This window comes from Pseudovibrio sp. Ad37 (assembly GCF_001623075.1).
Taxonomy (GTDB): domain Bacteria; phylum Pseudomonadota; class Alphaproteobacteria; order Rhizobiales; family Stappiaceae; genus Pseudovibrio.
Map to the genome: position 1 here is coordinate 56,617 of NZ_LMCF01000087.1, position 50,535 is coordinate 107,151.

39 protein-coding genes and 2 pseudogenes (1 of these 41 only partly in view) are annotated in these 50,535 nt (G+C 50.3%); 27 read left to right on the plus strand and 14 right to left on the minus strand.

Going from position 1 to position 50,535, the window contains the following annotated elements:
- The 3 genes from PsAD37_RS14365 to PsAD37_RS14375 form a co-directional block, all read left to right on the plus strand.
- A protein-coding gene (locus PsAD37_RS14365) for a Fic family protein (RefSeq protein ID WP_063296736.1) crosses the window boundary here: on the plus strand, nt 1-1,366 show its 3' portion. It extends 161 nt beyond the left edge of the window; the window shows 1,366 of its 1,527 coding nt (coding positions 162-1,527); its start codon lies beyond the left edge, outside the window; the stop codon is at nt 1,364-1,366.
- 335 nt (nt 1,367-1,701) lie between these two features.
- Nucleotides 1,702-9,297: a type I polyketide synthase gene (locus PsAD37_RS14370; protein WP_244272528.1), complete on the plus strand. Its 7,596-nt coding sequence runs from the start codon at nt 1,702-1,704 to the stop codon at nt 9,295-9,297.
- Nucleotides 9,297-10,658: an aminotransferase class I/II-fold pyridoxal phosphate-dependent enzyme gene (locus PsAD37_RS14375; protein ID WP_063296737.1), complete on the plus strand. Its 1,362-nt coding sequence runs from the start codon at nt 9,297-9,299 to the stop codon at nt 10,656-10,658. The genes PsAD37_RS14370 and PsAD37_RS14375 overlap by 1 nt, the downstream gene beginning before the upstream one ends.
- Nucleotides 10,659-10,677: 19 nt before the next feature.
- Here the strand turns inward: PsAD37_RS14375 and PsAD37_RS14380 are convergent, their stop codons facing one another.
- Entirely contained in the window at nt 10,678-11,445 is a 768-nt protein-coding gene (locus PsAD37_RS14380) for an SDR family oxidoreductase (RefSeq protein ID WP_063296738.1), read from the minus strand.
- Between the two features lie 244 nt (nt 11,446-11,689).
- Here PsAD37_RS14380 and PsAD37_RS14385 point away from each other — a divergent pair, with 244 nt between their 5' ends.
- From PsAD37_RS14385 to PsAD37_RS14415, 7 genes are all read left to right on the plus strand, one after another.
- Entirely contained in the window at nt 11,690-12,871 is a 1,182-nt protein-coding gene (locus tag PsAD37_RS14385) for a polysaccharide biosynthesis/export family protein (RefSeq protein WP_063296739.1), read from the plus strand.
- Nucleotides 12,872-13,037: 166 nt separating this feature from the next.
- On the plus strand, nt 13,038-14,417 hold the full coding sequence (locus PsAD37_RS14390; RefSeq protein WP_063296740.1) for a lipopolysaccharide biosynthesis protein: 1,380 nt from the start codon (nt 13,038-13,040) through the stop codon (nt 14,415-14,417).
- Between the two features lie 10 nt (nt 14,418-14,427).
- Nucleotides 14,428-15,195: an ABC transporter permease gene (locus PsAD37_RS14395; RefSeq protein ID WP_063296741.1), complete on the plus strand. Its 768-nt coding sequence runs from the start codon at nt 14,428-14,430 to the stop codon at nt 15,193-15,195.
- Nucleotides 15,195-15,851, plus strand: a complete 657-nt coding sequence (locus PsAD37_RS14400; RefSeq protein WP_063296742.1) for an ABC transporter ATP-binding protein — start codon at nt 15,195-15,197, stop codon at nt 15,849-15,851. Before PsAD37_RS14395 ends, PsAD37_RS14400 begins: the two co-directional genes overlap by 1 nt.
- 15 nt (nt 15,852-15,866) lie before the next feature.
- Nucleotides 15,867-17,171: a capsule biosynthesis protein gene (locus PsAD37_RS14405; protein WP_063296743.1), complete on the plus strand. Its 1,305-nt coding sequence runs from the start codon at nt 15,867-15,869 to the stop codon at nt 17,169-17,171.
- The gene (locus tag PsAD37_RS14410; protein WP_063296744.1) at nt 17,168-18,466 is read left to right on the plus strand and encodes a capsular biosynthesis protein; all 1,299 of its coding nucleotides are present in this window, start codon (nt 17,168-17,170) and stop codon (nt 18,464-18,466) included. Before PsAD37_RS14405 ends, PsAD37_RS14410 begins: the two co-directional genes overlap by 4 nt.
- 33 nt (nt 18,467-18,499) lie before the next feature.
- Nucleotides 18,500-19,246, plus strand: a complete 747-nt coding sequence (locus PsAD37_RS14415) for a formyltransferase family protein (protein WP_063296745.1) — start codon at nt 18,500-18,502, stop codon at nt 19,244-19,246.
- Nucleotides 19,247-19,270: 24 nt separating this feature from the next.
- Here PsAD37_RS14415 and PsAD37_RS14420 read toward each other — a convergent pair whose 3' ends face one another.
- Both PsAD37_RS14420 and PsAD37_RS14425 read right to left on the minus strand, forming a co-directional pair.
- A complete protein-coding gene (locus tag PsAD37_RS14420; protein WP_063293512.1) occupies nt 19,271-20,203 on the minus strand; it encodes a DMT family transporter in 933 nt (310 codons plus the stop codon).
- Nucleotides 20,204-20,417: 214 nt separating this feature from the next.
- Nucleotides 20,418-20,687, minus strand: a complete 270-nt coding sequence (locus PsAD37_RS14425) for a DUF2798 domain-containing protein (RefSeq protein ID WP_063296746.1) — start codon at nt 20,685-20,687, stop codon at nt 20,418-20,420.
- Nucleotides 20,688-20,946: 259 nt separating this feature from the next.
- Here PsAD37_RS14425 and PsAD37_RS14430 point away from each other — a divergent pair, with 259 nt between their 5' ends.
- The 11 genes and pseudogenes from PsAD37_RS14430 (at nt 20,947) to PsAD37_RS14480 (ending at nt 32,948) form a co-directional block, all read left to right on the plus strand.
- Complete coding sequence (locus PsAD37_RS14430) at nt 20,947-22,317, plus strand: cytochrome P450 (protein WP_063296747.1); 1,371 nt, start codon at nt 20,947-20,949, stop codon at nt 22,315-22,317.
- 93 nt (nt 22,318-22,410) lie between these two features.
- Nucleotides 22,411-22,923 carry a GNAT family N-acetyltransferase gene (locus PsAD37_RS14435; protein ID WP_063296748.1) on the plus strand — a complete coding sequence of 171 codons (513 nt, stop codon included), beginning with the start codon at nt 22,411-22,413 and terminating at the stop codon, nt 22,921-22,923.
- A gap of 66 nt (nt 22,924-22,989) precedes the next feature.
- Nucleotides 22,990-23,676 (plus strand): MOSC domain-containing protein, encoded by a 687-nt coding sequence (locus PsAD37_RS14440; RefSeq protein ID WP_084407813.1) that lies wholly within the window; start codon nt 22,990-22,992, stop codon nt 23,674-23,676.
- Nucleotides 23,677-24,598: 922 nt separating this feature from the next.
- Nucleotides 24,599-24,997: a hypothetical protein gene (locus tag PsAD37_RS14445; RefSeq protein WP_063296750.1), complete on the plus strand. Its 399-nt coding sequence runs from the start codon at nt 24,599-24,601 to the stop codon at nt 24,995-24,997.
- Between the two features lie 24 nt (nt 24,998-25,021).
- Nucleotides 25,022-26,008, plus strand: a complete 987-nt coding sequence (locus tag PsAD37_RS14450; protein WP_063296751.1) for a hypothetical protein — start codon at nt 25,022-25,024, stop codon at nt 26,006-26,008.
- Between the two features lie 294 nt (nt 26,009-26,302).
- The gene (locus PsAD37_RS14455; RefSeq protein WP_063296752.1) at nt 26,303-26,866 is read left to right on the plus strand and encodes a recombinase family protein; all 564 of its coding nucleotides are present in this window, start codon (nt 26,303-26,305) and stop codon (nt 26,864-26,866) included.
- 10 nt (nt 26,867-26,876) lie between these two features.
- Nucleotides 26,877-28,477 (plus strand): annotated as a pseudogene (locus PsAD37_RS14460) (IS481 family transposase).
- A 56-nt stretch (nt 28,478-28,533) separates the two neighbouring features.
- The gene (locus tag PsAD37_RS14465) at nt 28,534-29,490 is read left to right on the plus strand and encodes an ExeA family protein (protein ID WP_193778271.1); all 957 of its coding nucleotides are present in this window, start codon (nt 28,534-28,536) and stop codon (nt 29,488-29,490) included.
- The gene (locus PsAD37_RS14470) at nt 29,487-30,194 is read left to right on the plus strand and encodes a UPF0149 family protein (protein WP_063296754.1); all 708 of its coding nucleotides are present in this window, start codon (nt 29,487-29,489) and stop codon (nt 30,192-30,194) included. Before PsAD37_RS14465 ends, PsAD37_RS14470 begins: the two co-directional genes overlap by 4 nt.
- Nucleotides 30,195-30,381: 187 nt before the next feature.
- Nucleotides 30,382-31,341: an ADP-ribosylglycohydrolase family protein gene (locus PsAD37_RS14475; RefSeq protein ID WP_063296755.1), complete on the plus strand. Its 960-nt coding sequence runs from the start codon at nt 30,382-30,384 to the stop codon at nt 31,339-31,341.
- A gap of 224 nt (nt 31,342-31,565) precedes the next feature.
- Complete coding sequence (locus PsAD37_RS14480; protein ID WP_063296768.1) at nt 31,566-32,948, plus strand: FAD-dependent oxidoreductase; 1,383 nt, start codon at nt 31,566-31,568, stop codon at nt 32,946-32,948.
- A 91-nt stretch (nt 32,949-33,039) separates the two neighbouring features.
- Here PsAD37_RS14480 and PsAD37_RS28765 read toward each other — a convergent pair whose 3' ends face one another.
- From PsAD37_RS28765 to PsAD37_RS14515, 9 genes and pseudogenes are all read right to left on the minus strand, one after another.
- Nucleotides 33,040-33,285, minus strand: coding sequence for an HAD family hydrolase (locus PsAD37_RS28765; protein ID WP_208991878.1), 246 nt, complete (start codon nt 33,283-33,285; stop codon nt 33,040-33,042).
- Nucleotides 33,219-34,268 carry a hypothetical protein gene (locus tag PsAD37_RS14485; protein WP_208991879.1) on the minus strand — a complete coding sequence of 350 codons (1,050 nt, stop codon included), beginning with the start codon at nt 34,266-34,268 and terminating at the stop codon, nt 33,219-33,221. Before PsAD37_RS14485 ends, PsAD37_RS28765 begins: the two co-directional genes overlap by 67 nt.
- 43 nt (nt 34,269-34,311) lie before the next feature.
- Nucleotides 34,312-35,373, minus strand: coding sequence for a LacI family DNA-binding transcriptional regulator (locus PsAD37_RS14490; RefSeq protein ID WP_063293509.1), 1,062 nt, complete (start codon nt 35,371-35,373; stop codon nt 34,312-34,314).
- Between the two features lie 5 nt (nt 35,374-35,378).
- Nucleotides 35,379-36,683, minus strand: coding sequence for an ABC transporter ATP-binding protein (locus tag PsAD37_RS28770; RefSeq protein ID WP_244272529.1), 1,305 nt, complete (start codon nt 36,681-36,683; stop codon nt 35,379-35,381).
- A 5-nt stretch (nt 36,684-36,688) separates the two neighbouring features.
- Nucleotides 36,689-37,333: an ABC transporter ATP-binding protein gene (locus PsAD37_RS28780; protein ID WP_063296756.1), complete on the minus strand. Its 645-nt coding sequence runs from the start codon at nt 37,331-37,333 to the stop codon at nt 36,689-36,691.
- 11 nt (nt 37,334-37,344) lie between these two features.
- Nucleotides 37,345-38,469, minus strand: coding sequence for an ABC transporter permease (locus PsAD37_RS14505; protein WP_063296757.1), 1,125 nt, complete (start codon nt 38,467-38,469; stop codon nt 37,345-37,347).
- Nucleotides 38,469-39,473 (minus strand): annotated as a pseudogene (locus PsAD37_RS14510) (ABC transporter permease). Before PsAD37_RS14510 ends, PsAD37_RS14505 begins: the two are co-directional and overlap by 1 nt.
- Before the next feature lie 72 nt (nt 39,474-39,545).
- Nucleotides 39,546-40,007 (minus strand): hypothetical protein, encoded by a 462-nt coding sequence (locus PsAD37_RS28785; RefSeq protein ID WP_208991880.1) that lies wholly within the window; start codon nt 40,005-40,007, stop codon nt 39,546-39,548.
- Nucleotides 40,008-40,049: 42 nt separating this feature from the next.
- Complete coding sequence (locus tag PsAD37_RS14515) at nt 40,050-41,291, minus strand: ABC transporter substrate-binding protein (protein WP_208991881.1); 1,242 nt, start codon at nt 41,289-41,291, stop codon at nt 40,050-40,052.
- A gap of 38 nt (nt 41,292-41,329) precedes the next feature.
- Here PsAD37_RS14515 and PsAD37_RS28790 point away from each other — a divergent pair, with 38 nt between their 5' ends.
- The 5 genes from PsAD37_RS28790 to PsAD37_RS14535 all read left to right on the plus strand — a co-directional run bounded on the left by PsAD37_RS28790 (nt 41,330) and on the right by PsAD37_RS14535 (nt 47,817).
- A complete protein-coding gene (locus tag PsAD37_RS28790; RefSeq protein WP_208991882.1) occupies nt 41,330-41,782 on the plus strand; it encodes a glycoside hydrolase N-terminal domain-containing protein in 453 nt (150 codons plus the stop codon).
- A gap of 228 nt (nt 41,783-42,010) precedes the next feature.
- Complete coding sequence (locus PsAD37_RS14520; protein ID WP_208991883.1) at nt 42,011-43,762, plus strand: glycoside hydrolase family 95-like protein; 1,752 nt, start codon at nt 42,011-42,013, stop codon at nt 43,760-43,762.
- A 326-nt stretch (nt 43,763-44,088) separates the two neighbouring features.
- A complete protein-coding gene (locus PsAD37_RS14525) occupies nt 44,089-44,871 on the plus strand; it encodes a ThuA domain-containing protein (RefSeq protein WP_063296758.1) in 783 nt (260 codons plus the stop codon).
- Nucleotides 44,871-45,941 carry a Gfo/Idh/MocA family protein gene (locus tag PsAD37_RS14530; protein WP_063296759.1) on the plus strand — a complete coding sequence of 357 codons (1,071 nt, stop codon included), beginning with the start codon at nt 44,871-44,873 and terminating at the stop codon, nt 45,939-45,941. The genes PsAD37_RS14525 and PsAD37_RS14530 overlap by 1 nt, the downstream gene beginning before the upstream one ends.
- 187 nt (nt 45,942-46,128) lie before the next feature.
- Nucleotides 46,129-47,817 carry a bifunctional diguanylate cyclase/phosphodiesterase gene (locus tag PsAD37_RS14535; protein WP_063296760.1) on the plus strand — a complete coding sequence of 563 codons (1,689 nt, stop codon included), beginning with the start codon at nt 46,129-46,131 and terminating at the stop codon, nt 47,815-47,817.
- Here PsAD37_RS14535 and PsAD37_RS14540 read toward each other — a convergent pair.
- Both PsAD37_RS14540 and PsAD37_RS14545 read right to left on the minus strand, forming a co-directional pair.
- A complete protein-coding gene (locus PsAD37_RS14540) occupies nt 47,814-48,548 on the minus strand; it encodes an MBL fold metallo-hydrolase (RefSeq protein WP_063296761.1) in 735 nt (244 codons plus the stop codon). The two genes, PsAD37_RS14535 and PsAD37_RS14540, sit on opposite strands and share 4 nt — an antisense overlap.
- A gap of 83 nt (nt 48,549-48,631) precedes the next feature.
- Complete coding sequence (locus PsAD37_RS14545) at nt 48,632-49,471, minus strand: DMT family transporter (RefSeq protein ID WP_275078325.1); 840 nt, start codon at nt 49,469-49,471, stop codon at nt 48,632-48,634.
- A gap of 466 nt (nt 49,472-49,937) precedes the next feature.
- Between PsAD37_RS14545 and PsAD37_RS14550 the strand changes: the two genes are divergently transcribed.
- Nucleotides 49,938-50,288: a helix-turn-helix transcriptional regulator gene (locus tag PsAD37_RS14550; protein ID WP_063296762.1), complete on the plus strand. Its 351-nt coding sequence runs from the start codon at nt 49,938-49,940 to the stop codon at nt 50,286-50,288.
- Nucleotides 50,289-50,535: the final 247 nt, after the last annotated feature.

Sequence of the window (50,535 nt, forward strand, 5' to 3'; positions counted from 1 at the left end):
GCAAGACAGCTGGCGGATCTTCACACCTCGTCATGCACCAGAACTAAATTTACTGGGTCACCTCACCTTTGCCCTGAAAAACGAAGGGTTGGACCTTGCGGTCTTAAAACGCCTGTTTCTTGCGTGTGGGCCAGAGCCTATCGAAGAGTTGGTAAAGTCACGCCCAACCGGTCGCTATACAAGACGCATCTGGTTTCTCTACGAATGGCTTTTGGGTGAGCAACTGAATTTACCAGATGTTGAAACTGGTGCGTATGTGGATGCGCTTGATACAACAAAGCAATTTGGCGGCAGCACAATACCTTCTCCACGTCACCGCGTACGCAACAACTTGCCCGGCACACCTCAATTCTGCCCTCTCATCTTTCGTAATAAAGATTTGGAGGGCTTTCAGCAGGCTAAACTGCAAGAAAAAGCCATGGATGCGGCAGCATCCGTCCCTAAAGATCTGCTCGCCCGCACTGCAGCCTTCCTACTTCTAAAGGACAGCAAATCCAGCTTTGCCATTGAAGGCGAGCGCCCTGCCCATGACCGTATCCAGCGTTGGGGCCGCGCCATTGCTGACGCCGGAAAAACACCACTGAGTATTGAGGAGTTTCTCCGCCTCCAGCGCGTTGTGATCGGTGATGATCGTTTCGTACATATGGGCTTACGAGAGGAAGGTGGCTTCGTCGGTATGCATGACCGCGAGACCCGCATGCCAGTGCCAGACCATATCAGCGCCAAACCGGAAGATTTAAGAAGCCTGATGAAAGGCATGATCGACTTTGCACAGGACTACGCCAAGCATCTGGACCCGGTTCTCGCCGCTGTCGTTCTCGCCTTTGGTTTCGTTTATGTGCACCCATTTGAAGATGGCAACGGAAGGTTGCACCGCTACCTGATCCACCACGCACTGGCACAACGCGGCTTCAATCCACCCGGCGTCGTCTTCCCGGTATCTTCGGTTATTCTGGAGCGAATCGACACTTACAGACAGGTGCTGGAAGACTACTCCTCCCGCCTTCTTGACAAGATTGACTGGCAACCCACGGTTCATGGCAACCTGACCGTGACAAACGAAACAGCCGACTTCTACCGATTCTTTGACGCCACCGCCCACGCAGAATTCCTCTACGCCTGTGTAAAACGTACGGTTGAACACGACTTACCGGAAGAAGCGCGCTTCTTGCAGAACCATGACCACTTTCAACGCGAACTAAACCAAGTCGTAGACATGCCCACTCGCCTTGCCGACTTACTCTTCCGATTCCTGAATCAAAATAACGGAAAACTCTCACACCGAGCCAAGGCAAAAGAATTCGCGGCGCTTACAGATGAAGAAACAAAGAAAATTGAAGATATTTATGAAAGATCTTTTGTGTAATAATTTGAACATACTTCCAAAAAATCTAAATAAAATCAAAAATTTTAACAACTCAAACTACATAACACACAAACGGCACAACCTTAAACCTATGACGTTTCATTGAAACGCTCAATGAATAGTAAATATAAAGTACAAATAAACTACATCGAAGAAACCAAGACACTAAAGATCCAAGCAACGACAATTTACAAAAAGACAACACAGAGGTAACAATTCTCACTCTTACATTAACTCCTCCAAAAATATCTGTTGAAGCATTTTTTTTTGAAAGTACATTCCTCTCTAAGTTATATATGGAACTTTAAGTTTAGATACAAACATCACAGTTCTGGATGTTGTTCCCTAATTTAAGTGAGTTTTGCTGCGTGTTGGAAATTATTGGCCTATCTGTTCGTGTTCCTGGAGCTTCAAGCAAGGAAGAGTTGTGGAATCTGCTTTGTTCAAAGCGGAATAGCATCTCGGAAATCCCTGCTGATCGCTGGTCGCACTTCAGATACCTCCATCCGCGTATTTCAGAACCCGGCAAAGCATACACTTTTAAAGCGGGTGTCCTAGATAATTTATGGGACTTTGATCCTACAGCTTTTGGCATTTCTCCTCGAGAAGCGGAGCAAATGGATCCTCAGCAGCGAATTTTGCTACAACTCACTTGGGAAGCTATTGAGGACGCGGGCATATCACCAGATACCATAGCTGGAGATCATGTAGGCGTCTACGTTGGAGCATCTGCACTTGATTATGCCAACGAAAGTCTGTTCGATCCTAATGTAGCAACCGGTCATTTTATGACTGGCAATACACTTTCCATTATTTCAAACCGCCTCTCTTATATATTCGACCTTAAAGGCCCAAGTTTTACTGTCGATACCGCTTGTTCGTCTTCTCTGGTCGCGCTCCACGAAGCCTATCGTGCGTTGAACTCCGGAAGAATTGACTGTGCCATTGTTGCAGGTGTCAACGTACTTGCTAGCCCATTTCCTTTTGTAGGCTTCGCACAGGCAACAATGTTATCTCCCGATGGGCAATGCAAAGCTTTCGATGCAGGTGGTAATGGCTATGTACGCTCAGAAGGTGGCGTTGCGCTTGTCATCAAAAGAAAAGACGCATCGCGCTGGAAAGGTCAACGGTCTCACGCAGATATCGTCGCAGTTGATGTAAATTCAGATGGTCGTACCGTAGGCATGTCACTTCCATCGGATGTCGAGCAGGCAAATCTTCTCGACCGTGTCTACAAGGCACATGGAATTGATCCTAATCAGCTCGCTTTTGTCGAAGCACACGGCACAGGAACTCGTGTTGGTGACCCAGCAGAAGCTGGATCAATCGGTCGTACTATTGCGCAGAAGCGACGCGCACCGCTTCCAATCGGCTCCGTCAAAACTAATGTAGGCCACCTGGAACCAGCTTCAGGACTTGTAGGACTGGCAAAGTCAGTTTTGGCGCTTCAGAACGACCATTTCCCGGCAAGTCTTCACTTTAACGAGCCAAACCCAGACATCGACTTTGATGCTCTCAACATTCATGTCGCGAGCGAAGGTGTAGAGCTATCACGTAGTGAAAGCCCGAGATATGCTGGAGTAAACTCATTTGGCTTTGGCGGAACGAACGCGCACGTCATTCTCAAAGATCCGGAAATCAAGACAGATAATGTCGAGCAACTCACTCAGCCAAAAACCGTAAGCTCATTGTTTTTATCAGCACCGACAAAGGAAGCACTTGTTGAGCTTGCAAGCGGGTATGCGCGTGATGGGATTCTGACAGAGCAAAGCAACCAGAAGATTTGTGCGGCAGCCTTTCATCGCAAACGGATTTTTCCGGAAAAAGCAGTGTTTTCTGGTACTGATATCGAGACTCTTAAGACTACCTTGTCTGACTTTGCATCAGGTCAGAAGAATGCAAACGTCATTTACTCCAATAAAGCTACAAACCCAGGCAAGTGCGCCTTTGCGTTTTCTGGTAACGGAGCACAGTGGGCTGGCATGGGCCGCGACGCCTATGCTGCCAACCAGACCTTCAAGATTGCTTTTGAGAAGGTTGATGAGTTCTTCACAAACCTTTCTGGCTGGTCCCTAAAAACCGAACTGTTCAGTGAGACACTTGAAGATGACCTGAAAAAGACCAGCATCGCGCAACCATTGTTGTTTGCGGTTCAGGTTGCTCTTTGTCAGGCTCTTGAAGACTATGCATTAAAACCAGACATGGTTCTGGGTCACAGTATCGGCGAAGTTGCAGCAGCACATGTCGCAGGCGCCCTCACTTTGGACGCAGCTGTAGCGCTGGTCTATCACCGGTCTGCAGAACAGGAAGTCGTCGCGGGCCACGGAACCATGGCAGCGCTCGTCCTCCCTCCTGATGAGGCGCGTCAACTAATCTCCAAAAGCGGATTTGGTGCCCTTGAAATTGCAGCGGAGAACAGTCCGAAATCTGTCAGTTTATCTGGCGCGAAAGAAGACATGGACGGGTTTGCAAAGTTTGCGCGCGCCAACCATATCGCCTTCAGAAAAGTCGCGCTGAATTACCCATTCCACAGCCAGCTTATTGAGCCCGTTGAACACCCTTTCCGTAATGCAGTCGGGACTGTGACTGCCAAGTCGGCGCAGGTGCCATTTATCTCAACCGTTTCTGGGGCAGTCTCAGATGGCAAGGACCTTAATGCGGACTATTGGTGGCGGAACCTTCGCAAGCCAGTATTGTTCTCCAAGGCCGTTGCGACCGCTCTTGATCTTGGCGCTGAAACGATTATCGAGATTGGTCCAAAACCGATCCTGCAAAGTTATCTACGCCAGGTCGCTGCTGAAAAAGGCGCAAAAGGATCTGTACTTTCCAGCCTTTCAAACGAGCAACTTGGTGGAACAGACCCAATTATCAATCTCGTAGCCCGTGCTTTTGTTGCAGGCATCAATGTTGATACGGATAAACTCTTCGGCAAGAACCCGGATGAACCCGTTAATCTGCTCCCACTCCCCTGGCAAAATAAAAGCTTCCGCTTTGAAAACAGCGGTGAGGCTAATATGGGCATTTTCAGGGGTGGAGATCATCCACTTTTAGGTTGGCGCCCAAACGCCACCTATAACGTCTGGACCACTCATCTGGACCGCTTCACGGTTCCATTTCTAGAAGATCATGTCATCAACGGACAAATGATTTTCCCCGGCGCAGGCTATGTTGAAATGGCTCTTGCTGCCGGTTCCGCTCTTTATGGAAGTGACGCAGTAGAACTGCGGTCTATGGATATTTTGCAGGCACTCGTATTAAGCGACGAATATCTGACCGAAGTTCAAACCGAAATCTCTGAGGAAACAGGGACTGTTAAAATTTCCAGCCGTATGCGGCTGAGCGGGGATGATTGGACGCTGCATGCCGTAGGCAGAGTTGCAAAACTGGAAACTCCTGCACCAAACATTCAACTCAACTTTGAAGCAGCCCAACTCATCAATACAGGTGAGGAGATTTACGCAGCGGCGCTCACATACGGACTTGAATTTGGGCCACGTTTCCAACGCACTCAAAACGTCTCTCAGGTAGATGCGGGTACATTTATCGTCCACCTGTCTGCACTTGAAGATGACGAGCAGGTTTCATCCTTCGGCATTCATCCAGCTGAACTTGATGGATGTTTCCATGGCCTACTCTCCCTGTTCAGAGAGACAACATCCCAAAACAGTCGCCCAAAAGCCTATGTTCCAATTTTCTTTGATAAGGTTCGCCAATATCAAACAGGCGCGTCCCCAGCCTATGTTCGAATTCAAGTAAAGCGTGCCTCTGAACTTTCTATTTTGGCAGACTTCCAGATTTTCGATGAAGATGACAACGTCATTATTGCGATTTCCGGAGGCCGCTTCCGTGCAACCGAACTGGGTCGTAAAGATAACCCGTCTGACCTGATCTATCGCGTCGAAGCAGAACTGCAGCGGAACCCCGCAACCACAGTTGCTAGACTCAACCATAGCTTCCCGGCAATTGAAGACTACGTTGCTGAAAAGTTCCGTACTGTTGAAGATGAAGCTGAGCGTGAAGCGTATTTGCTACTCAATGCAGCAGCTCAACGAACAGCATTTGATATTATCTCAAAGTTTGCGGATGGCGAACAGACTGTTTCTGTTGAGGACTTACCAAATAATCATCGCCGGTATTTCGTCACTCTTTTGACGATCCTTCAGGAAGCTGGGGCAGCCACGGAATGCGGGGTAAATCGCTTGGAATTGAATAGCGATTTTGAGCTTCCTGATTTCGATCTTCTGGTTGAGAGTGTACTGGAAGAAAGCCCGCAAGACATCGCCGCTGCAACCATTCTTGCAACCACACGCAAATTCGTTCTCGATAGCCTTGACCTTGATAGTTTTGAGGGCAATGATTTTGAGCATTCCAGTGCGATGCTCGAGCAATACTGGTACTCCTCCCCGGAAGCACAAACACGCAGCCAGACTATCTCTGAATGGCTCAGAACCGCGCTTGCAACCTGGGACACAGACACACCGCTTCATGTACTGGATCTAAGCGGCTCAGGGCTGAATCTGGCAAAAGATATTCAGCAGATACTCCCTAGCCAAGTAACAAAAGTTTCGATCGCCGACAGTAACCACAAAAGCGCTGCGCGTTTGTCTGCCAGTGTTCTGGATGAGCCAAACATCGCTGTATTTGATACGAGCAATCTGGACAGTAACCACACTTGGGATGCCGCGTTAGAACAGGGGCCATTCGATGTAATTGTATCATCCGGTCTTCTTCACGAAGCATGTCAGAGCGAGATAAACCTCTTCGAAAAGCTCGGACAATCACTGACAGAAGGCGGTCAGTTCCTTGCGATCGAGCCACTTTCAGATGTTTTCCATGATGTGGCTTTTGGTCTGTCTGAAGACTGGTTTGCCGGCTCAATCTCCGACGAGTATCCAGTCGGTCCGCTGAAAACAAGCAATGACTGGCTGGATCAGTTTACCTCAACATCATTTAATGCTCCGATCGCAATTGAGGCACTCAAAGAAGGTGCATCAATTGTTTTACTGAATGCGACTGCAAAACCTGTAGACGTAAGTCAGCAGCTTGATCCAACGGCCGATTTGCCTGAGAGCAAGGCCATGATCATTCTGGCAGGTAACTCAAAGCTGGAGCAGGAAATTGCGAAGGCTATACAGAGTGATGAGAGATTAGCAGCCTGTAATATCAAACTTCTGGATGCAGATAGTGGGCAGTTCGATCTGAATGAGGCCAATGGCTGGAAGTCCGCTCTTGCAGGTTCTGCCTTCCTTGATGCTGAGCTGAAGACCATCATTCACTTGTATGGTCTGACGGAAGCAGGTGACGCACCTGTTGACCAGGTCATGAAGCGCTGTGCAACTTGTGTTGGCCTCGTAAAGGCTTATCCGGGCTTAGCTGGTCAACTCGCACTTGTTGCTCCAGGCGGCAGCGGTCATAACGCTGAGCAAGAAGCACCAGCCCAGAGTGCCGCATGGACTTTTGCACGTGTTCTTGGCAATGAAGCTCCTGAACTGACACCACTTACCCTTGATGTTTGCATCGACAAAGGCGCCCAAGGCGTTGCCTCTGACATTTTGGAGGCTGTTTTCTACCAGAACATGGAGAATGAACTCCATCAGCCGCAAAAGAGCCGAGTGGTTTCGCGTGTTAAATCCGGGTTTGGCCAATCCACCTGGAAACCTGCAGAGAATGTTGAGCTGAACTTCTCAGAGGCAGGTTCCCTCAACCATTTAAACTGGCGTGGGCAGCAACGTATTGAGCCATCTGAGGACCATGTTGAGATTAAAGTCGCCGCAACTGGTTTGAACTTCCGTGATGTTATGTGGACTTTGGGCATGCTTCCAGAAGAAGCGCTTGAAGATGGCTATGGTGGACCAAATCTCGGCTTGGAAATTTCAGGTACTGTTACACGTGTTGGCAAGAATGCCAGTGATCTGGCAGTTGGTGACAAAGTGGTTGCGTTTACGTCTGGTGGATACTCTTCCTATGTAACCTGTCCAAAGTTTGCAGTGGCGAAACTTGACCAAAGTCAGGATCTTGTCTCTGCTGCGACTTACCCAGTTGCATTCCTGACCGCTTATTACTCGCTCATCCATCTTGGTGAACTCAAAGAAGATCAGTGGGTCCTTATCCACGGGGGCGCAGGTGGCGTTGGCCTTGCTGCACTGCAAATTGCAAAGCATATCGGCGCAAAAGTCATTGCAACCGCCGGGTCTGAAGAAAAACGAGAGATCCTCCGCCTGCTCGGCGCTGATCACATTCTTGATTCCCGCAGTTTGCAGTTCCCAGACAAAGTCATGGAACTCACCGATGGAAAAGGCGTACATTCAGTCTTGAACTCCCTTGCTGGCGAAGCGATGGAAGCAAGCATCAACATTGTACGCCCGTTTGGCCGCTTCCTTGAGCTTGGCAAACGAGACTATTATGCAAACACCAAGATCGGTTTGCGTCCGTTCCGTCGTAATGTTTCTTACTTCGGTATCGATCTGGATCAGATCCTGCTGCATGATAGTGATCTGGCACGTAAACTCATTGAAGATGTCTTTGAGCTGATCAAGGACGGCACATTCACACCATTGCCTCACCGCGTGTTTGAAGGCCGTAATGTGCAGGATGCCTTCCGGCTTATGCAACGGTCTGGGCACATTGGCAAGATCCTGATCACCCCACCAAAACCTGAAGAAGTTAAAGTTCCGCAGGAACGCACCTCTCTCAAGTTCGCTCAGGACGGTCATCATGTGGTGATTGGTGGTCTCGGTGGTTTTGGCTTGGAAATCTGCCGCTGGTTGGCTGATAATGGTGCACGGCGCATTACACTAACAAGCCGGTCAGCAAAGGTGAGCGAGCAACACGAAAAGCTTTTTGAAGCCTTGGCAGAAAAAGGCGTAACAGTCTCTGCGGTCAGTTGCGATGTCACAGATAGAAAAGCAGTTCACGGCTTGCTCAGCGAACTACGCCAATCCGCGCCCCTCAAGAGCATTATCCATGCGGCAATGGTTCTGGATGATGGCATTATTCAACAGCTGGACGAGAAACGGTTCCGCAAGGTTCTGGAGCCAAAAATTCAAGGTGCAAGCTTGCTGGATGAACTGACCCGTCAGGACGAGCTGGACCAGTTTATCCTGTTCTCCTCTGCAACCACCCTGATCGGGAACCCTGGCCAGTCTCATTACGTCGCCGCCAACGGATATCTCGAAGGACTTGCAAGAGCCCGACGCAAAGCTGGCAAACCTGCAATTGCTGTCGGCTGGGGGGCGATCGGCGATGTGGGCTTCCTTGCCAGAAATGCTGAGGTTTCCGACAAGCTTTCCAGGCACCTGGGTGAAGCAACCATTAAGGCCCGTGAAGGTCTGGATATTCTCAAACTTGCCATGGAACAGGATGACGGGTCTGCGCCAGGTGCCGTGGTTCATATTGGCCGTTTTGCATGGGCAGCTGCACATCAATCTTTATCACTGTTGAGCAAGCCGCTCTTCCGCGAAATCATTGGCCGTAGCGATACGGATGGAGACAGCGACGGTGCGACCGATATTCTGTCTCTCATTGAGGGCAAGTCGGATACAGAGGCCAAAGAAATTGTCGCTCATATTCTTGCCGGTGAAATTGGCCGCATCCTGCGCCTACCAGCAGAGGACATTTCTCATCAACGCCCACTTGCGGAGTTTGGAATGGACTCCTTAATGGGGCTTGAACTGAGAATGGGAATTCAGAAACGCTTCAATCTGGAGATTCCGCTGGTATCTATCTCAGGCGGAACGTGTTTGGATGACTTTGCTGCGCAGATCCTACAAAAACTTCGCAAACGCGAAGGTGGAGAGGCTTCTGCTGAGGATGGCTCTCACAACGTTCTGGCCAGCCAACACCTTTCCGATGATCTGGATGACGCTCAAAAATCAACTGTGCGCGAAATCCTAGATACTCATCAGGACAAAACAGCAAGACTTTTGAATTAATGGCCAAATCAGACAAGAAAAAACTAAGCAAAGACGACCGGTTGAATGCTTTGAGCGCCGTCAGGCGCTCAAAGTCTGCACTTCCAAAGCAGACGGCTGCCAAACCTCAAGTTGAAAAAGCAATCGCACCAAAGTTTGCTGACCTTCCGGGGTTTAAGGAAATTCGCCTTCAGAAAGCAGCGGCTGATCTGTTGCAGATCAACAATCCTTTTTTCCGTGCGCATGACGCGCGTGCAGGGGCAACGACGCTGATTGATGGAGAAACCTACCTTAACTTCTCCTCCTACGACTATCTCGGATTGAATGGGCATGAGAAGGTTCAGGAAGCAGCCAAAACAGCCATCGACCACTATGGCATTTCAGCCAGTGCCAGCCGGGTTGTTGCCGGTGAGCGTGTAATCCATAACGAGCTTGAAAAGCTCATTGCCCGGATGCACGGTGTTGAAAGTTCTGTTGCGTTTGTCAGTGGCCATGCAACCAACGTCACTAGCATTGGCCAGCTGATGCAGCCGGATGATCTGATCATTCATGACAGCTACATTCACAACAGCATCGTCACAGGAGCAAAGCTCTCCGGTGCTGTTCGCCAATCCTTCCCTCATAACAATTTCGAGGCTCTGGAAAACATTCTCGAGCTCCGCGCCCATAAACATCCACGTACACTGATCGTAGTTGAAGGCGTTTACTCGATGGACGGGGATTATCCTGATCTTCCGCGTCTGATTGAGATTAAAAAGAAATACGGTGCCTGGCTCATGGTCGATGAAGCGCACTCCATCGGCATTCTCGGAGAGAAAGGCCGCGGCCTCGCCGAGCATTTTCAGGTTGACCCAAGAGATGTCGATATCTGGATGGGCACGTTTTCCAAAACATTGGCAGGATGCGGCGGCTACATCGCTGGATGCAGTGATTTGGTTGACTACCTTAAGCTGACAGCTTCCGGTTTCGTGTTCAGTGTCGGCATTGCACCACCGATCGCAGCTGCGGTTTGTGAAGCCATCCGTCTGATGGAAGCAGAGCCTCACCGGGTACAGGCAGCACAGTCAAACGGGCAATATTTCCTTGAGAAGGCTCAGACAGCAGGTCTTGATACTGGTGTCAGTCAAGGCTGTGCGGTAGTCCCGATCATGATGGGCGACTCTTTGAAGGCAACTGTTTTGGCTGCGCGTCTGCTCGATCGTGGGCTCAATGTATTACCAATTATCTATCCGGCGGTTCCAGAAAAGTCAGCTCGTCTGCGCTTCTTCATCACCTCAGAACATACAGAAGAACAACTGGATCAGGCGATCGAGCTGGTGAATGATGAAATAGCGAATTACGATAGTAATCCTATTTCAATTCAACAGGTTATGTCAGCCTAGTTAACGAAGAACGATTAAATCAGCGCTGATAATTGAAGCGCTGATTTGCCAACCGGCGCAATTTCCACGGCAGCAGTTTCCCAACACGAATACTCAGAGCCAACTGCCATGGGAACGCATGAAATGCCTTTTTCCGTGCAATCGCTTTTTTTATTGAAGCAGCAGCTTGCTCTGCTGTGTATTCATAAGGGCGCCAGCTCTTAAACTGATCGGCCATCGGCGTCAGAATATATCCCGGACAGATCACTGATACTGACACCCCCCACCTATAAAGGTGGTCCCGCATCGCTTCACCATAAGCGATCACCCCAGCTTTTGATGCTCCGTAGGCAGGCCCATCAGATATAGGCTGCATTCCTGCCAAGGAGCTGATCAATGCAATTCGGCCGCTTTTACGCCGCTGCATATATGGTGCGACCGCTGTCAAAACATTGACAGCACCCCCGAGGTTAGTCGCAATCTGAGCATGCGCTGTCTCTGCCGTCTCGACAGCGCCATCAACCTCATGTGACCCCGTGATACCTGCATTAGAGATGACCAAGTCGAGAGGCGTATGCCGCTCTAACTCCTCAACCCAGTTTTGAAGAGCCACCGCATCGCAAACATCAAGCGCTTTCCAGAACACCTGGTTCCCACCCCGCTCAACCTCACGCACAGTCTCAAGCAACCGCTCCTCATTTCTCCCAGTCAAGCAAAGAGTTACGCCTTCCCCTACATAGGAAACAGCTAAAGCCCTCCCCAACCCGGAGCTGGCACCTGTGATGAGAATCGATCTCGGAGAAAACATCTAAATTGAGCTCCAAACAACACGCATTTCATTTGTTTTGGCAAACAGATAGTTAACGTGCAAGTTAGATTCTCCAGACTTCATCAGAAGTCCAACTTTCTCCAAAGAAAACAACAGGTAGTTGAACTCGTTTTCATTACTAAATTTGAATTCTATCTCAGATTGAGATACTAATCTCTCTATTAAAGCTGGATGTTTTTGACAAGCGTATTTTTGATCCGGCGGTAAAGTGGATAGAAGTTTTATGAATTTATTTTCCAATTCGACTGATGTGCGGTCAGCTCAAATAACTTCAGGTTTCGTAAAATCCATTGCCATCATTGTTCCTGTCTTAGGCGTTTTGTCCGGTTGCGCTGCGCTACCTTCAGCTGGTCCAGTATCTTCAGAGATCCAGGCAGCCTCTTCAGATCGACGCACAGAACCTTTTGACTATCATCTGATTGATCTTGATGACTCGGTTGTATCAGTGCTTTCAGCCTATCAACCGAATGGATTATCAAAAGTCTTCACAGGCGGGAAATGGGCACCTAAGCATATCGTTGGCGTTGGCGATACTGTTTCTGTAGTCGTTTGGGAGCAGGGCAATGACCGTTTGTTCACACCGAATGGACAAGCTGGCGGTGTCGAACTAGGCCCATTCATGGTCAACCAAAGCGGTGCAATCACCATTCCGTATGTGGGCAAGGTTAATGCACGTGGAAAATCAGTCGAGAGGCTTCAAGAGGCGCTCCAGGTTGCGCTTGATCGTAAAGCTACTAATCCACAAGTTATTGTTACATTAAAACAAAACGCTAGCAGCTTGGTCACAGTGAATGGTGCGGTTAAGAAACCAGGCCAATATCCCTTGGATCTAAGCGGCAAGCGTTTGCTCGACGTTGTCGCAAACGCAGGTGGCAACGCATCACCTGCCACTGAGAGCTATGTGTCGATTTCGCGCAACGGACGCCAAGCAAAGCAGCTGCTCAGCGCTGTTTTCCAGACGACAGACGAAAATGTCTATGTTCGACCAGGAGATCGGATTTTCGTCACACATGATCCACAGACCTTCACCGCCTTTGGTGCTGTGCCTAAAGTTGGTGAGTTTCCAATTCAAGCCTCGAATGTTTCGCTCGTTGAAGCATTAGGCCGTATAGGTGGTTTGGACAGGAATGCTGCCAATTCTCAGGGTCTCTTTGTTTTCCGCTACGAAGATCCCCAAGTTCTTTCCCAGCTAAAACCTGAGTATCTTGGGACAAAATCGGGAAAAATTCCTGTGATTTACCGCTTAAATATGAGAGATGCGCGTTCCTATTTCAAAGGCCAACTTTTCTTGCTACGTGATAAAGATGTTGTCTATGTTTCTAGCGCATATGGTGCTGAGCTTAACAAGTTTATCAGGATTTTGAGTGGAACATTGGCAATCAGCAAAACAGTGAGTACCTTTTAAGAATGCGGGTTTTTGGCTGTAACTTAAGTTTGCCGGTTGTTGTAATGCCAATATTTGCTTCTCAATTTGAGAAGTCGTGTTATGATTCAACGAAATCTTCAATTTAAGAAAATGGGCATTTGCCTGCAACTATGACCAAGTCCATTTAAAAAGGTGAAGACCCAGTATGGAAAATGGGACAACCGCAAAAGTCGCAGAAATTCGCCCTGCACCGCCAAAAACTTCAGGTAAAGTAACTCCAAAACACGAAACCAAGGCATCGAATCCTAAGGCATCTCCAACACCAGCAAAAAAAGCACCATTGCAGAAAAAAGTTGCTTCAGTTGTCACTTTGCCATTTGACAAGGCAGCTCGTTCAAAAACTACTCAATCTAAAACGTTGCTCAATTTCCGGTCATTAAGGCCTCAAGAAATACGAAGGAAGTTTCTAGCAATTTCATTTGCCTTGCTCGTGCTTGTTCCTGGCTTACTAGGTGCAACGTATTTCTTGTTTATTGCATCAGAACGATATTCTTCGACCATAGGCTTTTCTGTACGCGGCATGGATGGCTCTTCGGCTGGAGGAGACTTCTTAGGTGCTCTCACGGGTCTTGCAAGCGTAGGAACCACTACAACAGACTCTTTTATCCTTATGGACTATCTAGAGGGTCGAGAAGTTGTTGAACGTCTTTCTGATGATTTGGGTATCGTTAAACACTTTGGTGGTGACAACGTCGACTTCATCTATCAGTTAGACAAGGAATTTTCTATTGAAGACTTAGTCGGATACTGGCAGGGCATGATTTCAACTAGTTTCGACAACTCGTCGAGTATTATTGAAGTTGAGGTTCAAGCATTCACTCCAGATATGGCTGAGAAAATTGCTTCCAAAGTTCTGTCGTACGGTTCTGAACTTGTTAACACGCTTTCTCAAAACGCACGCAAAGATGCTGTCAAATTTGCCGAAGAGGAAGTAAGACGTGCAGAATTGAGATTGAAGATTATCCGCATGCGAATGAAAGAATTTCGCAGTACAGAGAGTTCAATCGATCCGACAAAAAATGCTGAAGTACAAATTGAGCTTATTGCAGGTCTCGAGAAGCAGCTACTAGACACACGGTCTCGGTTGGCAACACTGGTTGGAACAATAGATGAGAGCTCACCGACAATTCGTCAACTACGAAAGCAAGAAGAAGTTCTAATTCAGCAAATTTTAAGTAAGCGTGATGAAATAAGTGGCAAGAAACCATTCCAAGAGAAGCTGCCAGTTGAAACCGGTGATCGACTTTCGTCTCTTTCTGCATTGTTAGCGAATTATGAAGAGTTGGTGGTCGAGCAAGAGTTTGCTCAACAAGCCTATACTGCAGCACTAGCTGGTTTAGAGCGTTCACGCGCTGAGGCAGATCGTCAGCAAAGATATCTTGCAGTTTTTAATCCTCCCTCAAAGCCAGAAGCGGCTATCTATCCTCGTCGCCTCATCAACTCTCTGATTCTCTTTCTTGGGCTACTTTCCATCTGGGCACTTGCTACAGTAATTACCTACTCCATTCGTGACCACCTCAAATAAATCGCTTGCTATGGAAAATGTTATTACAACTCAAACCCGTGTTATTGGTGCTCTTGTACTTAGAGAAACTCGAACAGCCTTTGGGGACACTCAGTTAGGGTATCTCTGGGCAATTGTTAACCCAGCTCTAAGCACTCTGGTCTTAGTGTTGATCTTCTCAAGTATCGGAAGATCACCAGCCTTTGGAACCAGTTTTGCACTCTTTTTTGCGAGTGGTATCTTACCGTTCCAAACTTATTCCAAACTATCTAGTTCACTTATGACAGCGGTTAGCTCTAGCAAAGGGCTGCTTAGTTATCCGCTCGTTAAAGAGACTGACATACTTGTTTCTAAATATATTTTAATTACTTTAACCTATCTCATGATAATTATAGTTTTTTTCACGATGATTATCTGGGGTGACGGTTCACCGTTGCCAGTCCGCCCAGAGCAATGCGCAGCCGCGTTTATTTTTTTAACGTTGCTCGGTTTCGGTGCAGGAACCACGAATGCCGTTTTATTCAGATTATGGCCTACATGGAAGCAACTAGAGTCAATAATCAGTAGACCGCTTTTCTTTCTTTCTGGAATTTTTTATGTACCAAGCGATTTTCCAACCCAAATTGTGAGATTGCTTGCCTGGAACCCAGTGCTTCACGGTATTGAGTGGTTTCGTGAAGGTTACTATGGAAATTACGATAGCATCGTCTTGGACAAATCATACTTGCTAACCTGCATAGTAATCCTGCTCCTCGTTGGTTTATTCGGTGAACGCCTCTATCGAAAGAAATCTATCTGATGATCGAATTTCTCGATGTTTCAAAAACTTACCGACTTAAAGGTGTAAGAAAAAATATTTTGAATGGGCTTACAACAAGATTCCCAAAAGGTAAAAATATCGGCATACTTGGTCATAATGGCGCAGGTAAATCAACATTAATGCGATTGATTGCCGGTGCTGAACTTCCTGATAGCGGTCGCATCAAGCGAAACGTAAAGGTTTCTTGGCCTCTTGGCTTTGGAGGTGGTTTCGCAGGGAAGATGACAGGAATCGAAAACGTTCGCTTCGTTGCTCGAATGTATGGCGAAGACACAGAGCGTATGGTTGAGTTTGTAGAAGATTTCTCTGAACTTGGACCGTCTATGACATTACCAATCCAAACATATTCCAGTGGTATGAAAGCACGCCTTGCTTTTGGTGTTAGCATGGCCATAAATTTCAATTGCTATCTAATTGATGAAATTACTGCTGTTGGCGATGCTCGGTTCAAAAGAAAATGTGATAAAGTTTTTGAAACAAAGCTCAAGCACGCCAACATCATTATGATCTCGCACTCAGAAGCCACCATCAAAAAGCTCTGTGACAGTGCCTGCCTGCTGCACGACGGTGAGTTGACTATGTATGACTCTGTCGATGAAGCGCTTGCTCAGCATCGCAAAAATCAGCTTAAGTAGTTGAGTATAGGTACTATGTCAGTTCGATCAGTTCTTATTTTACAGTCCCACCCTTCTGCCTTTTGTCGGGCGCTTGTTGAAGAGTTTGAAGCCCGAAAGATCAAGTACACCATCGTTAATTTTTCTCTCAGTGACTGGTATTTTCGCGTTGGGTTGGGCGCGAAAGCTTATTGGGGGCGGTTGAAGAACTGGCAAAGCAAGCTGGAGCGGTTGATTGATGAGAATGGCATCACAGACATTCTCTATTATGCAGATCGGCGACCGTATCACCGGGTAGCGCATGATGTTGCCATGCAACGGGGCATCAACACATTTGCCTATGAGTTTGGTTATATGCGCCCGGATTGGATCACGCTGGAGCGCGGTGGCATGGGAGTGTACTCGCACTTCCCGAATGATCCGGCACAGATAAGCCAAAGCGCCGCTGACTTGCCTGAACTGGAAGCTACAACCCGTTTTCCGCATGCGTTTTTGCAGGAGGCGACCAATGAGGTCATCTGCAACCTGATTCCGATCTTCTTCCCGTATCTATTCCCGTTTTATCAGCGGGATCGCTACTATCATCCGTTCAGAGACTATTTCAGTTACATCCCACGCTTGATGCGCCAGAAACGGCTTGGGCAGGAAGCGGAAGAGGCAATCAACACGCTCATAGAAGAGCAGGCCGAGTATTTTGTCGTCCCTATGCAAATGCAGGGCGATTATCAGATCAGGCATCACTCCCACTACAAACATCTGTCCGGTTTCATTCGTGAGCTTTACAGCACGTTTTCGCAAAGCGCTTCAGCTGCGAGCAAACTGGTGTTCAAACTTCATCCGTTTGACAACAACGTTGAGAACTGGCCGAAAGTCATTCGCGAGATTGCTGCGGAGTTCGGTTGTTTGGAGCGCACTATCATTATTGATGGTGGCAATCTAAATCAGTTGCTCAGGCATTCGCGTGGTTGCGTGTTGGTGAACAGCACGGTTGGTATGGAAGCACTGAAAAGCGGCGTACCAGTGAAAGCCATGGGTATTGCTGTCTATGATATTGCCGGATTGACGGACCAGCGGTCTCTGGATGACTTTTGGAGGGAACCAGCTCTACCGAATGCTGACCTTTACCACGACCTGGAAAAGCTTATGGGGCATACCATTCAAGTGCATGGAAGCTTTTTTAATCCCGAAGGTCGGAAGATCGCGGCGCAAGAGTTTGTGAAACGCATGATGGAGGATGGCGTCAACGGTCATGGCGCGTTTGTTGAAACGCCGCCGCGTCTGGCGCAAGCCAAAGCTGCTTGCGTTCCCATCCCGGCAAATTGTTACTGGAGTGACAAATGACTTCAGAAAACAAGCGCTGCATCTTGCTGCTGCAAGGTCCACTTTCCAAATACTACGCCCGCACTGCACACCATTTGGAGAAGCTGGGCGCGAAGACGCTTAAGGTCCATTTTTGCGGCAGTGATGTCCATGACTGGGAGCAAACAGAAACCATCCATTTTTCTGAGCCTGCTGAGAACTGGGCTCTTTTTCTGGAAGCCTTGATTGTTGCGCACGGGGTCACCGATATTCTGCTTCATGGGGACCGGCGCTACTACCATAAAGTCGCAATCGGCGTTGCCAAGCGTTTGGACGTCACCATCATTGCGACCGAGCTTGGCTATCTGCGTCCGGATTGGATGACGGTCGAGTACGGCGGCTGTTCTGCGCTTTCGCACTTCCCGCAGAACAAACAGGATCTGATGGCATTGGACACGCAGCAGGCGGATGACACGTCCACCGTCCTTTATCCTGGCAGCTATAAGCAGATCGTACTGCAAGAGCTCGGCTTCACATTCTACAACGCAGTTCATGCCCGCAAGTTTCCGCATTACCACAATCACCGCACGGAATCTCGTGTGCAGGTTTATGGTGGCTGGCTCAAGGCTCGCCTACAGGCCAAGCGCCGAAAGCAGGAAGCGGATGTTATCTGGAACCAGTTGAAGCAAAGCGGCACACCTTATTATCTCTTTGCCTTGCAGTTGAATGGAGATTTTCAGATCCGAGATCACTCTCCCTTTGCCAGCATTTATGAGGCCATTGAGAAGGTCATCGCCTCTTTTGCCCGCAATGCACCAGAGGGGACACTGCTGCTGCTCAAGAGCCATCCGCTGGAATACCGCTTCAAGGAGCTGTCTCGGGCAATTGTTGAGGCCAGCCGGAAGCATGGTGTTGAAGAACGCACGCAGCTCATTCATGGGCAGACGATCAAAGCACTTGCTGAGCCATCCCTTGGCATGCTGACCATCAACAGTTCTGCCGGCATTGAAGCGCTTGAATATGGTGTGCCGACCTGCTGCATTCTGCCAACAATTTACGATATGGACGGCCTGACGCATCAGGGCGATTGGGAGACTTTCTGGCGCTCAGCAACTCCGCCGGAGCCAGATGTGTTCCGCAAGTTTATCGATGCGTTGAAAACCACCATTCAAGTGCGCGGGTCGCTTTACAATGCGGCTGGCCTGGAAGCTGCAGCAAAGGGGACAGCAGAAAAGATCCTCTCCACCTCCTACGCAGAGCAACGCCTGAAACGGGTAGAGCCGCCAAGGATGGAAAAAGCACGGAAAATGGGCGTCACCTACGATTACTTTATGTAGTTGACGACCACACTATGCAATTGGGGAGTATGCATGCAGATTTGTCTTGTTTCCAACGCCAGCGTTTACACTGATGCTGCTTTACATTCTTTGCTGGCATATCCGGAAATCAAGATCTGTGGCCTTGTGAAGTGCACCGCCGTATCGGGTAAGCGCAATGACTGGCGGGCTTATAAGGACCTGATGCTCCGCTCCGGTCCGCTCTATGCCGGATACCTGGGTGCCGTGACAAAGCCAGCCTACCGGATGCCACATGTTCCCAAATGGAAGAGCATGCGGACCTGGGCTCATAGCCTGCAATGTCCTGTTTTACCAACGAATGACGCCAGCGCGCCTCAGACTCTCGACTTTATCGAGCGTTGTAAGCCGGATTTGATCCTGACGGTTCATCTGGGGCAGATTTTGAACGCGGCATTTTACGAGCGGTTTTCCGGCAAGACCTACAACATCCATCCCGGTAAACTGCCGATCTACAAAGGGCCGGATCCAGTCTTTCATGCAATTTTGGAGAATGAGCAGGCTTTCACCCTCAGCCTGCATGAGAGCATTCAAAAGATTGATGCGGGTAAAGTGCTGGCGGAAACGACTGTGGTGCCGGAAAAGAGAACGCTCTTCCGCACCAACCTTGACCTGTTCCGCAAGACGGGGAAGCTCGTCGCCTCCCATTTTCTTGGCAAGAACGACTGCCCACCAGCGCCGGATGACCGGGCGCCGCGGTATCGCAGCTGGCCCACCAATGGCGATGTCCTGAAGTTTCTGGCCCGTGGCAACCGTCTTTAATCCGCGCGATAGGCACGCAGCACGTTAGTCGGCGCGCGCAGCCACTTCCTCTGAGGTCTCAGGTTCAACTCCCGTTTCCTTCTCAGCCGCACGGATACGCTGGCGAGACAGCGAGAACAGGCCCGCGCCCACCACGATGATTGCACCGAGAATGGTGCTCCAGATTGGCAGGTCGGAGAACACAAGGAACCCGATCGGGATCGACCAGACCAGCTGAAGATAGTTGAACGGCTGAATGTCGCTTGCCTGTGCCAGCGAAAGTGCCTTCATCAGCAGGAAGTGTGCGGAGGTCCCCGTTGCGCAAATGCCGAGCAGCAACGCCCATTCCACCTCATCAAACGCCATCATGTGTTGAGAGCCGATGATGGTGGAGAGAACAGTGCCCACGATACCAACATAAAGGAATGACGTGAGCGCGCTGTCATCCTGGCTCGCAACACGGGTAAACAACTGATACAGCGCAAAGCTGACCGAGGCAGCCAGCGCCACCACAGCGCCCCAACCGCCGATGTTGCCGTCCGGCTGCAGCATCACCAGCAAGCCTGCCATACCGCAGAACATTGCCAGAATGCGGCGCCAGCCAACCGTCTCGCCAAGGAAGAGAGCCGCAAGTCCCGTCACAATCAGCGGATGAGCCTGAAAAATTGCCGTTACATCGGCCAGTCCCAGCATGCTGAAGGCGAAGGTGATCAGGCAGATTTCAGCAAACAGCAGCAGGCCGCGAATAATCTGGAGCACCGGACGTTTGGTGCGCACCACATTGTAAAGCCCTTGTTCGCTGATCATGGCCCAGCCAACCGCAATCACCAGCAAAACCCAAAAGCGCACCATCATGATGAACCAGACCGGATGGTCTGATACGAGCTGCTTGGTGATCGCATCCTGCATCGCGAAGATGAGCGTAGACAGGATTGTAAGCGCGATACCCATGTTTCGCTTGCCGAGGAGCTGAGCCATTTTGTGTCCTTGTTAGCAGCACAAATCCGCTTACCGAGGCGAACCGGAAAGCGAATACAGTGGGAGGAAATGTGCTGAAAAGAATTCTTGGATGCCAATCGACATCAATACTGCACGTATACTGTGATGCATCACAAAGCAAATGCAAAAAGCAAGGGACACTCCTTTTTGCATCACAGTTAGGTCAGGTGCTTTGTTTTTCGAAAAACGGAGCTTAGCAGCCTTCTGTCACTTCCTGCAGGTCGGCAGGCTCGTCACATACTTTCACAAGCTTCGACAGCAGGGCGATCACCAGGGGAAAGACCAGTGAACTGATAACAACAGCAAGTGCGAAGGCAACAGAAAACGACTTGAACCACAGCACCATAAAGTTTTCGACAAACCCGAGGTTCAGCACCAGCATGGCAAATGACATCATAATGCTCATGAAGAATGAAATGCTGATACGCAGCAGGTAGCCATAGGTCCGTGGGGAAACATTCATGCACTTATCTCTATTTTTTGTTTGAGGTCAAACTATATGAAATCAAGTCAAACTGTCAAGATACCGTAGTGCATGGCAGTTATGCAGAGCCGTGGTTTCATCATCTCACCAAAACCACCAGTAATTGCATTGTATTTTCAGTATGATCCGACATTAAATTCAGCGAATTATTAAAGCGGCAATGCCTACACTCGCGCATCGGGTCATATCCCGCGAGGACCCTCGATGTGACCATCATGATGCAATCAAGTCAGGCTCTATGGATACAAACAACAGCTTATATCGCCCTCCGGCACCTCACCCATACACTGAAGGCACGGGGGACTTTGACGGCGTTGAGACAAACCTCCTGAGGCACCTCCCGGAAGAACTTTACAAAGCAGATATCGTTGACATTTCCACGGCAGAGCAACCCAATTACCTGATTAACGACCCGGACCTCATCTCCGTTATTTTTGAAGAGAAACCCGAGATCTTCGTCAAAGCCGAGGGGATGATTGAATTGCTGCGCCCGTTGCTGGGCGATCATCCGATTGTGACAAGCAACAACCGGTGTGTAGACCAGCGCGATATGATCCGGCCCATCGGCACCATGCGCACCCAGCAGGTGAATTTCGAACACATCCAGAACTCAATCAACCGGTTCGAAGATTATTGCGAAGAAATTCAAAATGAAAACCGGGTGATAGACCTGTCCTTACTGCTCAGACGCCTGAATGCAGACATCGCTTACAGAATGCTGTTTTCCAACGAGCTGCCGACAGATGTGTTCAACGAGATCAACTCACATGCCCGTGACTTTGAGAAGCGCATCTCGCAAGTGATCCGTGAGACGGCAGAACAAGGTGTTGCCTGGCAGTTGCCCAAGCTGCCACAAACAGCCATGTATGCGGCCCAGCAACTGCGATATCTGGTCAGTATGCTCATTGATGGCAATATCCAGCACAACAGCTTTTCCCATCACCGCTTCTTACATAAGTTTCTCATTGCCCGCTCTCCAGAAACCAATATCCCCTTCACTCGCAAGCAAATCGTGGACCACGTCACCACAATCCTGAACAGTCAGGAGCTGGCAGCCGCAGCTTTGATGTGGGCGTTCTTTGTTCTCTCCCAATGCCCTGAGGCCAAGCAAAAGATCCGTGAAGAGGTCAGCAAAGTGGGTGGGCAAGACGATATTCAGTTCGAGCAGCTTTCACGCCTCAGATACACCCGCAATGTCTTCCGCGAGATCCTGCGACTCTACCCGCCTATTCCGCACCTGACCCGTCGCGCCAGCAGACCAATCAAACTGGGTAAACTGGACTTGCAGGAAGGTGCGCAGATTACAGTGTCCCCATGGATTGTGCATCGACATCAGCAGTACTGGTTCAATCCGGATCGTTTTGCTCCTGAACGTTATATGCGCAAAGACCAGCACATCATCATGAAGAGCTTCCTGCCCTTTGGGCGCGGCCTGCGCATGTGCACCGGCGCAAGCTCTGCCATTCTTCAAGGCACGCTCATTCTAGCAAACCTCGTTACACGGTTCGATATAGACATCCTCAACGCCGACAAAGTAGAGCCGGAAGGTGTCCTCTTTCTCGAACCCACCCGCCCCATCGTCTGCAAAGTCACTCCACTCCGCACTTAGGCGGGCATTCCAACATCACAACCGCTCGACGCCAGTCCTCATTCAGTGCTAATGCATTGCTCTGCTGAGTAGCTCCGACATGTGAGGGTGGTTATGTCTGTTGAGTTGAAGCCGATGGTATTGGCGGATATGCCTGTGCTGAAGAATATGTTTCAGCTCTACCTCTATGACATGTCCAAATACATGCACTGGCCGGTTTCTGCATCGGGTGGGTTTGAGTTTGATGAGAACATCGTGCTTGCTTACTTCCGCGAGGCTGCCCATCATCCCTATTTCATAATGCAGGCTGGCGAGATCGCAGGTTTTGCGCTGGTGCGGCAGTATCCTTATGACACCACGCTGATCGACATGGGCCAGTTCTTCGTGCTTGGAAAGTTCACACGGCAAGGCTTGGGACAAGCGGCCCTGAAAGCCTGCCTGAAGCTGCATCCGGGAGACTGGCAAGTGCGCGTGCTACCCAAAAACACTGGAGCACTGGCATTCTGGACAAAGACAATCTCTGATCTGACCAACGCCGCCTATGAGACTCGTTCCAGTGACTATCAAGGAACAGAGATGACCTTCCTCCACTTCTCCACCCAAAGCGCTCTGGCCTCAAGCACCTAACCAACAGCTGGTGCCTCTGCCTACCTCGTTATACTAGCCACGAAATACCCGAAAAAAGGACCAGCTTTGAAAATTCAGTCGCTATGGCACTACCCAATCAAATCTCTGCTTGGAGAAACGCTTAGTAAACTCGACCTTGATGAAAGAGGTGTGGTTGGCGATAGGCAATTCGCTATTTCTGATGACCAAGGAAAATTCGGTAGTGGCAAGAACACGCGGCGGTTCAGACGTATTGATAATCTGTTGTCATTACGTGCTGTGTCGAAGGAGGGCGTTGTGTCAATTGGTTTTCCGGATGGATGTGCCGTTGATATTAGCTCAGAAAAAATCAATCACAGACTCACTGAGTTTCTTGGACAGCCAGTGACAGTAGTCCCAGAAAGAAACATTCCACATTTTGACGATGGTTCGGTGCACCTGTTGCTTTCATCAGAGGTGGCAAAATTGCAAAGCTTTGTTCCAGGGACACAAATTGATGAGCGCCGTTTCCGGCCGAACATCACCTTGGATGTACCGCAGGATGTAACCGATGACGATTTAATTGGCAGGATACTGACAATAGGTGGTGTGCAGCTGGAAGTGACACATAAAACAGAACGTTGCAGAATGGTAACCATCGCCCAAGATGACCTTGAGTTCGAGCCAGACATCTTGCGGCCAATTGCACGCGATTTCGACGTTAAGTTTGGCGTTTATGCCAAAGTTGTCCAATCTGGTTCAATTGCTATCGGACAAAAGGTGAGTGTCTCGTAAGGCTGCATAGCACATACCTCTGAAAGGCCCAGAGCAGGATTTGCGGTTTTTTTGTTAGACGGGAAAGTTCCAGTACGTATGCATCGCAAACCACATAGGTTCACTAAAAGATGACTCCAGAAAGACATCTTTGGGATGACATTCGGAGAGGCTTCGCTTTAGATAAGACCAACAGCAAGTATTCGATTATGTGTGCCGACCTGCAATCATAATCATCTCGGCTTGCAATCATCGGCTTTTTGAGCCCGAATTAAGTGACTTTATCTGAGGGCTCAAACCCACATTAATTGCGAATGAACCCAGATTGCTTGCAACCAACCTGCAATCATAAGCTCAGACCCACATTACCTGCGAACAGCCATTCAGCGGACTTTGCTGACCTTCGCTGCGGCGCGAAAGCTCAGGCAACTGAGAAACCTTTGCCAGCATCCAGGGCCAAGAGCTGCTGTTCAGAGAATTCTATTATGGGTTGAATGAGCGTATCAAATTCTTGATTGCCCGTGACGAGATATTCTTCTCATTAAGAAGCAGACAGGGTAGGAACGACGCTCAAGAGGCGAGACCTTGAAGGGGTGCTATAAACAAATCTTCGGGACAAGCTTGAAGTCGCGTGATTTTGAACACCAGAAGAGGGAGGCCAAAATCAATGTCTCCGTCCCTTGCCGCTACAAGTGATCTGCAGATCATTTGTAGCGGTTTCAAATATAAGCAATGAATGGCAAAAAGCATAAGACAAGTCCGCCCCAGCTCTGTTACCAAGTTTTATGTCGTTTTCAGCACACCAATCATCAGCGTTATTTGATAAATTCATGAAAGGCAGTATGACCTTGACCCCAAAATGCGGGCCACCTCTACCATCTAGTGGGTAAGATTAAGAATGATATCGGTAAATCGTGCATATAGTCAGCAGGAAGTGCAGGTGATGTTTAATCGCCTTGTTACTGACCTCCTTGCTGGACTTGGCTTTTCTGACGACAAAATTCGCAAAGTAAGTCTTCATCAGACGGTGACGGTTCAGTTGCAGGATGGGCCAGACATTATGCTTTCGGTTGATGAAGGGCGTTATTGGATTTGGAGTCGCATACCACATATTGAGCCAGTCAATGTTACGGCTAATGCCGAACGCATTCTTCACACGCTAATCCAGCCAATCATTGGAATTGAAGGCGGACAACTTCAACTTGGTTTTGGTGAACCTGATCTTGAACTAAAAGGCCTGCTAAATATCGAGTATATCTTGTCCGGCGAAGACAAGCTGAAGACCACATTTGCAGCATTTCACACCTATGTAGCTGAAATTTCAACAGCTGTAGGCAACTAACAGAATTAATGAGTGAAGAACACTATGCCATCAATCTCTAGCAATCATAATGCTGCCGCAGCAAATACAACGAGAATTGACAGTCAATTTACTGATCGATCAGCTTCTAATAGAGATAGTCAGTTTTCTGGAATTGGCAACTCTCCCCAGCAAGCTCCAACATCCAAGAAAACTCATCTTTATGCTCCGTTCGCATCAAAAGATATTATTTATATGGCTTTCGGTATCAATGAAAAAAATGTTGGAAAAGGCAAGCAAGTGGCTCAGCTAATTGTTAAGAGCAATGAGGACAAGGCGGCTCTGGAAAGCTTCAGGAAGAAGGCAATGGGCGAAGCATTCCAAAATAGCTCGGGTTTCTTTCATGTTGTTAATGATACTATGAAGAGCAATGAGATGAATGCAGCTCAACTTCGAAGCGCATTGGGCGAAAGTGAGTACGATTACGCGTTAAATGCAGCAGAGATGTTTGCGAACAACGGCGCAATCCTTGCTGACCTTGAAATAATTAGCAACGAAGAGGTAGAAGTTTTATCATCACTCAAGGAGGGCGAAGACAAGCTCGTGATTTTAGGTCATGGTTCATATGGGGATAATAGTTTAGCTTCGGATGCAAAAATGTTTTCCAAGGAAGTCACATCAGAAGATATAGCACAACAATTAGCGGATGGTGGTTTGGACAAGTCGTTTGGGGATATTCGGGCGCACTCGTGCCATAGTGCTGATGCTTCAAAACCGACCTCATTTGATCCGAAAGAGCTAGATCGTGCGCAGCAGCCATTTGTTGAAAAATTCATGTTTTTCAGCATTGGCATGAAAGTTTCATTTGCTCAATCGCTTGCTAATGAATTGGCGAAGGCAGGCTTCGAAAATCCTGAGGTATCGGGTTATCATGGGAGTGGCCGAATGGGACAACTTGATGGGCATTTGGTTCAAATATTACCAGATAACAAAGAAGCTGGAGCAATCAGGTCTTCAGATGTTCGACGGGTGTTTACCCCAATCAAGGTATAACGTTTCAAGTTGTTGGAAAACGCATATGTCATGAGTTTCGCACCATTGCCCAAAACGCAGGAAAGGTGCGGGTAATAAGTGGTCGATTCTGTTAATCTGAATGCCTATGCGCCGACGAACGGCAGCAAAGGGGCTCCGAGCTGTCTTTGGACCGTATAGCAAACGGTCGTTTGGCAGATGGTCAGGAAACTCAAAAATCCGCACTGATATTGTTGAATAATATTGTCTGTTTACCCTGTCTGGAAATCACCGAATGCTTTCCGTTACGTGACTTGGGTTTCCGGATGATTTGCTATGCTGGTTGGTTATGCGCGGGTTTCAACAGAAGATCAGAGCCTTGACTTGCAACACGACGCGTTACTGGCGGCAGGCTGCGAGCGCATTTATGACGACAAGATCAGCGGGGCGAAGGCAGAGCGTCCTGGCCTGACCATGGCTTTTGATCAACTCCGGGACGGAGATACGCTGGTCGTCTGGCGATTGGATCGTTTGGGGCGCTCCTTAAAAGATCTGATTGCCCGAGCCGAGGAACTGAAGGAAAGAGGCGTTGGCCTCAAAAGCCTTCAAGAATCCATCGATACGTCCTCAAGCGGTGGCCAGCTCATATTTCACATGTTCAGTGCTTTGGCTGAGTTTGAACGCAACCTCATCCGTGAACGCACACAGGCGGGTCTCAGCGCAGCCCGCGCTCGGGGCCGTAAAGGCGGGCGTAAGAAGGCGCTCAGTTTTGAGAAAAGAGCGCATGCGGTTGAACTTTACCGTTCACGTCAACATACGGTGCACGAAATCTGCAACCTGATGGAGATCTCCCGCGCGACGCTTTATGCCTATATCGACGAGTTTGCCAATGGCAAATAGAGGCATCCGCATTCCGCCTGAGACGCTGCTATCACTGAGAACAAGATTGAGCGGCTTACCACCGCGCTCAGCAGCACGGCGCGAGGAAATTAACCGGATTGCCGATCTTTTCGGCGTCAGCCCGTCAACAGTCTACCGGGCGCTTAATGCGCTCCATAAACCCAAAGGCATGCGACGCTCTGACCGCGGTAAGCCGCGTAAGGTCCCAGAGCGTAATATGGACCGCTATTGCGAACTCATTGCAGCCTTGAAGATCCGCACCACCAATAAGAAGGGACGGCATCTTTCAACGAACAGAGCGATAGAGCTTCTCGAAGAGCATGGTGTTCATACGCCAGAAGGCCACTTCCAGCCTCAAAAAGGCCTTTTGAAACGCTCCACGGTGAACCGTTGGCTGAATGATTGGGGGCTGGATTATCCCCGCATGACACGTGCAACACCAGCAGTTCGCTTTGAAGCCCGTCATTCCAATATGTGCTGGCAGTTCGATATGAGCCCGTCGGACCTCAAACATATTCGGCAGCCTGCCTGGATTGATCCCAAACGCGGTGCGCCAACGCTGATGCTCTACAGCGTCGTTGATGACCGCTCCGGCGTTTCCTATCAGGAATACCGCTGTGTTTATGGTGAGGATGCGGAAAGCGCGCTGCGGTTCCTGTTCAACGCCATGGCTCCTAAGGAGGACAATGCGTTTCAGGGCATTCCCGACATGCTGTATCTGGACAATGGACCCGTCGCGAAGAGTCTGGTGTTCCAGTCTGTCATGGAAAAGCTCGGTGTTGCCTGGCAAATGCATATGCCAGCCGGGTCTGATGGCAATCGTGTCACCGCCCGCTCCAAAGGCAAGGTCGAACGCCCTTTCAGAACCGTCAAAGAGGCCCACGAGACGCTTTATCATTTCCATGAGCCGGAAACCGAAGCGGAAGCTAATCTTTGGCTTAAGAATTTCATTGGCAAATATAATGAAAAAACCACCGGCGTGAACCTCATAGCCGGATGGAAGACTGGGGTACCAACCTGCCGGAAAAGGGCTTGCGCGAGATGTGCTCGTGGGAACGCTTTTGCGCCTTTGCTAGGGAACCTGAGACACGGAAAGTAGCAGCTGATGCGCGTATCTCAGTTGGTGGAGCGTACTATGAAGTCGATGGCGAGCTGGCTGGCGAAAAAGTCCTGCTATGGTGGGGTCTGTTTGACCATGAGCTGTTTGTGGAATGGAATGATAGGCGCTTTGGTCCTTACCGCGCGGAGGGCGGTCCGATCCCGTTACACCGGTATCGTAAACGGAAGACATCTCGCCGCGAAATCCGCGCTCAGACTGTGGCACAGCTTGCCGAGCAGATAAGCCTGCCGCGCTCAGCACTTGCTGGCGGGCCGGAAATAGAAAGAGTTTCTGCTGATATTGTGCCCTTGTCCAAGGTCCGGTTTGCGGACCCTGACCCATGGGGCCAGTTCACCTATGAGAATACACTCAGCGCCCGCCGTGCAATCTCCGACATTCTCGAACGCCCACTAGGGGAGCTACCTGGCGACGACCTGAGCTTTATCGGTGATCTCGTTACCCGGACCCTTAACAAGGCAGAGATTGAAGCAGCGATCAAGGACCGGTTCTGACGCAAGTAATTAAACGACAAGATATAAGGGGGAGGCACATGCTCAGCACACAGGTCATGAATCATTTTCGTATCGAACGATCCTGGAACCAGGCGAGCTATTTTGAGACGGAACGGCAAGTCCAGTTCAGCGATGATGTGATGGCGGCCATTATGGCGGGGCACCTGATTGCTATTTCCGGCCCCGTTGGTACCGGCAAGACGATGATGATCAACCGCCTTCAGGAGCAGATCATCAAGTCAAAGAAGTTCATTGTCTCCCGAAGCCTGTCCGTCGACAAGCCAAGAGTTGTTCTGCCCGCGCTGATCACCGCCCTGTTTCTCGATATCTCTGGCAAGCCGGATCTCAAAGTTCCCAAACAGCCGGAGCAACGCGAACGAATGCTGCAGGAAGCTGTGCGCAAGGCGCGCAAACCGATCGCCATGTTTATTGATGAAGCCCATGACTTGCATGGCCATACGCTCAACGGCTTAAAACGGTTGAAGGAAGTCATCAGTGCTGGTGGGGGAACCCTATCTATCGTTCTTGTCGGCCATCCGCGCCTTCGCAACGACCTTCGATGGGCCACCATGGAAGAAGTTGGGCACCGCACCGTGAAACTTGAATTCAACAGTATCAGTGATGAGCGCCGTGAATTCCTTGTCTGGCTTCTCAGCCAGTGCCTTGCAGAGGGCATGAAGCCTTCGGATGTTATCGAGGAGGAAGCTCAGGACTTTCTGGCCGAACGCCTGTCTACCCCTTTGCAGTTTGCCGAACATCTGGACCGGGCATTTACCGATGCCTACCGGATGGGCGCTGAACAGGTCACCCGTGAGATTGTGGAGGAAACCATTTCAATCGGGTTTGATGATCTGGACGCCAAGCTGGCACGGATCGGGTACGGCCCGAAGGCCCTGGCCGAGATGACGGATAGTCGTGTTCCCGAGATCCGCCGTTTTCTCAAAGGGCAATTGGATGCGGACAGAACCGACGAAATTTCAACAATAATGCGAAGAGCTGGGCTGCCGCTATGACATCGACCGATGAACTGAGGGACCCCGATTTTGAACAGTTGGATAAGTTTCTTGCCAGTGTCAAAGGCGGAGCAATCCCCAACACTGAGGCGCTTGACGGTTTCTTTGCAGCCCTTGCCTGTTGCCCTGATTTTGTCGCGCCCAGTGAGTATATGGACGTGCTGCTCGGCGAAGAAACCGAGGGCGACGATTTTGCTTTCGGAACCAAAGAAGAAGTCATCCAACTCGGGAAACTTGTTGCGCAGCACTTCAATCATGTGATGGAGCAGCTTTACTCTGAGGTTGGCTATTGTCCCGTACTTCTGGAAAACGATGAAGGCTTGGTTCAGGCCAATGACTGGGCCAAGGGATTTCTGGTTGGAATCGATCTGCGCCGCTCAATCTGGACAGAGTTATTTGAGGATGAAGAGCATGCTGGCTCAATGGTTCCCATTTGGGCTCTGGCTTACGAGAACGATCCTGATCCGAAGATGCAGCCATTCAAGGAACCCGTCACACCTGAGCAACGAGATGAGCTGATCATTGCCTCCGCGGCAGGTGTCATGCGTATGTTTCGGTACTTTTCGGCCCAGCAAGATCAATATGTTGAGCCAAGCGGTACCTATGTCCGTCTCGGCCCAAAAGTTGGCCGGAACGACCCATGCCCTTGCGGTTCCGGCAAGAAGTTCAAAAAATGCTGTGCCACAAAGCAAGTGCTTCATTGACCTGTTCGCATTTAATGTGGGTCGGGACTTATGATTGCAGGCTGGTCGCAAATAATCTGGGTTCATTCGCAAATAATGTGGGTTTAACCCCTTAGATAGATGCAGATAATTCGGGCTCAAAACAACGATGATTGCAGGCCGAAGTGATTATGATTGCAGGTCGTGACAATTATGAATGGAGAATTGTATGAGTCAGCAAGCGTTTAAGGCCCATAGCCTTCTTGGTGCATTTGTTGCGGACGCCGCCTCGCTGGGGCTGCACTGGCTCTATGATGTTGAGCGCATCCATCATGTCACTCAGGAGCATGACGACTCTGCTGCTTTCGTGCCGCTGACCCCATCTTACTTTGAGGGCGTGCCAGCTTATTTCGCTCATGCCAATCGGCAGGATGGCCAAGTCACCCAATACGGTGAAAACCTGCATCTGGTGCTGGAGCATCTGCTGGCTCACGACAAACACCTGAAGATGGAAGAGTTTCAGCAGGCCTTTACGGCTCACTTTGACGCTGGTGGCACCTATAATGGGTATATTGACCGCCCAACACGGGGCACGCTGGAAAACATTGCTAATGAGAAGCTCACCCCTTCTGGCGTAGATGATGATCAGCTTCCTGCACTCTCCAAGATTCCGGCCGTGCTGTTCGCCTATGAGCAGAGCGAGCAGATGCAGGATCAGGTGGAAGCGATTATCCGTTCCACAAATGACAATGAAGAATCCGTCGCTTACGGCTTTATGTTTGCCGATCTTCTGGACCGTGTTGTGAACGGTGAAGACTTGCAAAGCGCCTTGTCCACTGCAGCTGATGCTGCCCATCCTGATATTCAGGAGAAGCTTTTGGCTGCTCTTTCCGCATCAGAAACGGACCCCGTGGCATACGGTGAGAGCACGGGCCGTGCTTGTCACCTTGGCATGGGCGTTCCGCTGAGCTTCCACATCCTCAAGAACACAGGTTCTTATCGCGAAGCGATTGAGGCCAACATTTTGGCAGGTGGAGACAGTGCTGGCCGTTCCATTCTGATCGGTGCAGTTCTTGGCGCAGTACATGGTTTGGATACCGACAAAGGCATTCCACTTTCATGGATTTTGAAGGTCCAGAACAATGCAGAGCTCTGGCAGGAGTGCTGCGGCTTGACCGGGCATAACTAGGGACTAGATCCGAAGGCCGTCCCCGGTCTTTTGGGCGGAATAAGTGCAACATCGAATAATTATGCATGCTGCGCGTATTCGTATGAACGCAGTGTGTTTTTAGCTGCTTGAATGTCCCAAAACGCTTTCTCGGTTTGTTAGGGCTATCCCTGAGTTTCCCTTGTTGGTTGCGATAAAACACCTCAAGGTTGCAGGCGCACCTCTTTCAAACCAAAGTGTTTCCAATGGTCTTTCGCCCCCGCAATAGCAGCCTAAACCGCAGGAATTTCCTTAAAACTTCAGCCTCTTCCGTCGTCTTTGCCGGTCTGTTTGATCTGAACCAGAGCCGGCCCAATGTGTCGGCCAGAGGCAAACGTGTGATCATTATCGGAGCTGGTATTGCAGGCCTCGCCGCCGCCCGCGATTTGATGGACACGGGCTATAGTGTGCTGGTGCTAGAGGCAAGCAACAAGATTGGCGGGCGCATTCGCACCAACCGCGCACTGGGTGTCCCAATTGAAGAAGGTGCGGGCTGGATACATGGCCCCAAAAACAACCCCATCATGAAACTGGCTGAACAGTCTGGCCAAAAAACCTTCGTCACGAAAGATTCCAATTTCACCGTTTACAACCATATGGGCAAACAAGTTTCCAATCAGAAAATCTCTAAAATGGGTCAAGAACATGAACAGATGCTGGGCCTGATCGGCTCTGGCATGAACAAAGATATGGCTCTTTCGGAGGTCCTGGAGCATATGGCGCCCAGAATGACTCGAAACCCAATATTCAGGTGGATGACATCCGCTTATACTGAATTTGATACAGGCAGTCCGGTGACCGAACTTTCCGCCATGTATTTCAGCCAAAATGACATGTTCGAAGGTGAAGATGTGGTTTTGGTAGACGGGTACGATCGGCTTCTGGAACCTCTCACCCACGGTATCCCAATCCTCAACCGCAAACCGGTCCAACGCATCGCTTATCATGACCGAGTTGGCGTGTTCGTACAGACAGACAAAGAGATCTTTGAAAGTGATTTTGTGATTGTCACAGTACCACTCGGCGTGCTCAAGGCGAAGGACATCGAGTTCATCCCCCCCTTGCCCAAAATACATAGGAACGCAATTGAACGCGTTGGTATGGGCGACGTCACAAAAATAGCGATGAAGTTCGATGAACTCCACTGGCCTGAAAAAACACAGTATTTTGGCTTAATGACGCAAACTCAGGGCCGCTGGAATTATTTCCTCAATCATAAGCCCTTTATCAACGCAAACGTACTCACCGCGCTGAGCTTTGGCAATTACTCCCGCATGATCGAGACCATGGATCACGACTATATGCTTGAAGATGCTATGAAAGCCGTGCGCACAATGTTTGGCTCGGATACACCTGATCCTCGTCACTACATTGCAACCCGATGGTCGCAAGACCCTTACACGAAGGGCTCTTTTTCTTACGCAAAAGTTGGTAGTGATCCGTATGATTTCAATATTTTATCCGAACCTATCGGTCACTGCCTGACATTTGCCGGAGAACATACTGATTTTAAGTATCATGGTACCGTTCACGGTGCATATCTGAGTGGCAAAAAAGCTGCAAAAGTTGCAATGGAAACAATGCTTTAGCTTTCTTTTCCCTCAATCGTTATGAAAAAACCGCAGGAGAGTAATCCCACGGCTTAATCCTTTTCAAAATTTCATCTGCTATCTCAATAGCTTATGCCTTGGAATTAATCTCTTCGAGCACATCCAGAAGCTGATGCGGAAGGCCAATTGTGTAATCCGGCTCTTCATCCGCATTTGCTGGTTCTGTCGGATAGCGCAGCGTCCAGTTGATCCAGACAGATGTCATCCCCAGGCGGTTGGCGCCGGCCACATCACGCTCAAGGTTATTCCCTACCATGACGCAGCCAGCGTGGTCCGCTTCTTCCAGCCCCAAAAGCTTGACTGCTTCAAGGAACATCCGCGGATCCGGCTTGGGCAACCAACGGCTTCTGAGATCGACCGCGCATCGAATTTATGCCAGAAATCCATAGCCTTATGGACATTCTCAAAGCTCTCCACCAGACCGTCTGCAACCAGCGCAACCATGTAGCCGCGCTCCTTGAGCCAGTCCACCAGCTTATCCCCGCCCGGGATCGGTTCCGCAGAGAGCACTAATTCCCCCTCAACGAAAATTTGGGAGCCCTCGTCGATCAAAGTATCCCCGCTGTCGAGGAACACAGCCTTCACACCTTTCGCCTCTTTTCGCAGCTGAGCCAGAACAGAGCAAACCCGAGACGGAACAGAAGCCTTCAACTCTTCCCAGGGCATCATCTCAACAGAGCGCAGATCGAAGATTTGATCGAAATGATAAGACGGTTTGAACGCCTTAGATTCCATATACTTACGAGCGACATGATGATCATAAGGCTTCAGGTCAGCCAGCTCTGCAGCAAACATATCCTGCACAAGAATGGTACTTGATCCCGGCCGCTCACCACAGCAGATGCAAGTCACCGCAAAGTTCGCCCGCAGCGCTTCAGAACTCGCGGCAAAAGCGTGTTTTCCCGTTTCAGAATAAAGAGTTACCCGCCCTTCTTGCAGCGGCACCTGATGGTCCCAGGTGCTCAATTCTCCTGCATAGCCATGCGCACTGCCTTCAACACGCATCACCTCACCGGCTTCACTAAGGTAAACCCAAATGTGCTCCAGCTCATACAGGTGTTGGATATCCCAGTCCCACCAGATGGCATACTCGATTGCAAGCGCAGCACCGTTTAGCTTTATTTTATGTGCACTTGAGACGGATATGCCGTCCTGATCATAGAGCGTATACCCCAGTGCAGACGGGAGGAAAGGTTCTTTGTCGTCAAACCGGATAACAGGCGCATGCTGCTTCACCAGCTCTGCAATATCTGCCGATGTTGCCTCAGAAAAAGACAGAGGGGCTGCGGAAATGTTCAATTGAAACTCCTTGTTCTTCTTGTCCAGCAAGAAAGTTGGCGCCTTACGCAGCACCTTTAGAAAGAGGAAGAGAACCCTTACGGGGATGAGAAACGGAACGCCGCTGTTTCAACTCAACCGGTTTGGTCTCATGCAGACGCTTACTGGAAGGATTGCGTATCTTTTCAATGATATAACGGGCAGCAGACGCGCCCATTTCAGCAATCGGCTGCTGGATAGTGGAAAGCTGCGGTGAGGTGATGCTGCTAATCGGGATGCCATCGTACCCGAGAATGGAAATGTCCTCTGGCACACGCAAACCACGGTCAAAGCACGCATGCATTGCACCAATGGCTGCAGTATCCGTAATCGCAAAAAGCGCTGTAATCTCAGGATTTTGATCCAGCAATTCATTGGCGGTTGCATACCCCAGATCATAACGCTTACGCTCGTTGGGCTCAGGCAGGTAGACAGATTTCTCAATCTGATACTCGCGGGCAACTTCCAGTATGCCGCGCATACGTAAGTTACCAACGCTCTCACGGCGTGGATCATGATCAGCTTTGGTCGCGAGCACGCCGATATGTTTATGCCCCAGAGCAACGAGATAGCGCATACCAATCCGGCCACCCTCAGTGTTGTCGCAAACCACAAAGGATTCAGAGCGACGCCCCGGCAGAATATCCACGTAGACCGTCGGAATATCATTGGCTTGCAAGCGCTTAACGTTCTTCAGTGTCTCCGCTGCCGAGTTGGACGGACGAACGATTGCACCTGCCACCTGCATCTCAATCATGGTCTGGGTGTACTTGCGCTCGCGCTCCGCTTCTCCCCGTGTGCAGCAGGAGAGGACCTTGAAGCCTTCATCATGCAGCGTCTTCTCAATGGAGGCATAAAGCATAGTTGCGAACGGGGATTTCTGGTTCTCCAGAAACAGCGCGACCAGATTGGAATCCTGCCGGCGCAAAGAGGTTGCCAGACGGTTGGGGCGATACCCCAACTCATCAATGACAGCCTGAATCTTTGCGCGGGTTTCATCCTTCACCCGCTCATCCTTGTTCAACACACGAGAGACGGTTGCCGTTGAAACTCCAGCTTTTTCTGCTACATCCCGGATACTTGCCATCAGTGCTACCCCGCCATTGCTTCAAGCTGGTCTACTGGCGTATTTTGCACCACATCGGGATGATGGCAAGCAAGCAGATGGTCCGTGCTGATCTCACCAAGTGATGGATCAGAACTCTCGCAAATACTTGTGGCATAACGACATCTCGGCGCAAACGGGCATCCCTTTGGCAAGTTGGCCGGGTCCGGTACATTGCCTTCCAGACGGATGCGCGTGTCATCCGCGTGGGCATTCGGCACGGGTTCCAGAATCGCACTCATCAACGCTTCGGTATAAGGATGCCTTGACGCGTTGAAGATCGTCTCCGTATCTGCCAGCTCCACAATCCGCCCTGCATACATCACAGCAACACGGTCACTGATATGGGCGACAACGCTGAGATCATGACTGATGAACAGGTAGGTGAGGTTCAGCTCTTCCTGAAGGTCTTTCAGCAGGTTGAGGATCTGCGCTTGTACGGAAACATCCAGTGCAGAAACCGCTTCATCAGCAATAATCACCTTCGGGTAAGGAGCCAAAGCACGTGCAATTCCAATACGTTGACGCTGACCACCACTGAAAGCATGCGGGTAGCGTTTGAGAAACTCTTTTGAGAAGCCGATTTTATCGAGCACCTCAAGAACACGCCCCTCAATGTCCTTCCGGCTCTTCAGATCCTGCCCAACTCGCAGCACTTCTGCGATGATATCATAAACCGCCATGCGAGGATTGAGTGAGGAGTTCGGATCCTGAAACACCATCCGAATATCCGCCCAATAAGGTCGCAGCTGACTGTCGGTTTTACCAGTCAGCTGCGACCTTATTGGGCGGAACAATACCTTGCCCGTGGTCGCCTTGTGCAACCCAATAATCGTCTGACCCAATGTGGACTTGCCGCAACCAGATTCTCCAACAAGACCAAGGGTTTCACCACGCCAGATATTGAGCGACACATCATTCAGCGAGCGCACTGTTCCGGTCTGGCGATTGAAGAAACCTGAGCGGATCGGGAAGTGTTTACTCACGTTCTGCAGTTCAAGAATTGGTGCGGCTGTTCGGTCTACCGGGTTTGGGGCGTGCAAGCAGTCATCAACTTGGGAGGTCGACGCATGTAGTGGGACAAGATCTGCCTGTGCCCCAAACCCGTGACAGCGGACGCTTTGCACGTCACTGACCGCAGTGAGTTCTGGTAGTTTTTCGTTGCAAAGCCCGGAGACAAAGTGGTCACAGCGTTTCTGAAACGGACAACCCTTTGGCCGGTTCTGCAAGCTTGGGACTACGCCGGGAATGGCATTCAGACGGGCGCGCCGTTTGCCGTCCGTATGTGGCAGAGATGCTAAAAGCCCTTTGGTATAAGGGTGTTGCGGGTCTTCTGCAGATCACGCATCAGATCCAGAATAATCGCCTGCGTGGTCACATCCAGCGCGGTGGTTGGCTCATCCGCAATCAGAAAACGAGGATTACAGATCAGTGCCATCGCAATCATAGCACGCTGGCGCATACCACCAGACAGTTCAAAGGTGTAGCTGTCGAACCGGTCAGCAGCTGATGGAATGCCCACCAGCCGCAGCATCTTAATCGCCTGAAACTTGTCTTCTTCCTTGCTCAGATTCGTATGCCAGCGCAGCACTTCCACGATCTGGTTGCCAATGGTGTAGAGCGGAGACAGCGAGGTCATCGGCTCCTGATAGATCATGGAGATCTCATTGCCTTGAATAGCGCGAATGTGCCTGGCTTTTGCAGGACCTTGGGCAAGATCAAGCAGATCACCATTCGCACGCTGGTATTCTATTCTGCCGCTTTCAATAGCAGCGTGGTTGTCCAGAATTCGCAGCAACGCCTTTGCGGTGACGGACTCCCCCACCAGACACACCGTTTTCCCCTCAGGAATGGAAAAACTGATGTTGTCCAGCGCGGTTACTTTCCCATCATCTCCTGAGAAGGAAACACTGAGATCCGTGACGTTAATCATGGGTTTCATGGTTTCAATCCTCACTTGGAATACGGGTCGGCAGCATCACGCAAGCCATCACCAAAGAAGTTGAGTCCAAGCACAGCGATCACGACCATCACCCCAGGCCAGAACAGCCATGGAGCATCGGCGATGGAGCGGATGTTCTGCGCTTCCTGCAGAAGCACACCCCAGCTGACCACGGGCTGGCGCAAGCCAATCCCCAGGAAAGACAAAGACGTTTCAGCAACAATCATGCCCGGAATGGCGAGCGTCACCACTGCGATGATATGGCTGATGAAACTTGGCACCATATGACCTACCAGAACACGCGGAACAGAACATCCGTCCAAACGAGCGGCTTTTACGAAGTCCTCCGATTTAAGAGAGATAAACTTGCCACGCACCACGCGAGCCAACCCCGTCCAACCGATGATCGACAGGATTACCGTAATCAGCAAGTAGGTCTGCAAAGGCGGAGTATCTGGCGGAATTGCAGCGGCGAGACCGATCCAGAGCGGGATACTTGGCAAAGATTGCAGGAACTCAACAACACGCTGCGTGACCGTATCCACCCAACCACCGAAATAGCCGGAAAGACCGCCGATCAGCACACCCAGTACGAGGCTAAGGGCAACACCAACCAGACCGATGGTCATAGATACGCGCGTGCCATGGATGGTGCGGCTCAACACATCGCGGCCAAGACGGTCCGCTCCCAGCAAAAACATGCGATCACGTTTCTTGACCGGACCAAACAAGCGGCGCTCAGCAGGAATGAAGCCATACAGATTGTAAGGCTTACCTTTGACGAAAAAGCCCAGCTTCACAACACGGCGCGGGTCTTCAACAAAGGTACGGCGACCTGAGTTGTAGTCAATCTTGGAGCGGTATCCCAACACATGCGGCTGAAACACTGTACCGTCCTTTGTCTCCAGCAACCAATGAATGCTCTGCGGCGGTGCATAGGTGTTGCGCACGCTGAAATCATTGGGGTCATGAGGCGCAAGAAACTCCACGAACACAGCGATCAGATAGATCAGGAGTGTGATGATGCCACCCAGCATGCCAAGTTTATGTTTGCGGAACCGACGCCACATCAAGCGCCACTGGCCCTCATAAGCGCGTGAACTTGTTGGTGCACCAGCGAAATCAGTAGCGCTCATTACAGCCCCCCATTGTTGAACTGACGGCGGATACGCGGATCAAGCCAGGCAAGTAGTATGTCGGAGAACAACGTTCCAATCACAGTCAGGAAACTGAGGAACATGATAAGGGCAGCAGCTAGATACATATCCTCCTGACGCAACGCATCAAACAGCAACGGACCTGCGGTTTGCAAACCAAGCACAATGGAAACAATGGTGGAGCCAGACACGATCTGCACAAACAGCTCGTTGAGGCTGGAAACAAACGGATTCAAAGCATGACGAACCGGATACTTGGTGAGCACCCAATGTTTCGGCATACCTTTGGCGCGGGCGGTAACCACATAAGGACGGTGTAACTCATCCAAAAGGTTCGCGCGGATCGTACGGATCACGCTTGCAGTGCCTGCAGTCCCTAAAACGATCATAGGAATCCAGATATGAGCCATTAGGTCACCGACACGGGCGAAGGACCATGGTGCGTTTACGTAATCCGAAGAGAACAACCCACCGACATTTTGGCCAAAATAGCGGAAAGACACATACATCAACACCAGTGCCAGCAGGAAGTTTGGTACAGCAAGGCCGATAAAACCGAGGAAGTTGGCGACATAATCGCCAAGGGAATATTTGCGAACAGCGGAGAAAATACCAACGGGAATGGCAACAGTCCAGATAAAAACCATAGAGCACAGCGAGAGCAGAGTCGTCATACCCAAGCGGTCCCAGATCAACTCTTCAACCGGCAGCTCATAGCTAAAAGAGCGTCCAAGATCTCCATGGACAACCATTCTCCAGATCCAGTCGAAGTATTGGGCCAGAACGGATTTATCCAATCCATATATTTTCCGCAGACCTTCGGCTTCAGCTGCGGTGATGTAATCTCCATCCAGCGATGCTTCCAAAACCAATCGGTCAATTTAGTCTCCGGGTGGCAGCGTGATCACCAAAAACGCGACGAGCGAAATCGCGAGCAAGGTTGGGATCATCAGCAGGACCCGTTTGACAACAAACATTCCCATTTAAAGCAGATATCCTAGTTGCAAGGCTCTGCCTCTCCACGCAGGGAGAGGCAGATTGGTTCGGGCGACCGATTACTTCTTGGAAGGATCGATGGAGAAGTTGGAGAAGTTCACAGGTGCAGGACCCGGATACAGCCAGCCTTCCAACAGTGTGTCAGGCACATTACGCAGCTTGTTGCTGATGGAGCGGAAGCCACCGCCCGGCAACGCAATGCCCATGGACAGGAAGTTGTCTGCAGAAAGCTGCATAAACTCCTCCATCAGCGCAGTTTGCTCATCACCCACCTTGGTTGTTACCAAGTCAGTAATTTCATACATGCGCTTCCCGCCGGCAGGCGGCTCAGTTGGCACAACACCTTCACGAACAGTTGCGTTGGCATCCTTTTTCAGGTCATGCCATGCATCCCAGCCTTCCCAGTTGCCGTGCTCTTTGAAGTTGGTCAGTCGCTCAAGGTTCACCAGCGGGAACTGACCGCAGCCATTTTCACCCACCCAAATGGTAATCTCTTTGTCAGCACGATCCAGTGTTGCCATGTGGATCTCATCACTGGCCACGCTCACCACAACTTCAAGACCCTATTCCTGCCAGTCTTTCGCGATGATCTGCATCATATCCACCCAGTCCGGGCGGAAACTTTCGTTCACATGAACAATAAACTTGAATGGCTTGCCATCAGGGCCGACACGCTTGCCATCTGGACCCATCGGTAGGATCTTATCGAGATGGTCCGCTGCCAGATCAGGATCGAACTCAGTGTACTGGCGCACCAGCTGATCGTTGTAATACGGCGATTCAGGACGCGGGCTGACCTGATACGGCTCCCCCTGCCCCAGATACACTGTGTCAATGATCAGGTCGCGGTCCATGGCAAGTGACAAACCGATACGGAAGTCTTTGCTCTGGAACACCTGCGCCTTGACCGGGTCAGGGTGGTTCATGGCAAACATGAACTGCGCATTGTTGTAGTTACAGCTGTTTGCTGTCACCAGACGGTAGTCGCCGCGCTCTTTGTTATCAAAGAACACTGTACGATTTGGCGGGGTTGAGATGTTGCGCGGAGAGATGTCGATCTCACCCTGAACGGTTTTCAGCAGCGCAACTTCCGGATCTTTCGCCAGTACCCATGTGCGTTTGTCGATGTAAGACAGCTGGTTACAGGAGCTGTCGACTTTCCAGCAATACGGGTTGCGCTCAAAGGTGAAACGCTCTTTGCCAAGAACAGCTTCAGTCGGACGCCATGCTAGCATGGTTGGGCGGTTGGGATCGTTGTGCTCAGCATTTTTGCCGAAGGTTCCAATGCAGCCAAGCCACCATTTGCCGAAGTCAGCCTCACCTGCATCTGCCATCATCTTGGCAACGCCGTCCGGGTTCAGGTCTTTCATAAAGTCTTTGACGTAATGCTCAGCAAACTGGACAACACGCTGACCGTAGGGTGAAGCCATATCCAACATGAAGACACCGTTTGGCTGGCTCCAGGAGAAGCGCACTGTTGTGTCGTCCAGCGCTTCGACTTGCGCTTCTTCACCATTGACGATGAACATCTTGCGAGGACCCTTGGGGTTAATCTCGCGGTTGGTTTCAATGTGATCCCACCAGAACTGGATGTCCTTCGCAGAAAACGGCTTCCCATCAGACCATTTCAGGCCTTCGCGCAATTTGAAGGTGTAGGTGGTCGCATCCGCCGAGATGTCCCAGCTCTCAGCGATATTAGGCAGGACCTCGGAACCATCCGGGCTCCAGCGCACCAGCGGGTCATATCCATAACGACGATAGTCACCGATCCGGGACCCGGCATATACTGTACATACCGGAGACATAGGTGACAGGCGTTCGGAGAGATGGTTGACACATTAACATGGCATTCAGGGAGGGACCGGGATGCCTTGGCGCGATGATCTATGGCAATCTACTAAACGCCCGTATTCACCTCAACGAAGACACGCTTTATTCGGGTGAACCAACTCGTATTTACCCGGTGCCGGAAATAGCAGGTCAGATTGCGCATGCAGAAACGCTTTTAAGAGACGGAAAGCTCTTTGAAGCGCAAGAGTTTGTGCTCAAGAACTGGACAGGACGGCAAGGGCAAGCCTACCAACCAGTCGGCAATTTGTTCATCACAATGAAAAACCAAGGCGAAGTATCCAGCTATCACCGAGCATTGGATATCCGTCATTCTATGCATCATGAGAGCTATGAGCAGGGCGGCGTGAAATATGAGCGCACCACCTTTGCTAGTTATCCGGATAATGTCATTGTTATCCATCTGATATCCGACAGACCCGGCACACTCTCCTTCACTCTGCGTTAAGACAGCCCGCACCCAACATGCCGCGCAACGCTTGAAGCTGAAAACACCCGTCTGCACCTTCGCGGACAAGCGCCAGCCTTTACCAGCAGCCGAGCGATTGAGCGCATTGAGCATGATCAGGAGCAGTACCGAAACCCTGAGATCTTTGGCCCCGGTGGCAAACTTCGGCCCTTTGCTGAGAATGAGCAGGACGGACATCGCGGCGGTATCGTTTATAGCGAAGATGGCTTGGGAGAAGGTACGTACTTTGAAGCAGGCCTTGCTGTTGAGTTAGAGGGCGGGAATATTCGCCCGGAACGCGGTGAACTGCATGTTGAAGGCGCGACAGCTGTTACCCTTCGCATTGCCATGGCAACAAGCTTCAACGGGCCAGACAAAAGCCCAAGCCGCGAAGGAAAAGATCCTGCACCGATCGTGAAAAGCGCTCTGGAAAAAGCAGGCTCTGTCTTCTATGAAGATATTCTGCAAAAACACACGGATGATGTGTTGAAGAGGTTTGATCGCGTATTGCTTAAACTAGGCAATGGCGACGTTCCGAACTTGCCGACCAGCACGCGGTTGGAGCAGTTTCAGGAAAAAGGCGATCCAGCCCTCGCCGCGTTGCAGTTCCAGTATGGCCGCTATATGTTGATTGGGTCTTCTCGCTCAGGCAGTCAGCCGCCAAACCTGCAAGGCATTTGGAATAACCTACGCCGGCCGCAGTGGTCCTCCAATTATACGATGAACATCAATCTGGAGATGAACTACTGGCCCGCCGAGATCACAGGCCTTTCCGAATTACATGAGCCGCTCTTCATGCTGATCGAGGAATTGGCCGTCTCAGGTGCACGCACGGCCAGGAAAATGTTCAATACTCCCGGATGGTGTGCGTTCCACAACAACACCATCTGGCGTGACAGTGTACCATCTCCGTGTGATCCTGCCTCTGCGTTTTGGCCGATGGCAGCAGGCTGGTTGCTCTCTCATATGTGGGAGCATTTTCTTTACGCTGGCGACAAAGAATTCCTCAAGAACCGCGCTTACCCTCTGATGAAATCTGCAACGGCATTCTACGAATGGTGGCTCTGTGAGAACAAGGAGGGTTATCTGGTACCAAAAGTCAGCACCAGTCCGGAAAACCGGTATCTGGACGAGGATGGCCATGTCATCACCGTCGATCAGGGCAGCACCATGGACTGCGCCATTATTCGGGAGACCTTCACCAACACCGCCGCTGCAGCCCGACTACTGGGACTTGATGACGTTCTTGCAGAGACATTAGAGACGAACGCTGCACGGTTGTTGCCTTACCAGATCGGAGGACAAGGACAGGTGCAGGAATGGTCTCAGGATTTCAAGGAGTTCATGCCAACGCATCGCCACTTGTCTCACCTCTATGGCTTGTTCCCTTGTGATCAGATCGGCAAAGACACACCAGAATTGCTGAGAGCTTCCGTACGCTCTCTTGAGATCCGCGGAGATCTGGCAACCGGGTGGAGCATGGGGTGGAAGATTTGCCTCTGGGCCCGTGTTGGTGACGGAGACCATGCATACAAGATCATCCATAACATGTTCAACCGCGTGGAGAATGAAGCGCCGAAGAGTGAAGACGGCGGCCTTTATGGTAACCTCATGATCGCGCATCCGCCATTTCAGATCGACGGCAACTTTGGTTACACACGCGGCGTTTCCGAGATGCTGATGAACACGACCCACAACGGCATCGAGCTCTTGCCTGCTTTGCCAAGCGCTTGGCCAAAAGGAGAAGTTCGCGGTCTGCGTGCCCGTGGTGGTTTTGAGGTCGATCTTATCTGGGAAGATAACAAGCCCACTCAGGCCCAAATCACCAGCCATCAGGGAGGTGATCTGACTGTGCTTTGTAAGACGCCATTTGGGGGATCTACTTTTGATCAGACCCTACAACTCTATGTGGCGAAACAAAAAACTGTCGCGGGAGAAACGTTGGCACTGGCCTTTAACGAAGCCTTACTGGTCTCCTAGTCCGTAAAACCTGCTAGAAAATGGGGTGACTAATTGTAGAATTCGACTGAGAACTTCGCGTTACTTAGACGGATTCTACAGTTCGCAGTAAATCGGTTGCACTGCAACAAATGTTTCGGTGAATTTCTTGATATTTCATTGGCATTTCATACCAAGGTTGAAGCAGAGTTGAAGTCAACCGCGTTCTGCGGTCCCAAGACGCGATAGCATCGCACCTACAAAAATGAACAAGTCCGCAGTCTTTCTCGCAATGGGGAAGGCCCTTTCCATATCTCCGTTTTGTCTGGCCCTCAGGCAAGACACTCCACATCTATCGGAATACGCCAATGATTAAGACCATTGTCTGGGGCGAAAACGTCCACGAGCAAAAGAACAAAGTTGTTGCCGGCATCTATCCTGATGGGATGCACAATCACATTGCTGCTGCTTTGAACAATGATCCAGAAATTTCTGCAACCTCCGCAACTTTGCAAGATCCAGAGCACGGCCTGACCGAAGAACGTCTTGCAGACACAGATGTTCTGATCTGGTGGGGCCATGCAGCGCACGGGGACGTTTCCGACGAAATCGTTGAACGTGTATGTGAACGTGTTTGGTCTGGCATGGGCATGATCTTCCTACACTCTGCGCACTTTGCTAAACCGTTCAAGCGCCTGATGGGTGCACCTTGTAACCTGACATGGCGCGAAGCTGGCGAGCGTGAGCGTCTTTGGGTTACATCCCGCAACCACCCAATCACTGCTGGCATTCCAGACAGCTTTGAGCTTGAAAACGAAGAAATGTATGGCGAGCCATTTGGTGTGCCGGAGCCTCTTGAAACCGTCTTCATCAGCTGGTTCCAGGGCGGCGAAGTCTTCCGTTCCGGTCTGACTTACAAGCGCGGCGCGGGCAACATTTTCTATTTCCGCCCAGGCCATGAGACATACCCGACATACCACAACGAAACCGTACAGCGCGTTATCGCCAACGGCGTAAAGTGGGCATACAACCCGCAACCACGTGTGGCAGACCCGAATGCGGCGCCGAATGTGCCAGTAGATGAAGCACCAGAGAAAATTGAAGAACGCGGGCCACGCCTTCATGAAGCAGGTGAGGAAGGGTATCGTTGATGCGTCTCGTTATTGTAGGAACCGGAGGCATGGCAAATAGCCATGCCAACAAGTTTGGTGAAATTGACGGTGTTGAGATCGTTGGCGGTGTTGATCGCAATGAAGAACGCCTGACTGCCTTCTGCGATGAACATAACATCCCTAAACGCTTCACCTCATTGGAAGACGCTCTTGCGTGGGGCGAGTTTGATGCCGTGGCAAACGTCACGCCTGATGCTGTCCATCACCCAACCACAATGCCGCTTCTTGCAGGTGGCAAGCCCGTCTTCTGCGAAAAGCCATTGGCGAGCAATTTTGCCGATGCTGACGAAATGGCGACTGCAGCCGAAAAGGCCGGCCTGATCAACATGGTCAACCTGTCTTATCGCGACGTGTCCGCGTTGCAAAAAGCTCATGAACTGATTGCAGCTGGTGAAATTGGGGAAATCCGCCATTTCGAGGCCTCTTACCTCCAAAGTTGGCTGACACAGCCTGCATGGGGGCATTGGGACAAGGAAGAGAAATGGCTTTGGCGCCTATCTGAAGCGCACGGGTCATTGGGTGTTTTGGGAGACGTTGGCATTCACATTCTCGACTTTGCCGGGTTTGCGATTGGCGCTCCGTACCAGTCTATCTCTTGTCACCTGAAGACCTTTGATAAAGCACCGGGCAATCAGATTGGAGAGTACAAGCTGGATGCCAATGACAGCTTCACCATGATGGCCGAAACCACATCAGGCGCAGTCGGTGTTGTTCATGCCAGCCGTTTTGCCTCTGGCCATATGAACGACCTGCATCTTCAGGTTCACGGCACAAAAGGCGGCATCAAGGTCACCAACACAGGTGGTCTGGGTGAACTGTTCGTTTGTTCCGGTCCAAACCTTGAGAGAGCCGAATGGAAGCAGATTGAGCTCACACCAACGCCAAACAACTACCGCAAGTTTGCGGAGGCCGTGCAATCTGGTGTGAATGGCCACCCAACCTTCCGCCATGCAGCGAATCTTCAGCAAGTGCTTGACCTCGCCGTTGAAAGCAGCACGGCTTGTGGGCGTCGGGATATCCCGATATCTGCGCAGCTGCAGGACGCATAATCAACAAAAGGAGAGCAAATGCTCTCCTTTTTTGATCTACAATCTACCCTTGTATACTCTGTGAAACATATGGATAATAATTAGAACTAAATCTTTCCCTTAATTATCTGCAGTGAAGCATTGCGATTATCTTTGAGTTTAATTATTCAGTGCATGCAATTTTATTTCGAGTCTAGCCGAGGATCTTGTGTCTGTACCTCCTGAGCTTCTGTCAGTTGCAGTAGAGCAATGTTCTGAAACCATCATGGTTGCAGATCATGAAGGTACAATTGTCTATGTGAATTCTCAGTTTGAAAAAGCAACCGGATACTCAGCAGAATACGCTGTTGGCCGTAATCTGGACTTTCTGCGCTCCGGCAAAACGCCTCCAGAAACCTTTGATCATCTCTGGACCACTTTGGGTGATGGCAAGCCGTGGGAAGGTGAGTTCATAAACCGTCGCAAGGATGGCTCCGAATACGTTGAGCATTCCAAGATTTCTCCGGTTGAGTGGCAAGGCGGCAACGCAAACAAGAAGTACTACCTTGCAATCAAAAAAGACATCACGGCCAAAAAAGAAAGCGAAGAGGAACTTTCCAAGCTCGCTTACACGGATGCTCTGACTGGACTGCCAAACCGCGCACATTTTCTGCAAGAATTGGAAAGAGCTGTCGCGACAACCAAAGATAGTTCAAATCAATGCGCTGTCATTTATATGGATCTGGATCGCTTTAAAGAGATCAATGATACACTGGGGCATGACGCTGGCGATCAGTTCCTCGTGCAAGCTGCAAAGCGCTTTGAAAGCGTATTGCCGGAGAATGCCCTGCTCTCCCGTCTTGGCGGCGACGAGTTTGTTATTCTGCTGCGAGATACGTCCAACGCAGAAGCGGAAATGACTGTTCATCGTCTGGAAACAGCAATGGTCGCTCCAATTGATTTAGGCGAGCAATCTCCAATTTTATCTGCAAGTATCGGCGTGGCTGTAAGCCAGCTGGCAGGTGCCTCCAGCGGCACCATGCTCAAGCAAGCCGACATTGCCATGTACCATTCCAAATACAACAATCTCGGCTTCAGCTTCTACACCTGCCAGATGGAAGAAGCCGTCGTACGCAAGGTGCTGATTTCCGAGAAGCTCACAACTGCGATTGAGGAAGGTAACCTGCGCCTCAAGTATCAGCCAATTGTAGAGTTGAAAAACGACAAGCTTTACGGCGTTGAAGCTTTGATGCGTTGGGAAGACCCAGACCTTGGTCCGATCTCCCCTTCTGAGTTCATTCCAATTGCCGAATGTCAGAACATGATCGACGATATCTCAGATTGGCTCTTCCGCGAGACAGCCTGCCAATACCGTCGGTGGGTTGCTGAAGGGTTCGAGTTTTCTGGCCGCATCGCGATCAACCTTTCAGAGCGAGAGCTTGCAAAGCCAAATCGTGTGGTTGAAATCCTCGCTCTACTGCAGAGCCTTGAAGTCCCGCCAGAAATCTACGAGATCGAGCTGAGTGAATCCGCATTCATCAATGAAGCAGGCGATACTCAAGCCAACCTGGATGCGCTTGCCAATGCAGGCATGATCATCGCTATTGATGACTTTGGCACCGGCCACTCTGCGCTTTGGCAACTGCGCACGCAAAAGCTGGGCAAGCTCAAGATTGACCATAGCTTTGTGCAGAAAATGGAAGCAGATCAGGCCACACGCGATATTGTTGAAGCGATCACCGCGATGGCCAGCCTGCTCGACCTGAAGGTTATTGCAGAAGGCGTAGAGAACCTGACGCAAGTTGATCTGCTCAAAGATATCAAATGCTGCTATGCACAAGGCTATCATTTCGCCAAGCCACTGACGGCAAAAATCTTTGCAGCTGACTGGCTTGGAAAGGCTCAGGCAGTCGCCTAAGCCTTCAGCCTCGAGAGCTCGAACTCACGACCATCTTCACCCAGAGAAAACTCAGCGTAATCCTTAATGGCTTTAGCTACAGCAGGCCTGGACGCATCATCAATGTGGTACAGCACCCAGCAACTTCCTGCTTTTCGCGGCAAGTCTTTTACATCTACCCAAGACCCATGCCCGTTTGCTGCAGTCATGTACTCGCACTCGATAAAGGCGAGATCTGCCTGCGCAGCAAGTTGTTCACCTTCTGGAGACAACAGGCCATCGCCTGAGTAAAACAGCGTTACAGCTTCCCCCTTCAGCTGCAGGCTACGGTTTGGCACTGAGTGATTGCTCGCAGCGGTCATTGCATTCCATGGACCGACCACTGCCAAATCCTCGGAATCTTGCCAGTGAAGGTCAAAGCCGAGGTCTTTTTCCGGCCAGTATGCAAACTCCATGAGGCGATACAAAGCCTGATGCTGAGAGGCCTGACGAAAGATGGTCAACGGCTTCGAACGCTTGAACGACTTCATGTAATTGAGCAGCGTTGTTAAACCAAGGCAGTGATCAGGATGGCAATGCGAGATGTAAATGCAGCTGATGTCTTCAGCCGTCATACCATTTGCAAACAATGCCTGGGGCACGGTTGGACCGCAATCGATGAGCAGCTTGAACTCACCTTCTGAGATCAACAAAGATGAGTTCGTTTTTTGCGGATCGTACGCATCGCCACAACCAAGCATTTTCACATGCATAATGTTCCCCCTCGCAGTGATCCCCCAGTTTTAAAGCAGAGAGTTTTAACAATCAAAGCATTATGCAAAAGCAGATGGTTGATCTATGCAGCTCGTCCCAAGACTTTTTCCCGGTGCCACATATAAATGGCCGATCCAAAGATGACGGCGGCACCAACAAGTGTCAGTCCATCAGGAAACTCGCCAAAGAACATCAAGCCAATCAGCATCGCCCAAATGAGGCTGCTGTAACTGAAGGGCGCGATGGTTGAAGCCTCCCCAAAGAAAAACGCCTTCACAATGGCGTAATGCCCAAAACCAGAAACCGCCCCAATCAATGCCAGCAGAGCCCAGCCTTCCAAATCAGGCACCTGCCAGAAAAATGGCGTGAAGAGAGAAGTGACCACAGCACCCAGCAGAGCAGTATGAAACAGCACAGTGGACGGATTATCAAACTTGCTCGCGTACCGCGCCACGATATGACCTGCAGAATAAACCACAATTGTTGCCACAGCGATCAGCGCACCAAGATCAAGAACACCAGCACCTGGCTTCACAATCAACAGAGCTCCAATGAACGCCACGAGGATGGAAACCCAACGCCGCATTCCAACCTGCTCGCCCAGAATTGGAACAGACATAGCCGTCACCATCATAGGAGAGAGCAGCGCTATAGCGTGGAGCGTTGCGACGGGGATCAGTTGAGCAGCTGCAACCGAGCCGATTGTCATAACCAAAACAAGAATTGCACGCAGATAAACCACTGACCCGTTGTTGGGGGCGATCATTGTTTTTACGCGAGGCGCCAAGAAGACCAGCATGAACAGCAGATGGAAAAACATCCGCCCCCAGACCACCTGCAGCACTGGATATGACAGAGACAAATACTTGCCTACACTGTCAACAATCACGAACATAAACATGGCTGCTACCATCCAGAGGATGCCAAATTTAACGTTCCCCTGAGCTGGGGCCTACGAAACCATCTCACTCATAACTGGCCTGCGTATTCCGGAAGTGTGCCGTAGTGCCCGCGGAAATTGGCCAGCGGGCGACACATCATTTGATTTTGAGGGAAGGTGCTGAAACTCATGCCCAAACACCAAGGAATAGATTGCCACCTATCGCAGTTCCTCTTGGTTTTCTTTGAGTTTCTGCTTCTGAATGTTGAAGAAATTACAGCGTTTGGCAATCTATTTTTTGCGCATTAATTGTTGCTGTTTATTGCCAAAATGACGCTTAGATATATTTGTAAATTACTCAGCCTGTGAGCAACTTTCTTCGCCAAGAGCTCCTGTAGCCCCCTTTCTCTCTCTACCACACGCAAATCCGCGGAAAATGAATCAAGAACAAAGGTTGACGCACTTCAATTGATCACTTAACGATTACGCTAATTAAAGAGATGATGAAATGAATACACAAACCAACTTGCCGGAAGTTTTTGGAGCTTTGGCCGACCCGACGAGGTTTGCCATTGTCGAGCGACTTCTCAATGAAGGAGACTTGCCAGTCGGGCAACTGGCTGAACCCTTCAAGGTGTCTGCTCCGGCGATCTCCCGGCATCTTAAGCTGCTCGAAAGCGCTGGCCTCATCGAACGACGCGTCGAAAAGCAATGGAGGGTGTGTGCATTGAAGAAAGAACGTTTTGCAGACCTGCATCAATGGATAGAGCGTTACCGAGCCTTCTGGAACACCAGTTTCGACCGATTGGAAACGTTACTCGATAATCAGCGAGGGGAAGACAATGACAGTAGCCGATAGCATGACACAGGAAGAAACCACACTGCGCATCACACGGGACTTCAAAGCTTCTCCCGAAAAAGTCTTTGATGCTGTCAATGCAGGGTCAAATTTCCCCAGTTTGAGGTTTGGTGACCAGCCTTTTTTAGGTCTAGTTCTCCTTTTTAGGTGGTCTTCCGCGACGTTTGGGTGGTGGTGGAGGAGTTATTGATGCGTTGGCTCTTATATGCTCTGGAATAAGGTTGGTGTGACCGCGCAAGCGGTAGCT

What these genes read in the sequence shown, in the direction of transcription:
- PsAD37_RS14415 (WP_063296745.1), top strand. Translation starts at nt 18,500, where the DNA reads ATGCAGATTTGTCTTGTTTCCAACGCCAGCGTTTACACTGATGCTGCT.
- PsAD37_RS28790 (WP_208991882.1), top strand. Translation starts at nt 41,330, where the DNA reads ATGGCATTCAGGGAGGGACCGGGATGCCTTGGCGCGATGATCTATGGC.
- PsAD37_RS14475 (WP_063296755.1), top strand. Translation starts at nt 30,382, where the DNA reads ATGAGTCAGCAAGCGTTTAAGGCCCATAGCCTTCTTGGTGCATTTGTT.
- PsAD37_RS14430 (WP_063296747.1), top strand. Translation starts at nt 20,947, where the DNA reads ATGGATACAAACAACAGCTTATATCGCCCTCCGGCACCTCACCCATAC.
- PsAD37_RS14445 (WP_063296750.1), top strand. Translation starts at nt 24,599, where the DNA reads ATGTTTAATCGCCTTGTTACTGACCTCCTTGCTGGACTTGGCTTTTCT.
- PsAD37_RS14435 (WP_063296748.1), top strand. Translation starts at nt 22,411, where the DNA reads ATGTCTGTTGAGTTGAAGCCGATGGTATTGGCGGATATGCCTGTGCTG.
- PsAD37_RS14515 (WP_208991881.1), bottom strand. Translation starts at nt 41,291, where the DNA reads ATGTCTCCGGTATGTACAGTATATGCCGGGTCCCGGATCGGTGACTAT.
- PsAD37_RS14370 (WP_244272528.1), top strand. Translation starts at nt 1,702, where the DNA reads ATGTTGTTCCCTAATTTAAGTGAGTTTTGCTGCGTGTTGGAAATTATT.
- PsAD37_RS14375 (WP_063296737.1), top strand. Translation starts at nt 9,297, where the DNA reads ATGGCCAAATCAGACAAGAAAAAACTAAGCAAAGACGACCGGTTGAAT.
- PsAD37_RS14465 (WP_193778271.1), top strand. Translation starts at nt 28,534, where the DNA reads ATGAATCATTTTCGTATCGAACGATCCTGGAACCAGGCGAGCTATTTT.
- PsAD37_RS14550 (WP_063296762.1), top strand. Translation starts at nt 49,938, where the DNA reads ATGAATACACAAACCAACTTGCCGGAAGTTTTTGGAGCTTTGGCCGAC.
- PsAD37_RS14480 (WP_063296768.1), top strand. Translation starts at nt 31,566, where the DNA reads ATGGTCTTTCGCCCCCGCAATAGCAGCCTAAACCGCAGGAATTTCCTT.
- PsAD37_RS14405 (WP_063296743.1), top strand. Translation starts at nt 15,867, where the DNA reads ATGTCAGTTCGATCAGTTCTTATTTTACAGTCCCACCCTTCTGCCTTT.
- PsAD37_RS14410 (WP_063296744.1), top strand. Translation starts at nt 17,168, where the DNA reads ATGACTTCAGAAAACAAGCGCTGCATCTTGCTGCTGCAAGGTCCACTT.
- PsAD37_RS28765 (WP_208991878.1), bottom strand. Translation starts at nt 33,285, where the DNA reads ATGTTCCTTGAAGCAGTCAAGCTTTTGGGGCTGGAAGAAGCGGACCAC.
- PsAD37_RS14490 (WP_063293509.1), bottom strand. Translation starts at nt 35,373, where the DNA reads ATGGCAAGTATCCGGGATGTAGCAGAAAAAGCTGGAGTTTCAACGGCA.
- PsAD37_RS14450 (WP_063296751.1), top strand. Translation starts at nt 25,022, where the DNA reads ATGCCATCAATCTCTAGCAATCATAATGCTGCCGCAGCAAATACAACG.
- PsAD37_RS14380 (WP_063296738.1), bottom strand. Translation starts at nt 11,445, where the DNA reads ATGTTTTCTCCGAGATCGATTCTCATCACAGGTGCCAGCTCCGGGTTG.
- PsAD37_RS14470 (WP_063296754.1), top strand. Translation starts at nt 29,487, where the DNA reads ATGACATCGACCGATGAACTGAGGGACCCCGATTTTGAACAGTTGGAT.
- PsAD37_RS28785 (WP_208991880.1), bottom strand. Translation starts at nt 40,007, where the DNA reads ATGGCAACACTGGATCGTGCTGACAAAGAGATTACCATTTGGGTGGGT.
- PsAD37_RS14525 (WP_063296758.1), top strand. Translation starts at nt 44,089, where the DNA reads ATGATTAAGACCATTGTCTGGGGCGAAAACGTCCACGAGCAAAAGAAC.
- PsAD37_RS14400 (WP_063296742.1), top strand. Translation starts at nt 15,195, where the DNA reads ATGATCGAATTTCTCGATGTTTCAAAAACTTACCGACTTAAAGGTGTA.
- PsAD37_RS14390 (WP_063296740.1), top strand. Translation starts at nt 13,038, where the DNA reads ATGGAAAATGGGACAACCGCAAAAGTCGCAGAAATTCGCCCTGCACCG.
- PsAD37_RS14385 (WP_063296739.1), top strand. Translation starts at nt 11,690, where the DNA reads ATGAATTTATTTTCCAATTCGACTGATGTGCGGTCAGCTCAAATAACT.
- PsAD37_RS14530 (WP_063296759.1), top strand. Translation starts at nt 44,871, where the DNA reads ATGCGTCTCGTTATTGTAGGAACCGGAGGCATGGCAAATAGCCATGCC.
- PsAD37_RS14505 (WP_063296757.1), bottom strand. Translation starts at nt 38,469, where the DNA reads ATGAGCGCTACTGATTTCGCTGGTGCACCAACAAGTTCACGCGCTTAT.
- PsAD37_RS28780 (WP_063296756.1), bottom strand. Translation starts at nt 37,333, where the DNA reads ATGAAACCCATGATTAACGTCACGGATCTCAGTGTTTCCTTCTCAGGA.
- PsAD37_RS14540 (WP_063296761.1), bottom strand. Translation starts at nt 48,548, where the DNA reads ATGCATGTGAAAATGCTTGGTTGTGGCGATGCGTACGATCCGCAAAAA.
- PsAD37_RS14395 (WP_063296741.1), top strand. Translation starts at nt 14,428, where the DNA reads ATGGAAAATGTTATTACAACTCAAACCCGTGTTATTGGTGCTCTTGTA.
- PsAD37_RS14425 (WP_063296746.1), bottom strand. Translation starts at nt 20,687, where the DNA reads ATGAATGTTTCCCCACGGACCTATGGCTACCTGCTGCGTATCAGCATT.
- PsAD37_RS14455 (WP_063296752.1), top strand. Translation starts at nt 26,303, where the DNA reads ATGCTGGTTGGTTATGCGCGGGTTTCAACAGAAGATCAGAGCCTTGAC.
- PsAD37_RS14420 (WP_063293512.1), bottom strand. Translation starts at nt 20,203, where the DNA reads ATGGCTCAGCTCCTCGGCAAGCGAAACATGGGTATCGCGCTTACAATC.